This window comes from Gottfriedia acidiceleris (assembly GCF_036421055.1).
In the GTDB taxonomy this organism is placed as follows: domain Bacteria; phylum Bacillota; class Bacilli; order Bacillales; family Bacillaceae_G; genus Gottfriedia; species Gottfriedia acidiceleris_C.
Map to the genome: position 1 here is coordinate 288357 of NZ_JAZGQS010000003.1, position 57671 is coordinate 346027.

Consider the following 57671-nt stretch of genomic DNA (forward strand, 5'->3'; position numbering starts at 1 on the left):
CTGTAATGATGAACTTTATTTGTGGATTTATTTGCAATTTTTGGCAATTTTAATTCCGATTCTCAGATTTTACTTTTATTTGAATTTTTCAGCAAAAAAACGAGGGTACCCATATAAAGTTAGACTTTTGGGACACCCTCATGTATTTTACATACTTACAAATGTATGTTCAATTGACTCATATAACTCGGCAGCTTTTTGATACTCTTTAATCTCAATATAGTATTTATATAATTTCTTACCAAATTGTTCAATATAAAATTTATTATTAGTAGAATAAAAGAATGGGAGTGCCTCATCTGATAAATATTGATAAAATTTTTCACGGGCTCCCTCAGCTTTAAGCTTAAATAGTTTTATTAATGTAATATGTACTGGACTTTTTAACATTTTTGCTAATGCTAATGCTCTTTTCATCACACTAAGTAGTATCTCTTTTTCTAATAGTGTGCCTTCCGTACATGTCTCTAAATAATTGCATAAACGTCTTAAATAATTTATTGATTTTTTATTTTCGGTTTCATTAATACTTTCTTCAAAATAATACAGTGCAGTTTCATATTCTTCTCGCTTAAAGTACTTCACTCCGAGATTATTTAATAAAATGGCTTTCCGTTCGCGGTCTCCTAATACTTCACAGTTATGAATCAAATCTTTATAGCGTTCTACAACTTCACTAAAATTCATTTCTAATTCACTACCGTACTGCAATAGCATAAGCGTTTCGGAACTAATGGCAAATAAATAGTTGTTCGTCTTCTGAAAAAACTTAAGTGCCATTTCGGCATATTTATATGCTAAGATTTTTGAGCTTCCAAAATGATAGGCAATTGCTAAATGGTGATAATATTCTTCATTTCGATACTCATCAATATTAATCTTCTTTAATACTTTAATTGCCTTTTGATGGTCTTCATTACTTAGGCTTGTATAATTCGATATATAGTACATTCCTTGAAGATGATAGAATAAATTTTTCTCGAAAGGAGATAAATTACTAAATTCTTTTTTCACAAATGTAAGTATTTGCTTAACCATATCTAAATTTTGATGATGAAAATAATACCTTGCTCTTAGTAAATTAAAGTGGGCTGCATATTGTGAATAGTCAATAAAGGGCATTTGTTCAAGTTCTGCTTTACATTCTTCTATTTGAGCTTCTTTTTTCATGATCAATGCATCATGCCATAGATGTAATTTTTTTTCTAAATTATAAAAAGATTGGACTTCTTGATGAATATTGATTCCTAAACGGTCTGAAAATAAAGCTATAATATCCGGTGAGTATGCCGTCTTTCCTCTTTCAATTTTACTTACATGAGTAGTTGTACATATACCTTCTCCAAGCATAGCTTGAGTTAATCCCATTTTTTCACGATAAAACTTTATGATTTCCCCCTCAATCATATGCACCCTCCTCTATCTCTATAAACATATTTACTAAATATTCTTTACTAATTTTTAATATCCTTTTAAGGAAAAAACAATTAATGATATTTACCTAATACTAAGAAATTTTCTTTCAAACTCAATACAATCTATCTAAAAAAAAGAGAGGATTTAAAAATGAAATCCTATCTTATAGACTATTTTATATCATTTCCCCAACCCTAAAGGCCTATATAAGCAAATATTTCTTATCTTAGATAAACGCCTATATTTGACTGTTATTACCACTTTTATTAGGGAAATTTTCTATTTTTTATTCCTCGGTTAATTGTATAGAATAACTACTAAATGGACTATTTCTCTACCTCTTTGAAAAGGAGCATTCTAAATTCTGCTCTGATCAAATATCTTTTTTATGATTAAACCAAACCAATTTATAAATCAAACTGCTTTATTATTCAATTATAAAAATCATGTGTGAAAAAAATTTTTTTGACAAAAATAATAAAATACGAAATAATTTTCACAAGAAAGGGTTTTCATAATATGATTAAAAAAAACTCTTTTTTCCTATATAATAATTATTAAGTAAATTATACTGCTTTTCTAAATCTTTAAAATACAAACATTTTCAAATTAATACTATATTAAAAATTTATTTATTCTAAAATCAATTCCCTAAGGAAAGGTGTAAAGAATATGGAACAAACGAACAGCTTAGGAAAAATTCGTTCTTATTATGCACGATTAAGTGATAAAGAAAAAAAGATCGCTGATTATATATTACAAAACCCAAAGCATATTATTCACAGTACGATTACAGAAGTAGCTGAAGACTTAAACGTTGCTGATGCGACTGTTTTTAGATTTTGTAAAAGGATTGGATTTAAAGGATACCAAGCGCTTAAAATTGCATTAGCAACAGAAATTATGACGCCTATTCAGCAAATCCACGAGGAAATTAACGAAAAAGATGATGAAATAACAATTGCAAATAAAATATTTCAATCTAATATTCGAACACTTGAAAATACTGCCCAAATTCTAGATGGTACATCCATAAAAAAAGCAGTAAATCTTATTTTAAAAGCTAATAAAGTTGAATTATACGGTGTAGGTGGTTCGTCTGTTATTGCGATGGATGCCTTCCATAAATTCATTCGTACAGGAATTAAAGCGAACTCGTACACTGACTCACACTTTCAATTGATGTCTGCTTCTCAACTGTCTAAGGAAGATGTGGCAATCGTTATCTCTCACTCAGGCTCAAATAAGGACATCCTTCGTATTTTGCAAGTACTAAATGAAAACGGTACCAAAACAATTGGAATTACAGGTTTCCCAAAATCTCCTCTAAGTCAAAATGTTGATGTCTCGCTTTACACATCTTCTGAGGAAACGGAGTATCGACCAGAGGCACTTGCTTCAAGAATTGCGCAATTAAGTATTATTGATGCAATTTACGTAAACTTAATGATCTTAAACTCTCACAAAGCTAAAACATCATTTGAAAAAGTTAGAACAGCTATATCAGAAACAAGATCTTAATTAGAAGATGTCTCAATAAAAAAATCTTGAGACATCTTTTTTATTGCATATATTATTTAGCGATTTGACTTACAAACTTCTTCATAAACTTCAAAAGCTTCATATGCATGATTGCCATTTCTTCAGGGGTAATTGGTTTTTCTTTTTCTAGCCATTGCTCCATAAGTCCAAAGAATGCCGATGAAATAAACGCAGTTGTGTATTCGTGTGGAATATCAATCATGTATTCTTCTTCTAATAAATCCACTAGTTTTTCATATATCGTCTCTTTAATATGTTCCTTCATTTTCTTCGGAAAAGCTGGGTCACCTTTTATACTGATTAAAATTTTTATAAATCTTTGATTTTCTTTTAAATAATGATATACATTAAGAATAGGTGGATAGACCATATCATTTGAATAAAACTCATTCATTTCTTTTGGCCTTATAAAAAGTAGTCGATTCTGTAATCCTTCCAATATTTCATTTTGGCTTTTTTCCATTAAATCATATTTATCTCTGTAATGTAGATAAAATGTACCGCGATTTAATCCTGCTTTTAAAGTAATATCTCTAACAGAAATAGCTTCGAATCCTTTTTCTTCTATTAAATCTAACAACGTCTCTTTGATTAATTTCTTCGTTTTTGCAACTTTAATTTCTCTCAATGACTGACTCATTTTAGATCATTCCTTTTGAATATATTCCTTATATAAGTTCTTACTAAACAAATTTCATGAATCTGTTTAGCAATGAACACATTTGAATGAATTGCTTATTGTGATTTAGTAAAACTCATTGTAATATCTTCACATAACAATAGTCAACACGTTGTTCAGTAATTTAATTTTAAAGGAATTAGGAGGTTTTACAATGAACTTATTTAAACAAAAGCAAGCTATATTAGCTCCTATACTAGTTCTACTTGTTGCGATCGTATTCAGTCTAACATTAGCATCAACCGTTAATCCTACACCTAAAAATCTTCCAATCTCAATCGTAAACGAAGATCAAGGAATTCAAGTACCATCAAAAGGGAATGTTAATTTAGGTAAAATGATGGTTACAAAGATAAATGAACTATCTAAAACGAATAAAGGTGAAAAACCCGCGATTAAGTGGCATCAAGTATCAAATGAAGAAAAAGTACGTAAAGAACTTAATGATCAAAAATATTATGCAGCTCTTATTTTTCCAAAAGATTTAAGTAAAAATCAAGCTTCATTAAAAACAGCAAATCCATCACCAATTACCATTAAAATTTTAGTTAACCAAGGTAAAAATGCCAATGGTTCAACGATGGCTACCCAAATACTGACTCATTTAGTAGAAAATCTTAATCTAACTATTCACACTGAAATTTTTAATGAATTGAAGAAAAACGTGAGCCAGATTTCTGTAAATCAAGCTGAAGTATTAGCGAATCCAATCATTACTAAGGTTGAAAATGTAAATCCAATTGGAACTCATACAGGAAATGGAAATGCACCTGTGAGTTTAATTACACCACTTTGGATGTCTAGTTTAATTGGTGCCGTAATCGTCTTCTTAGCGAAAAAGAAGACACAAGCATCAAACTCAATAAGTAAATTAAAAGTTATTTTTGAACAATTACTATTAGGAGTAATCCTATCATTCGTAATCGGTTTCGGCATAACTTTAATGGCGAAATGGATTGGCCTTACTCTACCCAATTTCTTAGATGTTGCGCTATATTTAACAATTGTTTATTTCTGCTTCCATATCTTAATTTCTGCTGTCATGTCTTGGATTGGATTTGGTGGGGTTGGTATTTTTGCCCTAATCTTTTTCTTCTCAGGTTCTTTAATTGGAATGCCAAAAGAGTTATTACCAACTTTTTCAAAAGAATGGATTTACTCATGGGTCCCAATGCGATTTGGTGCTGACGGATTAAGAGAAATTTTCTACTTTGATAAAGGGCTATCAATGAGTCATCCAATGAGTATTATTATTTGGATTGGCGTCATCTCTATTATTGTTTTATCTTTATCTGCTTTTAAGCCAAAAAAAGAAGAACTAAATCAAAGCAATCCAGTAGCTATGAAATAAAATAAAAGGACAAAAAAGGGAAACCCGTTTAACCGGTTTCCCTTTTTTATTATTACTGATCTAATCCTAAATCTTTTAAAATGCTATCCAAAGTTTTTCCTTCGTTAGTTGTCTTTGGTTTTGGTGCATGATCAACTGTAGGATTTTGTAATCCAAAGTTTTTCACGATAAAGGCCATATCCTTTGCGTCAACAACTTTATCAAAGTTAAAGTCCGCAGTCGCTTCATTTGTACCCCAATAAGTTTGTACAGCTATTGCATCTAAAATATCGATCACGTTATCTTTATTGACATCGCCAGCTGCTGCTCGTGTTAAATTCCAATTGATTCTCTTTCCTATTAGTTCACCACGTACGTTATCTGCTAAGTTCATTTTTCGATACATTGTAAAATGACCAGGAATATCGACTTTCACAGTATTAGGTTTCAGATCAGCTTTTATGCCTTCAGCAATGTATTGACCATTTTTGTTAGAAATCGGTGCTTCCACAGTAGTTTTTCCATCATTAGAAGTAACAGTTACTTTTGCACCAATTTTACTTTGGTCAATTGCATAATTAGTTTGACCTGTAGTCGGATCAATTGTTCCCTCTAAGCTTATAAACCCATCTACTTCAGAATATGTTAGGTTTTTATTATAAGTTTCCATAAAAGTATAGACATTACTTATTTCTACATTTGACTGGTCAATTGTTGATGCTGTCATTGTATTCCATTCAAAAGGCATACCCTTAATCCACTTTTCTGCTGTTTTCAAATCGAAATTGAATAGTTGTAAATCTTCTGGTAAGGCTTTCGTTCCACTATAAGTAAATGTAAACGTATAAAGTAGTGTACCAGCTGCAGTAGGTACTGAAGACACAGAAACTTGTGCATCTCCATATTGTTTTACCGCATCATTTACAATGACATTTTGTATTGTTGCAAGATTTGAATTGACTTTTAAATTGATTTTAGTTGTTTTTAAGTTTTTCACATTATTTGAGCGAACACTATAATTGACAGTATCTCCTGTTGCAACGGTTTTTTTATTTGCTTTTAAATAGTAATAAGGTAAATTTTCATTTACAAACGTAACTTCTAACATATTCGATGCATTGGCTGTAAAGTTTTTTGCTGCATCAAATCCATAAAATGCAACATTTAATGGATCAGAACTCTTCTTTACTAGGATTTTGTCAGTATAGTTGCCATTTTTATCTGTATACTTTGGTTTTGAACCGAACGGACTATTATAAAATGATACAATTGCATTCCTTGATTGATCAACTGGAATACCTAGTTTACTTGCCTCAGCAGTTTCAGGATCATTTAAATGAATGTTAAAGTCATATAAAAATTCTCCATTCGCGTCAAATTGACTATCTTTATATTCAATAACTTTTTGATCTAAGTTGTCAAAGCTAGTTGTCATAGTTGGTGCCCCAGCATCAAAAAAGAAATCAGCTGTTTTTGTAAATACTTTACTTTTTTCATTTGTTGCAACCATTTTTAATCGATATTTACCTGCTGATGCATTAATCGGTTCGCTACTAATTGGATTTTTCTCATCCCCAGTAAATGGATAGTAGATTGCATTAAAACCTCTTGAATTCGTATAATTTTGGTTTTCATTTAATACGTTTGCTACAAATGAACCTACTAAACCTAGGTCTTCACCAGTTTCTGCATCTTGTAACACTACATCTAATGTTTTCATATAGGATTTTAATGAGTAACTAAAACTTACGTAAGGATACGCATATTCAGGCCAATCGATATTATTTCCAAACATTGGATTATTGATCATAAAGGTATTAATTCCTTCATCAACAAAACGTCCACCAAATGGAATTTGATACGTTTCCGTTGGGTCTTCCGTATTCGTAAATGTAATATACCCTTCGTATGTTCCCTTTTCTGCAGTTTTTGGAATGTTTAAGTTAAACTGAATATTTTTTTGACTCATTCCATTTAATTTTATAGAAGTAGGACCAGTTAAAGTTACATTATTTTTAGTTGCATCTTTAGATCCTCTTAATCCACTTTGAAAATTTACATCTATTTTAAATGTTTTCTCTTTTTCACTATTACTTTTTAATTGGATCGTACGAGAATCTGTCACATCTTGATCATCAAATCCAAAAGATCCGAAACTAATTGCACCAGTTAATTCTTTAATCGATTTTTCTTTTCCAGCAAGATTCACTGACGTATGATCTACCACTTCTAGTTCTACATTTGAGTGGATTGCTTCGTAAGCATCAACTCGTCCACTACCTACTTCAAAAACACTATATGCTTTTGATAATGGATCAGCTGTATTCATTAAAATTGATTTGATGTCCTCTGGTTGTAAATCTTTATTTGATTGAAGTAATAATGCTGATATACCTGCTACATAAGGTGTCGCCATTGATGTTCCGGATAGGCGAGAATAAGCATATGTATAATCTTCCGGCTTTGATCCATCACCTGTTTTGTTATTTACATAAAATGGTACTGTCGATAGAATGGATACGCCAGGCGCAGTTACTTCTGGTTTGATGTCATAATTATTACGTGATGGACCTCTTGAACTGAATGACGCTAATTCATCTGAGGCAGTTTGCACTTTGCTAAAGTCTCCAAATGTGAAATCCGACTTACCTGCTTTAATTGCAGCCAAAATAGCTAAACCATCATCATTTGAAACCGAGAATGATGGAACTGCATCTACTGATTCACCAAGGAAAGATTGAATTGCACCTTCAGCTTTATTTGCTTCATCGTTATACATTAAAACACCAATTGCACCTTTTTGTTTGGCATTTTTGATTTTTTCATTTAATCCAATCGTTCCACGTTTAATAAAGGCAAGTTTTCCAGTTACATCTTTGCCAGTAAAATCGGCAGGTTTCCCTAAACCAACATCAACTAACTGAAAAGTTTTTCCTTTTAAAGATGTCATATTATCTGTATAATTTTGTGCTAATTGTCTAACTGAATAATTCATTCCATTATTTATTCCAGCATATTGGTAAACGTCTAACGCAATAGAAGATGCTCCTACTGTTAAAGCTAAAGCTGCAGCACCAGGAGAACCAAGTGTATACATTTGATTACCAGTATTTCCTGCTGCAACTACAGTTGTTATACCACTTAATACTGCGTTATTTACTGCAATTGAAGTTGCGTAAAATGGATCGTTTAATGTTGCTCCAAGTGACATATTAATTACGTCCATGCCATCAGAAACAGCGCGATCAATACCGGCAAGAATCGCTTCAGTTGTTCCACCACCATATGGCCCTAACACACGGTAAGCATATAGATCTGCATCTGGTGCTGCACCTAACGTTTTATATTCACTATTTTCTATGCCGCGGCCACCAATAATCCCTGCCACATGTGTACCATGTTCAGTGTAATATGCTTGGGAATCACTAACTTCAGGTTTACCAGATTTTTTCCAATCGGCGTAAGTCGTTTCCATTGGATCATTATCGTTATCAACGAAGTCATATCCACCTTTATAGGCATCCTTCAAGTCTGGATGGTTATAATCCATACCTGTATCTAAAATCCCTACTTTAATTCCTTTACCAGTAAAACCTTCCTTATGTAAACGATCTAACGCATCATATGGCGTATAGTTTCCAATACTTTGCTCATCCGCTTTTGGTTGGTCATTTTCTTTTGGTGGATCTATTGAAAACGTTTGGTTACTCCAAACTTTTTTAACAGCTTTTGATTTTAGTAGATTCTTAATTTGATTTGCTGGTAATGTCATGGAAACACCATTGAATGCATGTTTATAGGAATGATTAATTTTATAAATTACCTTTTTACTTTTATCACTAGTTAAAACCTGTTCAACATCTTTCGTAAAAGTATCGTGATCTTGATCGATTAATGTTTCAGCATCTGATTTAGTTAAAGTTTTCCCTTCCACACTCGCTTCAATTTGAGCAACTTTAACAGGTTGATTCACAAACTCGACAATAACACTTGTTTCTTCAGTCGAATCCAGGTTAATATCAGAAGAAATTTGAAGTCCTGTTTCCTCATTTGTCGAAAGCTCTTTAAGAGCCGCTCTTTGCTGTGCAGTTAAGCTAGCAAGAATGTCTTCTGCTTTACTTGGACTCGCTGCATTTGATACATTTGATACTTGTCCAAGAGAACCTAAAACAAAACTAGATGTTAAAGCTAATACTGTAAAACCTTTAAGAACTTTGTGTTTCTCTCTTTTTTCCCCCATTATACTTCCTCCAGTTCATTTTCAACAAAATACCTAAAACAATTAAATACAAAAATTACCTTTTTCTGACAAAATCTACTGAAATCATTCATATAAAACGAACAATTTTCGCGCATTTATCTTAGTTAAATTATCGTGAATATTCTGTTTTTAATCAATTGTGTTATTAAAGGCCTTGTTTTATAAGGATTTATTCTATGGATGAAAAAATTCGACAAAACCCAACATTTTTCACAATAAAATTAACGTGATTTTTAACCTTTATTCAAGTAACTGGCAGATTAGTTGCATAAGAATGAGAATTAAATAGGAAAATTTGCATTGGAATATTAATGGAAATTACTGTTAAAATTCAAGAGGAATTGTTTATTACTTGTTCAAGGATATGAAAAATACAGAAATAAATTCAGAATCTAATCGAACAACTTCTTTTTTAAGACCTCTAATGTATTCAAGTTCTTTATTTATTATTTTAATTTATTTTTACGATACATTTTTTAACTAAAGGATACTTTAGTTAAAAAACGTGACTGCTTTTATGATCTTTTTAATGAAGTAAATCAGTTTTAATCAGGCTTTTGATTTATTAAAATCTTTTGCCTTATGTCAAATTAAAATTACAAATAGGCATAGGTATTATTTTCACGTTATTAATGATTCTACACTTAGAATTATTCTGCTTACATTATTAATGGCAGTTTTGTAGATAAAAAAGGTCTTTAAAATTGATTTTTCAAAGTGAATTTCGGAGGAGAATTTATGAGTACAGGGAGAAAGATACAATGGCTAGGATGTTTACTAGGTTTATGTTCGCTATTTATTAATTTAGTAACAGAAAATAAGCAGCTAAGTATACTGATTGCTTTATTTGGTGGCACTATAGTACTTTTAGGTATTGTATTTAGTGTGAAAACAAAAAATCTTTAAATTATCTGTCTTATTATGCAAGTTACTTCATTATTTTTTATATTAATGTCTTGAAATAAACAAAATTAATCTATTATTTTAAGCTTTTTATTAGTTGTATGTGTATTAATATTTGTTAATAAATAGAATAGGTCAGCATTTAGTTGGATACTGACCTACTCTATTTTTTATTGCTTCATTCCTGTAAGGTTTTATTAATTTTGTACGTGCTAAATCGCTATATTTTGTATGGACCTTTTCTATTATATTAAGTATCAAATAGTTTCCCATCCAATGCTTCAATATATCTCTTAGCAGAATTATAGACTACTAATTTTGCATTTTCTTTTACGATTCCGTGAAATGCATTATAAATCCTATCAAATGTTAGCTTCTCAACCGCTAATGATATGTCTTTTACTTTTTTTGATGGTAATGGAATTAAATTAGGATAGCTATACATAAAACTTACCCACTTTGGATCTGCAACAACTTGAATTATATCTCCTGTTAACAGTATTCCTTTTTGCTCATTTCCAGCTTTCCATTCTAATACTGCCCCACCTTTAAAATGCCCACCTAATCGATGAAATTGAATTCCCTTTTTAAGCTCTAATGATTCGCCAGACCAAAAAATAATTTTATCACTTTTTCTCGTAATCCACTTTTGATCATCTTCATGTATGTATATTGGTACATCAAATTCTTCCGCCCATTCAATTTGACTAGAGTAATAGTGTGGATGTGATAAACCAATCGCATTGATTCCTCCTAACTGCTTAATTTCTTTAATTGTCTTCTCATCTAGATAAGAGACACAATCCCATAACAAGTTAAATCCATCATTCTTAATAAGATAAGCAGTTTGGCCAATTCCAAACTTAGGGTTAGTAACGATACTATATAAATTTTCTTCTTCAAAACGAATCATATTTTGATAGTTCTGGTCTTTCATTGATTGTAATGTTGTCCAACTTTGACCATTAGGATTAATGTATTGTCTTTCTTCAGAACAAATTGTGCAGTACTCAGGAGGATCAATAGACTTGTTATATTGAACACCACAAGTCGTACAAATAAAGTTTAGCATTTGCTCATTCATCTCACTTTCCCTAGAATTTAATCTGATCTATCCCATTAGTTAAAAGTAAAAAATTTCCAATCAAAAAGGCACATTTAAGTATAGTAAATCAAAAACTGATTTATTACACTTGAATGTGCCAAAGAATTAATTTTAGAGCATTCTATTATTTAATTTTTACAACCTTACCTTTCGTCATTTCAATCAGTTCAGTTGGAGTTAACTGAAAAATTGCTTTTGGATGACCCGCAGCAGCCCATACTTCTTTATACTGTAATAAATCCTCATCAATAAATGTCGTTATCTGATTTTTATGACCAATTGGTGATACCCCTCCAATTACGAATCCTGTTTGTTCACGTACAAAATCAGCATCTGCTTTACCTAGTTTATCATTTAGTATTTTCTCGATTTGTTTCTCATTTACACGGTTTATTCCACTTGCTACTACTAGTACTGCGCTATCCGAGCTTTCTAATTTAAATATAATCGACTTTGCTATTTGAGCCACTTCACAATTTAATGCATCTGCTGCTTCCTTAGCAGTTCTTGTACTATTTGGTAGTTCAACCACTTTATTTGAATAACCTAACTCAAATATTAAATCTTGTACGATTTGTGCACTATCTTTTAATACTTCCACCAACATCACTTCCCTAAAAAAATTGATTTTATAACTAATTCAATAATAAAAGGTACAATCCTGCTATTTTTAAACTACTTCCACCATATTGAATTAGGATATTCACCTGTACTTATATTAATTGTTTCACCAATTTTAGGTGTGGAGTATTTAACCCCGTATTCTTTAGCCGCCTTTACAGCCCGTTCAATTGGATCATTCCAATCATGAAATGCTAATGTAAAAGCACCAAAATGAATTGGTACAAGAACTTCACCTTTTACATCGACAAATGCTTTAACAGTTTCTTCCGGCAACATATGAATTGCAGACCATCGTTTATCATATTGACCGCATTCCATTAACGCTATATCAAACGGTCCATATTTTCCCCCTATTTCCTTAAAATGAGGTGCATAACCACTATCTCCGCTAAAATAAATTTTCGTTTTCTCACCAATAATGACCCACGAACACCACAATGTACGATTCCGATCAGTTAAATTTCTTCCTGAAAAATGTCTTGCTGGAGTACAAGCTAATGTTAATTGATCAAATTTAAATTCATCCCACCAGTTATGCTCAGAAATACTCTCTTTCGGTACTCCCCAGCTTACCAAGTGACTCCCAACACCAAGAGGTACAATAAATCGTTCGACTTTTTGTTTGATTTTTTTTATTGTACCGTAATCTAAATGGTCATAATGATCATGCGATAAAATGACAGCATCTATTTTTGGTAATTCTTCAATTTCGATTGGCAAACCGCCACTATATCTTTTACCTCCAAATTGCGGAAACGGGCTTGGTGTATTCCCAAACATTGGATCAATTAAAATATTTTTTCCATCAATTTCAATTAATAAAGCTGAATGTCCAAACCAAGTAATTTTCGAGTCTTTATTTTTCGATTGCAATAATGAAACATCGATTTTCTCCATTGCGATCCCATCTTTAGGCGTACGATTCGGATTTTTCTTAACAAAATCTCTAATCATAGAGATGTTTGTTTTGAAATCCATACTCATACTTGTAGGGACTTGGTTTATAAACTTACCATTTTTATAATTATCTAGAGCATAGAACGACTCCATTTTGTCTTTAGAGTATTTCTTCCCAAAATGAGGATATGTATTTAAAAACGCTACAATAACGATAATTAATAAGACTAAAACTAGTAAAAATATCATTAAATTTTGACCTCCAAACGAACTTCTACTAAGTTTTACACTACCACAAATTTAGAAGTTTAAACAAATATTCAGGTTGTTTTTTAAAATGAAAAACACCTTTTATGCTCTTTTCATAAAAGGTGTTTCAATTTTACAATCTCGGATCGATTTCTTTTGCCTGCTGTTCTTCGAATAATTTATTTGCAATTAATTGTTTATACTGCTCATTATCATTTGAGATTGAAGATAGTGGATATTCTAACATCTTTTGGCCTAAAACATAATCTTTAATGGAGGCATTTATCTTCTTATTAATCCGCTTTTGTTTGATTAACTTCTGATATTTATGTTCTAATTTATAATCATACCCATAAACAAGCGTTAAATAATCAGCGTTTCTAACCTTCAAGAATGGAGCACTATTGTAAGATTTATGGTTAGGTTTTATCACTACCCCTTCCATTTTTCTTGTTGTTGTTAGCGTCTCATAATAACAATTAGCTTTTTCAAAGTAATGTTCATCATCTAATGAAAGAACTAAATAATCGTCATCCGATACAAATGAGAAAATTTCAGCAGTACTTAATGAAGGTAATTTTTCATCACCATTTTCATAAACCATTTTTAAGAGATTAAATGGCTTAAACTCTATTTCCGATTCCGCCCCATATATTGTTAGTTGCTCATCATAAATATCTAGTAGCTCTTCATGCATTTTAATCGGTACATACGATTTTATCGTTTCTTTTACTGCACAAAATGTTGAATAATCATTATGACCATATTTATTTGTTAATACTTGTTTCGTAGTATGATTTACTTCATCGTGAAAGTCCGTTTGCTCATATCGTGAGATCAGTTTGTTAAAATGCTCATCAAATCCAGTCTCTTTTAATATGTTTAATTCAGATCTCAATGATTTTGATAAAACATTAAATTTCCCTTCTATTAATCCAGTACCTAATACACTCCATGGTAGTAACTCTCCATCTAGAATTAAAGTTTTAATATTCTCTTTTACCATATAACCACTAAATCGCTCTAATAGCTTTGAATAAACTCCCGAAAGATCAACATTTTTTACACGGTACCCATTCCGACTGACTGCGTGACAATCTTCAATTGTTTTAGATAAATAGATATTACATCTAGAACCCATATACTTTGGTTGGAGTACAACTTCTTGAACCTTTTTATCTTTAAAGTATTGTAGTCCTTGCTTTAAAGACTCTAAATCATTCGCATCTGTATCCTTATCAGCTGGACTCATCGTACCAGAAATATAATTAATTGAATTTTTTAATACGTAATTGAGACGTCGTTTATCTTTTTGATCCAATTCATTTATATTGATATCTTTATCTCTTCCTTTGAATAATTCAGGTAATTCTTCTTTATTCACGACATCATCATTCACTGAAGGAACACTATATAAATATGGATTATTTGTATAAATTCTAATACTAGTCAATTGATTCCCACTAGCAGCACCAGTATCAATTCCAAATTTATTCTTAATGCGTATTAATTTCTTACTCGCAACATGGCCGAATACATGATAAGGATGATTGGAAACAGCTTCCTCAGCTAAAAATTGTAATTGCTCCTGAATCGGTTTATTACGATCAATTCGGAATGAGCGTTGATGGCGTGATGAATTAGTATCCATTTTTCCAATATATTTCTTTTTACATGGAGCATGTGTAATATAATATGAAGGAAAGTCTTCACCAATATAGTGATAAAACTCCTTACTTTCATTTACTAGCTCTATAAACTTGCCTTGAAGCTCTTCATCTTTTTCCAAAGTTTTAATAGAAGTAAAATATGTTTCTACTAAACTTTGATCCATCGAAGAGTCTTTTAATTGACCTAATAAAAACTTACTAACAAAATTTTCATGATTACCTTTTATAAAATAAAACCAATTACGGTTTGAATAAATAAATTCAATGATTTCTTTAACTTTATTTCCTTTATCAATCCAATCTCCTACCAAGAGTATGCGGTGATTACTACTTTTCTCTGATTCTATTATTTGATTATTTTGAACTGTAAAACCAGCTTTTGATAATAGCTTCTGAAATGTAAGAATTTGTTCATGAATATCCCCTACGATTGTATATTTGTATTTTGTAGGCAGTTTTCGAGAAATATACTCCTCGATATTATCTACTTTAATCTCAAATTCAGTTGGGTTAAGAAAATTCTTCTCACGAATACGATGTATATTTCGATAATTATTTCTTTTAATAGTAGGAATTACTTCAGTTCTAAGACGTCTTACATGATTATCAATTAATTTCTTTGATCGATCTGATGAATAGTATTCTCGAATGTTTTTATAATCAAATAATACTAAATCAACATTATACGAATTTTCATTTGCGATTTCTACAACTTGGTCACGGAATGATTCTGATAGTCCAGTTGTATCCACAATTACAAATTCTGCATTAATTGGGAAAGTTGTAACCATCTTTAATTTAGTAAATAGTAGTTCAAATGCCTGTTCACTCGCCTCGAGCATTATCGTACTATGTTTATCAAAATCTTCTCCTAATATTTCTCGTCTAATATCATCAGATGATAAATACTGTATATTCGTTTTATAATTTCTCGATTCGTCTCTATAAGATAGAGATGGAATTAATATATTTTTTGCAAAAGTCGATTTTCCACATTCACTAGAGCCTACTAAAAGAAAAATCGTATGAACATTTGTTGTGATTTTCATTCCTGATGCTCCTTTACATTTTGCTTCGTAATAACAACTGCCTGAGAAAGTGAGATCCCGTCTACACAATCTCCTACATCTGAGAATGTAGACTTATATGTTGTATTACTTAAGATTGAATCAATCCATTTAACAAACTCTTCTTTTGTCATTTCCCATTTATGATCATCATGTCTAAATCCATCTAATTGGTATAGATTATTAAACTCTGCATTTGGAGTGGTTATGATGAAATTCTCAAAATTAACATCGGATAGTACGCTCTTTACTAATTTTGTAGCATCCCTAACACTCATGTGTTCAACAACTTCAGTTAGCAATACATCAACATTCAAATCATTATCGTAAAACGCTAGAAAGTGAGATAACGACTCATAGATTGCAATATTTTCAATCACTTTATTATTTATTTTATATTTCAATCGTTCTCTTATTTCGGGATCAATATCAATTGCGAAATAATCATACTCACTGATTTTTTGACTATAAGGAATTGCATATGCTCCCTCACCACAGCCAATATCAAGAATAGAACGCTCAAATTTTAACTGTTCTGTGATCCACTCTTGGCGCTGTCTTGCAGTATTTCCAAATTTAAAATCAATTTCATAATGATTTGTTTTTTCAAGTTCATTTTTAAATGCAAGAAATTTTTTACGACTATTTAACACATTTCTATTAAATAAATAACGTATATAGTAAGGTGCATCAATGATTTGCATACTAGTTATATATTTTCGTATGACATCGTCTGTAAAATCGATATATTCATCTGAAACGATGCTCAAGAATAAGCATAGCACTGTCGTATAGTGAATTAACTCATGAATTGTTTTGGTTGTATGAATACGTAGCTGATAAGTTTTACTAGCTAGCTCTTCAAAGTTTAGATCAAATTCATTTAAATGCCTCTGAAAGAAGTTTAAGTAACTAACGTTTTTTACATGAATAGCATTAATTAATATGCTATTTTCATATTCATTCTGATCTTTTTCATGTAACTTTTTGAATGCTGAAGAAAAGTATGCGTTGATTGCATTTAACGGGAATAAGGTTGAACAATATCTTGTCGTATTTAAGTATTCAAACATTTCCTCTACTTTTTCTTTATACGAAATTTCATTATCAGCATCTTTAAAATAAACATTGTATGTATCTTCTGAAGAATACCACGCAAACGCGTTTCCCTTCCTAATTGTCTTAATACTCATCCCAGAGCTTGGATTTTTAGCAATTATATAGGAAAAATCAGGGTTAGTTGATTTTAACTGAAAAATAGCCACTTGAGTGAATCATCCCTTCTTTTTGAATTATCAAATAATTAATTCTATTTTAACATGTAATAACTAAGGGATTATTAGTAATTAATAAAAAAAAGAGAGGTAAAATTCACCTCTCCTTAACCAGTTTCTTCTATTATATATACTCTTAGTTTAAAGTTCTTAATAAATTAGCCATCTCAATTGCTGAAATACCAGCATCCCAGCCTTTATTACCAGCTTTCGTGCCCGCTCTTTCAATCGCTTGTTCAATATTTTCTGTCGTTAATACACCAAAAATAACAGGGATACCAGTTTGTAGAGTAATAGCAGCAACACCTTTTGCTACTTCATTACATACGTAATCATAATGAGTAGTTGCCCCACGAATAACTGTTCCAAGTGTAATGATTGCATCGTATTTTTTTGAATCAGCTAGTTTTTTTGCAACTAATGGAATTTCAAATGCTCCTGGTACCCAAATAACATCAACGTCTGATTCTTCTACACCATGACGATATAGAGCATCTTCTGCACCACCAAGTAGTTTTGATGTAATAAATTCATTAAAACGTCCTACGATTACAGCAACTTTAAGCCCAGATCCTACTAAATTTCCTTCAAATTTCATCTTAATCTCTCCCATTTTTAATAGTGTAGTAAATGTCCCATTTTTTCGATTTTAGTATTTAAATATTTTTCATTATCTATTTTCATTTCAGTTTGAATTGGAACTCGATTGTTTATTTGAATTCCATGAGATTTTAGCGCATCTAATTTAAGTGGATTATTAGTTACTAAATCAATACTCACAATACCTAAATCTTTAATAATTTGAGCACTTATCGCATAGTCCCTTAAATCTGCTTCAAATCCTAAATTTAAATTTGCTTCAACAGTATCAAGGCCTTCTTCCTGTAACTTATATGCACGTAACTTATTGAGTAAGCCAATCCCTCTACCTTCTTGACGCATATAAACAATTACGCCTTTGCCTGCTTCTTCAATCATCGATAAGGTTGATTGCAACTGAGGTCCGCAATCACAACGGCATGAGCCAAATACATCACCTGTTAAACATTCTGAATGAATACGTACAAGTACAGGTTCACCATCGTCAACCTTACCTTTTACAATCGCAATATGCTCTTTACCATCTATTTCATTTGTATAGCCAATCATCTTAAAATCACCAAAATCAGTTGGTAATTTAATTTCAACTTCTCTTTTAACAAGTTGTTCAGTTTTACGTCTATAATGAATTAAATCTTTAATCGTTATCATCTTTAAATTAAACTTGTTTGCGATTTGAATTAAATCTGGTACTCTTGCCATTGTTCCATCGTCATTCATAATTTCACAAATGACACCAACTTCTTTCGATCCAGCCATTCGAGCTAAATCTACTGCCGCTTCAGTATGGCCCGGTCTCTCAATAACTCCTCCGTTTTTAGCGACCAGAGGAAACATATGCCCAGGTCTTCTAAAATCTGCTCCAGTTGATTCATCATTTAACATTTGTAACACAGTATGTGAACGCTCAAATGCTGAGATACCAGTAGTAGAATCGATATGATCAATACTTACTGTAAATGCAGTACCATGAGAATCTGTATTATTTGTTACCATTTCATATAAGTCTAGTTTTTTAGCTATATCTTCAGAAACAGGTGCACAAATTAATCCGCGACCATGTGTTGCCATAAAATTTATATTTTCAGGAGTTGCAAATTCTCCGATAACAACAAAATCTCCTTCATTCTCTCTATCTTCATCATCACAAACAATAATAATTTTTCCATTTTTCAAGTCTTCAATTGCTTCTTCTATTTTAGAGAACATGAGCTTACTCCTTTATATATAGCCATTTTGAGATAAAAATGAAGTTGTTATTGCAGAACTCTTTTTCGTCTCATTCATACCAAGCATTTTTTCAACATACTTACCTAATAAATCAAACTCAATATTAACAACATCTCCAACTTTTTTACTGCCTAAGATAGTATGTGAGCGGGTATGAGGAATTAATGAGATCGTTACAATATCAGTTTCAACTTCAAATATTGTTAAACTTGTACCATCAATCGTTATACTGCCTTTTTGTAGGCAATATTTAGTAAACTGACTTGGAATATTAATTTTATACATTACTGCGTTTTCCATTGCTTTTACAGATACAATTTTACCTGTACCATCAATATGCCCCGATACAATGTGACCACCAAACCGTCCATTTGCAGCCATTGCCCGCTCTAAATTTACTTTCTGGCTAGAAACTAAAGTACTTAGATTGGATGCTTGAAATGTTTCAGGCATGACATCAACAGAAAATTCATTTTTAGTAAAATCCGTAACGGTTAAACAAACTCCATTAACAGAGATACTATCTCCTAAATGAACATCCTCTAAAATGATTGATGCACCAATTGTTAGCAATAAAGTATTACCTTTTTTTACGATATTTTTTACTGTTCCTATTTCCTCAACGATTCCAGTAAACAAGTTTTTTCACCCCATTTCGAAAAAGCATATTACACTCAAGCCCGATAAATGACTTTGTAAGATCCATCTCTAATTTCATAAATAGTTGATCCACCTTATCACACCTTCTAATTCAAATTAATTTGAAAAAGTGAAAAGCCCCTTAGAAAACTCCTAAGGGGCAATAGATGTTTAAGAAAGGAAGCATACTTAAATAAACGCTAGTACAACAAGAGTCTATTTAAAGACAGTACTATAACGCGTCTATTGTTCTGCATACAAAATATGCACAACGAACTAAGCCTATACGGAAAGTATTTTAAAGAAAATAACATACCGTATATGCACTCCATCCTTCTCCCATCCAGACTATACTGTCGGCTCTAGATTCTAACTAGATCAGCAACATATAAAAATCATATGAAGCTCACGGGCTTAGTATAAAAATATACAACACCGCCGGTTGGGAATTTCACCCGACCCCGAAGGACACTAATTATCAAATTTGGTTTCATTATAACTAGCAATTATTTGGTTGTAAAGAATTTATGATTCAATTTCTTTTAAAACGATCTAATCGAAAAGGAAATTAAAATAAAAAAACCTTATAAAATATGGAAATTTTAACACTCTATTTCATAAAAAATTTTTATTTTAAAAAAAAAAAAATTTGACCATCTTGCCATATATATTTTTTTCATCCAATACAAATGTGTATAAATATTAATATTAGCGAAATTCCAAAAAATATTAAATTCTATAATTAATATAGAAAGTTAGACTTATGGATTCGGAAATATTGCTCGATTAATAATACATTTGAATTCCTTTTTTCATTTGTTAAAATAAGATTTTTTTGTTCGTTAAATTGTTTATTTACACCAAAGAGTAATGCACTCCTCTTAACAATGCTCCCAGATTACTTAACATTTTTTTCAATTATAAAGGCACCTTCCTTTATATCGTAAATTGAAATAAATAACCCGATAACTAAAAAATAATTTTAAAATAACAAAAGACTTTTTTATTGCACTAAAAAAGCCAATCATAAAATCGAAATAAACAGTTTCGTCTTAAATTAAATTAAAAAAAACTGTGAAAATTTTGTAAATATTTTTTCCCAAAAAATAATAATAAATATACAGTATGGTAATTATTATAAAAAAGTTAGTTTCAAAAAAAAGAAACTTCTTTCATAAAGAAGTTTCCATTCTATCTGTTATTCATTTCCAACTTGTAGTATTTTTTCATGATGTTTTAAATCTCTTTTTTGTAGCCAAATGAAGTACACTGAAACTAACATGATCAATATTAAAATGACCGGTGAAGAAAATAAAAGTATTCCTAAAAAGCAAATTGCTAGAATACATGAACCAATTTTAAAAAATATGGAATCAAATAGTCTCAGACATGCCAATACTCCTAGTAAAGCGTTGCATAGGAAAAATGCATTTGCAATTGCTACAAGTGTTTGAATACTTAGGAAGTCATTAAAATAAAGAATAAATACAATTATGTGAATGCCAAACAAACTAAATAATGATCGTGTTGCCACATTATTTTTATTTTTAAAAGAAAGCCATGAAGGTAATAAACCGCTTTTGGCTTGATCGGCAATTAGCCTTGATACTGCTCCTATTACTAGCAGAACCGTGCTAATACAAAGAGCAATAGTAATTGTTGAAATAATTGGCGTTGACCAACTACCAAATAAACTCTGAAGTAACGGTGCTAATGATTGGTCCGTCATATTTCCATTTTTAGAATGAATCCACTGGAAAGCAAATGCAACTGTTAAACTTACTATTGCTATAATCGAGAAACTTAAGATTACCGCTCTAGGAATTGTTCGTTCTGGCGTTTTTACTTCTAAAGAATAGCTACCGATGACCTCCCACCCGATTAAAGCCCAAAATAATAAAAGTAAACTTTCTCCAAAATCAGAAACAGTAATTGGATTGGATAAAGTAAAGCTCCCATCAACTGTAAATAATGTATGAATGCTGCCAACTATAAGAGTCACTACAATGAAACTAGACATAAAAAAAGCAAATTTTCCAACATCAGCAATGCTTCTAGTTAAAATAATATAGACAAAACATAGTATTCCTAAAGCTAACCACTTTTCATTGAAGAATCCTTGATTCGTTAGTAGTTGTAAGTAATGCCCTGCTGTACCTGTAACTGCAATTGGTCCAAAACAAACTGCAAGTAAAAAGAAAATAGCTGAAAGGTTTTTTATTTGTTTACCAAATGCACGTTCAACTGCCAATGGTACTCCAGAATCTCCTGGAATTAACAAACTTAGCTTACCGAACATTAGTGCAAATATTAAACTTAAACCAAGCATAAGAACCCAAGCAAAAATAGCATAACTTCCAGCAGTTTCATACACTGCAGGTGGTAAAATTATAATTCCCGAGCCTAAAATAGGTCCAATCATTAACCCGCTGAGCAATAGAAAACCAATTTTTCGATTCCTCATCCATATCCCTCCAATTGTTATTGAAACAAATAGTAATTTCGTATACTTTAATTATATGAACCAATCTAACATCGGTAAAATGAATAGTTATGATATAAACAATCGGAAAATCCGATAGTTAGGAGGCTATTATGGAAATCCGACATTTAATTACGTTTAAGTCAATTGTGGATATGGGCGGTTTCTCTAAAGCTGCGATGCATCTCGGATATGCACAATCTACAGTTACTGCACATATACAAGCACTTGAGCAAGAGTTAGGAGTACCTTTATTTGACCGATTAGGTAAAAAGGTACATCTGACTGAGGTCGGTGAGAACTTTTTAGTTCACGCAATCGAAATGATTCAACTCTATACAAAAGCAAAAGATGTATTCCAAATGGAAAATGAAGAAGTATCTACGTTAAAAATTGGTGCACCAGAATCTTTAACAATCTATCGTCTTCCACAAATTATTCAAGCATTTCGTTCACAAAATCCGAAAGTAAATATTATGATGAAATCTGGTTCATGTTGGGAATTACAAGATGAATTACGTCGAGGTGATCTTGATATTGGTTTCTTTCTACAGGCTCCTTTAACGGATTCAGATTTGTATACGGAAACACTAATTGAAGAACCACTTGTCATTTTACTACCTCCATCTTCCGATACTAGAACACTTTCATCGTTTACACTAAATGAAAATGAAAATATAATTCTCACAGAACAAGGTAGTTATCGTGATTATTTTGAAGCATTTTTAAGAAGTAAAGGAATTGCAACTGAGACTGGAATGGAATTTTGGAGTGTTGAGGCAATTAAACAATGTGTTATGTGTGGACTTGGTATATCCATACTCCCACTAGTAGCAGTTCAAAATGAAATACAGCAACAAAAACTTAAAGTCATAAAATGGGATACAAATTTAGGAAGTGTATCTACGATCATGTCTTGGCATAAAAACAGATGGCAATCCCGTGCTGCTAGAAAATTTATGGAAGTTGTAAGAGTACAGTCAACATTATGGAATTAGTCTTTTTAAATCTAGGTTCTAATTAGTTTTACTTTTGAGTTATATGCTTAGGGAAAAGTCCGAACATATAGTTTAACTTTCTTGATTCATTTGCAGTCTTAGCTCTTTTATTGCACTTCACAATTCAACGACATGAAAAAAGCTAGTTCCCAACTAGCTTTTTTTATTATACAGTCTGTCGCTCGATTAATTTAAACGCAATTTCTTCTTTTGTTATTTCAGAATTTATCGCTTGAATAAAAAGTTTCTTACCTACTTCTCTCAATGGAATTTCGACTGTTGTTAACTTCATTACTTTTGCAATAGGTTGATTATCGAACCCTATTATCGCTAAATCTTGAGGAATAGCTATTCCATGATCATTACAGCAGGTTTGTACTCCGGCAGCTACATGATCACTTGTTACTAACAAAGCTGTTGGTCTCTCTTTTAAATTTAACAAAGATTGGACAACTCTTTCACCATCTTCGAAATAATAACAATTGTCAAATACGTAGTTGCTAAATATTGGCTCATTATATTTTTTATGAAAATCAATATAGGCAGCCTCTCTTTGCTTACTATTCATGCCTGTTCTACGACCAATACAATAACCGATTTTTTGATGTCCTTTTTTATATAAATATTCTAATGCAATCATGAAGCTATTGTAGTGATCAATAAAGGTTGAAGAAACTTCTGTATTTCTCGTATCTTCAAATAATATGATTTGCCCATATTGGTTAAACTCTTCAATCATTTCAATTGAACAAATTCTAGAACAAATAATGAGTGAGTCTATTTGTTTGTGTTGTAGCATCTCTAATGCTTCTATTTCTCTCTTCTCTTCATAATTTGATTGAAATAGTACGAGCTTATAATTATTTTTTATTGCCTCATTTGCAATTCCATCAATTAGTAATCCAAAGTACGGATGATGCGAGAACGGAATAACCACACCAATTAAATTCGTTTTTCCTTTACTTAGATTGACTGCATTTTGATTTCGTTGGTAATTAGTTTGCTCAATTGCATTTAATACTGCTTTTCTTTTTTCCTCACTAACATATGGTTCATCATTTAAAACTCGTGAGACTGTTGTAACCGAAACGCCGGCAATCCTCGCAATTTCTTTAATATTAGACATTTTCTCACCTTTTCTAAACTTTTTCTTGCTCTGAAACTAGTTCCATACTTTACGCTGTTCTCATAATAAAAAGGAGGTACGAATATGCAAATACTTTTTGGTTTACTTTGTTTAGTATTTATGTGTAGTTCAATTTTATTTTGCGCTTTCTTTGCTATCATACAACAGGAAAAGAAATGAGGGGAAGTAAAGCAGGCAAAACTGAAAACAGTTGCTTCAGCAATTTTTCTCCATATCCTATTTTACATAATCCTTTAAAAAGCTCCTATTTTCAATGAATACTCTAACTTTGCTATGTAAATAATAAAATAGGTTCGTTATTAAAGGAGGAATTATGATGGATACTGAAAGAGCATTAGAAATCGTAGCTGCACCTGGTATGATTAATGTAACTTGCGATGGTGTACCTGTTTATATTCAGCATGTTAATAAAAATGAGGGTACAGCTAGAATATATCCTCTTGATCAGCCACAAAATGATAAAGAAGTATCATTAAGTAATTTAAAAGAACAATAAATGATAAAAAAGTCCCAGAAATAAACCTCCATTAAGGAGGTTTATTTCTTTTTTGGAAAAAAACGTAAAAATATAATTTTGGTAGTCCAGTTAAAATTGAAGCCTTAAAAAAGAAGAAGATTTTACGTCTTCGTTGTTACATATGACATAATCGCAATCTAGTTCATTTTAAGTAACATACTAGGTACTGGGTAATATGTCGAATTTACTACATATTTTTAAAAAATCTGAAAAAAAAAGTCGAAAAATTCTTTGAATATTTTTATAAGTATGCTATGATAAAAATCACTTAAGAAAGACAATCTATTATAATACTTCGGAGCTAATTGTCAGAATTTTCTATTTTTTAATGTAAAATTAGAAAATAGTAAACTTTCTTAATAGAAAATTAAAAAACTACAATAGGGATTAGAGGAGGCTCATATGAATTTATTTCGAAAAAAATCAGTTTCAGGTAGTTCGCCTAGTTCACTTAAACAAGTTCTAGGAGCGTTTGATCTTACAATGTTAGGTATCGGTGCCATCATCGGTACAGGTATATTCGTTTTAACTGGTGTAGCAGCAGCTGATTACGCTGGTCCAGCACTTATTCTTTCATTCATTATCGCAGGTTTAGCCTGTACATTCGCTGCACTTTGTTACTCTGAATTTGCATCTATGATTCCAGAGGCTGGTAGTGCTTACACTTATAGTTATGTTGCTTTTGGTGAAATCATTGCTTGGATATTAGGTTGGGATATGGTACTCGAGTACGGTCTTGCATCTTCAGCAGTAGCAAGTGGATGGTCTGGATATTTCCAAAGTTTATTACATGGTTTTGGAATAAACCTTCCAACTGCTTTAACAAGTGCGTTTGATCCATCTAAACATACTTTTATTGATTTACCGGCAGTCATCATTGTTTTACTTGTTACGTTCATTCTTACTAGAGGTGTTAAAGAATCAGCAAAACTTAACACAATAATGGTAATTGTAAAATTAGCAGTAGTAGTACTTTTCATCGTAGTAGGTGTTTGGTACGTTCAACCGCACAACTGGACTCCATTTATGCCAATGGGATTCCATGGAGTAACAGCTGGTGCTGCAGTAGTAGTATTCGCATACTTTGGATTTGATGCAGTATCAACTGCAGCTGAGGAAGTTAAAAATCCTCAACGTAACTTACCAATCGGTATTATCTCAGCTTTAACAATTTGTACAATCTTATATATTGTCGTTTCATTAATTCTTACTGGTATCGTTCCATTTGATCAATTAGGTGTTAAAGACCCTGTAGCATTTGCACTAGCATTTATTCACCAAGATTGGGCTGCTGGTTTCATCTCACTTGGCGCAATCATTGGTATTACAACTGTATTAATCGTAATGATGTTTGGACAAACTCGTCTATTCTATGCAATCAGTAAAGACGGTTTATTACCAGGTAAATTATCAAAAGTTAATAAGAAAACTTCAGTTCCTGTAACAAGCACATGGGTAACAGGCGGGCTAGTTGCTTTATTCGCTGGCTTAATTCCATTAAACAAATTAGCTGAATTAACAAATATCGGTACACTATTCGCTTTCTCTGCTGTTTCTCTTGGTATTCTAGTATTAAGAAAAACTCGTCCAGACTTAAAGCGTGGATTCAAAACTCCTTGGGTACCTGTAGTACCAGTATTAGCTGTTGTATTCTGTGTATATTTAATGCTACAACTTTCATCATTTACTTGGAAAGGTTTCGTAGTTTGGTTAGTAATCGGTTTAGTAATTTATATAACATACGGATATAAAAATTCTAAACTTAACAGTAAAAATAAGTTTGATAAGGATTCAAATCAAACAGCATAAGTAATGAAATGCCACTATAGGTTACTATAGTGGCATTTTTTTTGTCTGTTACATATTTTCCACAACAATCTAGAATAATTATAAATATCCACAACAACATACTTTACAAAAACAGTTTTGCTCTATGATATGATACGACTTAAGAAATTTTATTTTTGAATGAACAGGAGCTGTTAAAATGTTCCCATTAAAAAATTATTATGAATCATTTATTAAAAAGGATCTTATTGGAGTGAAAAGAGATATTGCATTAAAACGACTAAGTAATTTACTTGCTTGTCAAAAGATTAGTAAAGATACGAAAGAAGTTGTACATATTCGTTATTTTACTTGTACTGAAACTCTTCAGCCTACTGACACTTATTTAGGTACAATTGCTGTGAAGTTTCAAAATGGTTATGTAGTTGAAACAGCAATTTCACTTCCTAAGGAAAAATAATTGATTTATTAAAACTTACGTCTAGGTATAAGCCTATTTACAATATAGACTAGTTTCATAGTTGGTAAAAAAACATACGATACATTATCCACCTCTCCTAATTGTAATTTTCAATTAGTTAGTTACATGACCCTAAGGGAGTTTTCCCTTAAATATCGTATGAAGGAGGTCACATGTATGAGTACTGGACATCACGGACACCATCTTAACGGTTTTGCTTTAATCGTTGTTCTGTTTATCTTATTAATCATTGTTGGAGCAGCTTGCTGGTCTGGATATGACGGATGCGGATATGGACATCACTGGTAATCATTAAAAACTATAGAACTCCTGTTAAATTTTAACAGGAGTTTTTTTATTTTAAAAAAACTTTTACTTGAATATGAATATTCAAGTATACCTCTGTTAATAATATGTTAGGTTTCAATTATTAATGTAGAGGAGTTTATGTATGAATAAACAACGAGCACAAGAAATCGCTTCTTCACCTAAAATGGCAAATGTGACATACAATGGAGTACCAATTTATATTCAACATGTTGATGAAAAAAGTGAAACAGCTAGAATCTATCCACTTGGCCAACCAGATCAAGAGGAAGAAGTTTCAATCAATAGTTTGTCAGAACATTAATTTTCGAAAAAAAAAACAAACCTCTTTTTTTGGAGGTTTGTTTTTTATTGTTTCGCATTTTACCAAGACAAGCTTTCAATTAAACTGCATTTAAGGCATTCTTGGATCGTATCTTTCTTCTGGAAATCATGTGCACAATTTTTTTGAATTGTGCTTAATTCGATTTTTAACTGACTCATATTTCTTTCCATAAGCTTTATTTCTTTTATGATTTCTTCTACCCTATTCATATAAGGCTCACACCCTTATTGATAGATTTCTCCGCCTTGTTTTCTAAATTCAAGTGCTTTTTCTTTCATTCCTTCTTCAATGATTGAATCATTTTGAAGTTCTTCTTGTTTTACTAAATCTCGAATATCTTGTGAAATTCTCATACTACAGAACTTTGGACCACACATTGAACAAAAATGTGCTGTTTTAGCTCCTTCAGCAGGTAATGTTTCATCATGGTATTCAATTGCTCTTTCAGGATCAAGAGAAAGATTAAACTGATCACGCCATCTAAATTCAAATCTAGCTTTTGAAAGTGCATCATCTCTTTTTTGTGCACCAGGGTGTCCTTTTGCCAAGTCAGCTGCATGTGCTGCAATTTTGTATGTAATAACACCTACTCTAACATCTTCTTTATTTGGAAGACCTAAATGCTCTTTCGGAGTTACATAACACAGCATTGCAGTACCAAACCAGCCAATCATTGCTGCACCGATTGCTGACGTAATATGATCGTAACCAGGCGCAATATCAGTCGTTAGCGGTCCTAATGTATAAAATGGCGCTTCCTGACAAATTTCTAATTGTTTATCCATATTCTCTTTAATTAAGTGCATTGGCACATGTCCCGGTCCTTCAATCATAACTTGAACATCATGTTTCCATGCAACTTTTGTTAACTCACCTAGTGTTTCTAACTCAGAGAACTGTGCTTCGTCATTTGCATCTGCAATTGAACCTGGTCGTAATCCATCGCCTAAAGAGAATGTTACGTCATAACGCTTCATAATTTCACAAATTTCTTCAAAATGAGTATATAAAAAATTCTCTTTATGGTGAGCTAAACACCACTGAGCCATAATAGACCCACCACGAGATACAATTCCTGTCACTCGTTTTGCAGTTAATGGGATATAGCGTAATAATACACCAGCGTGAATTGTAAAATAGTCTACCCCTTGTTCAGCTTGCTCGATTAGAGTGTCTCGAAATACTTCCCAGCTTAAATCTTCAGCGATTCCATTAACTTTTTCAAGCGCCTGATAAATCGGAACTGTCCCTACTGGTACTGGCGAGTTTCGGATAATCCATTCACGTGTTGTATGAATATTCTTCCCAGTTGAAAGATCCATCATCGTATCCGCTCCCCAACGAGTAGCCCATGTCATTTTTTCTACTTCTTCTTCAATTGAGGACGTAACGGCTGAATTACCTATATTGGCGTTTATTTTCACATGAAAATTACGACCGATAATCATTGGCTCACTTTCAGGGTGATTGATATTCGACGGAATGACAGCCCTTCCTTTTGCAACTTCATCACGAACAAATTCAGCTGAAACATTCTCTCGAATCGCAATAAATTCCATTTCCGGTGTAATAATCCCTTTACGAGCATAATGCATTTGCGTAATATTTCCATTATCCTTTGCACGTAACGGTTTTCTTTTTAACCCTTTAAATACCTCAACATTATGTTGATCTGATTCTTTTCTATATCCATTATCTTCGGGCTTTATTTCACGCCCTTCATACTCTTCAACATCATTTCGTTCGATTACCCAGTTTTGTCTAATCGCCTTAAGTCCCATTCGAATATCAACTGAGCTAGCTGAATCTGTGTAAGGTCCACTTGTGTCGTAAACTCTAACTGGCGCATTTTCTTCTTCGCCAAAAGTGCCAGTTGTAGGACTTAATTGAATCTCACGCATTGGCACCTTAATGTCAGGTCTAGATCCTTCAACATACACCTTCTTACTCCCTGAAAAACTAGACATGATGGAAAAATTCATTTCATTTACAGAATTGTTCATTTGATTTCATTCCCCTTTTTAATTAGTAAGTTTAAAAAGGACGAAATCCAATCCATTTAAAGCATGAAAAAAGCCGGAATCTTATTTTTAAGACCCGGCTAAATGTTAGTAAAACTACATTAACAATTAAGAAATCATTAATGAGAAATTTCTAACTTCCCCACGCTGGTATGAACCAGATCAGGTCCTGAGGGTTAAAAAACTTAAGCGCGTTTCTCTCTCAGCCCAACTAAATGGACACCCCTAGTCAATCTATTAAATTGTTCCACCTAAATATAAACTCTCATTTTTAAAATGTAAATGCTTTTATTTCCCTAAATTTTTACAGAAATGGCCAATCTTAAAAAATTTAAACTTTTAATTCTCTCTAAAACACTTGATTTCATAATGCTTCAAGCCCCATTTCTTGTAAAAAATTAGATTCGTAAAAAATATTTAGTATTGAATATTATTTTTTTTATGCTATGCTAAGATTAATTTTCAAACATATTCATCACTAGGGGATCCCTTGATAAGGGCTGAGAATAAAGTAGTTACTTTTAAACCCTCAAAACCTGAACAGGCTAGTACCTGCGTAGGAAAGTGGCGCATTTTATACTTTTTTCGCGTGCAATGTAACCACTTTCTTTTTTTAGGAAAGTGGTTTTTTTGTTGAAAAAATTTTGCTAATGAAAGAGGCTGGGACATGGAGCTAATTGCAATTACAGATGATCAGCACTCAGTCGAAGTACTTGCTACAAAAATAATTCAAATAATTGATGCAGTTGACTATGTACATATTCGTGAAAAATCGAAAAAGGCAATCGAGCTAATATCACTTTTAAATCTACTAAAAATGAACAAAGTAGATATGAAAAAAATTGTTTTAAATGATCGATTAGATATCGCTATTTTCTCTAATTTATCAAATATTCACTTGCCAGGACATGGTCTTCCACTTGTTGATGTAAAAGAATATTTCCCTAAATTACGAGTAGGAAAATCAGTTCACACACTTACTGAAGCAATACAGGCAGAAAATGATAAAGCTGACTATATTATGTACGGTCATTGTTTTGAAACAGCGTGTAAAAATGGATTAACACCTAATGGAATTGAACTAATTCCAGAAATGAAAAAAACGTTAACGGTACCCATCTATGCAGTCGGTGGAATATTACCAGAACATGTCCAAGTTCTAAAAGAGAATGACATTGATGGTATAGCTGTCATGTCTGGCATATTTTCTGCCCGAAATCCTCTAGAAGCTGCACTACAATATTTTGAAAGGTGCAAATTCGCTTATGAATATGAAATTTGATGTTGTAGTAATTGGTGGTGGAATAATAGGTTGTTCCATTGCTTATTATCTAGCGAAAGAAAACATTCATGTCGCAGTTTTTGAAGGACAGCAAGTTGGACAGAAAACAACGAAGGCAGCCGCTGGAATGCTTGGTGCCCATTCCGAGTGGGATCACTCAGAGTCATTTTTTACTTTTGCAAGAAACAGTCAATTAACTTATTTTCACCTTCAGGAAGAATTAAAAGAATTATGTGGAATTGATATTGAACTTAAAAAAGGTGGCATTTTCAAACTAGCTTATACAGATTTAGAAAAAAATCGGTTAACTCCCCTACTCACTCAAACTGCGGCACAATGGTATAACCAGGAGGAGTTAAAAAATCAGATACCTGGTGTCCATTCAAACATAATTGGAGCAGCTTATATTGAAGACGACGTGAATGTATTACCTGTTTCTGTCTGTAACGCGTTTTGCAAAGGTGCTCAAATTTTAGGTGCATCTATTTTTGAATATACACATGTATTTCAGATTCAAAAAAATGATTCACATTATTTAATTAAAACAACAAATGGCAATTTTGAAGCAAAAACCATTGTTGTTGCAAGTGGCGTTTGGAGTAATGCATTGTTTGATCAGCTTGGATTACATCACAAAATTATCCCAGTTAAAGGTGAATGCATCTCGGTCAAAAGCGAAAAAGTTGCATTAAAACATACTCTCTTCCATGAGCAAAATTATATTGTTCCAAGGAATGACGGCCGCCTTGTCATCGGAGCAACGATGATTGATAACGATTGGAATGAGAACCCTAGCTTAAGTGGGATTGAATCATTAATACAAAGCGCTAAAAAAATGCTTCCCGAAGTTGAAGACATGAAAATTGATTCATTTTGGGCAGGATTACGACCGCGAACTATAGACTATAATCCCTTTATTGGAACTCATCCAGAAGAAGAACACATCTTATTTGCGACCGGCCATTTTCGAAATGGAATATTGCTTGCGCCGGCAACTGGAAAATTAATTCGAGATTTGATCCTTAAACGGAAAGTAGATCATAACTGGATCGAAGCTTTTAAAATCAATCGTTGATTTTAACTCTTTGGAGGTGTAAGCATTTGGAAATTAGATTAAACGGAAAGAATATCAATATTTCGAGCAAAACCTGTACAATTCAGGATCTGCTGAATGAATATCAATTAGAAAACCGAATTGTTATTGTCGAGGTTAATAAAGAAATTATTTATAAGGAACAGTATTCGTTAACTCGTCTCTCTAACGGGGATTCTGTAGAATTAATACATTTTGTAGGTGGTGGCTAATTATGTTAAAAATAGGAAATCATACGTTTCATTCAAGATTATTATTAGGAACAGGAAAATACCCTTCATTTGAAGTCCAGAAAGAAGCTGTTGAAGTATCGGAAGCCGAGATACTAACTTTTGCTGTTAGAAGAATGAATATTTTTGAGGAATCTCAACCAAATTTTCTTGAACAATTAGATCTATCAAAATATAAATTATTACCAAATACGGCTGGTGCAAAAACTGCAGAAGAGGCAGTTAGAATTGCAAGATTGGCAAAAGCGTCAGGCTTGTGCGATATGATTAAGGTAGAAGTAATTGGGTGTGATAAATCATTATTACCTGATCCAATCGAAACATTGAAAGCATCAGAAATGTTATTAAACGAAGGATTTATTGTATTACCTTATACTTCCGATGATGTTGTGCTTGCAAGAAGACTAGAAGAACTTGGTGTACATGCGATTATGCCAGGTGCATCCCCAATCGGATCTGGAAAAGGAATTATTAATCCATTAAATCTTAAATTCATCATTGAGCAATCGAATGTACCTGTTATAGTAGATGCCGGAATCGGGTCACCAAAAGATGCTGCTTTTGCAATGGAGCTAGGTGCTGATGGAGTCCTTTTAAATACTGCAGTTTCTAATGCGAAAGATCCTGTAAAAATGGCAGTTGCAATGAAGCTTGCTATTGAAGCTGGTAGGCTTGGTTTTGAGGCAGGAAGAATGGAAGAAAAAAATTATGGTGAAGCTAGTAGCCCAATCACAGGGTTGGTGAATTCTTGACAAACCGTTATGCAAAGCAAGAATTATTTTTAGGAAGCGATCGTCAATCAAACTTACAAAAAGCCAGTGCCATTATTATTGGTGTTGGTGCACTAGGCTCATCAATAGCAGAAATGCTTGTAAGAGCAGGCATTGGTAATATAACAATTGTTGACCGTGACTATGTTGAATGGAGTAATTTACAAAGGCAATCACTTTATACTGAGGAAGATGCTAGAAATAAACTGCCAAAGGTAATTGCAGCTAAAAAGCGACTTCAACAAATTAATAGTGAAGTATCAATTACTAGTTTAATAAAAGATATTACTAGTCTTAATATTGAAGAGATGATTAAAGGTCAAACAATCATACTAGATGCAACTGATAATTTTGAAACTAGAATGGTAGTGAATGATGCCGCTATTAAGCATGGAATTCCCTTTATTTTTGGTGCATGTGTAGGAAGCTATGGCCTCTCATTTCCAATTATTCCAGGTAAAACTCCTTGTCTTAACTGTTTATTAAATCATATACCAACTTTAAATATGACTTGCGATACAGTAGGAGTAATCAGTCCAATTGTACAAATGATTGCTGCCTACCAAGTAACCTATGCCATGCAATATCTTACTGACTATGAACTTTTACCAATCTTACAATCGATTGATGTTTGGAAGTATGAAAAGTCTGATATAAACATTGAAAAATTAAAAAATCATAATTGTCCAACATGTGGTCCTATAAGAAGTTATCCATTTTTAAAAGATGATGACAATATGAAGTCATATGTTTTATGTGGAAGAGATGCAGTCCAATTAAGAGTATCAACCACTAAAACCCCTACACTAACTAACCTTTCTGAAAAATTACAAGGGTTAGTAAATGATTTGATTGTAAATCCTTATTTATTGTCATGTACTTATGATGAACATCGCATTGTTTTATTTAAAGACGGTCGAGCGATTATTCACGGTACAAAGGAACCTTCTGTTGCTAAGGAGCTCTATCGCAAAGTTTTAGGTTAAATTAGAAAATATACCCTTTCAAAGACTAATAATTTACTAGTCTTTGAAAGGGCTAATTATAAACTATCCTTAGACTCATTCCCTACTGAACCTGCTAATGTTAAGCTAGATTTTTCATCGATTGGAAATCAATAACTGTTCTTCCAACATTAATACAGCAGTTATCATGGAAGGATATTATGGTACATCTACTATAAATGGTACGATAAACACCTTTCCATTTTGCTTAAACTGTCCCCATATCTTATACATTCCCTTTTTTGGAAAACTCGTCATGAATTCCGCAACTGGTCCACTTGATTTTTCATTCATAGGATGGACATGTAAATATGTATTAGTGTCTCCACTAATCGCAACAACATGACCAACTGCACCTAAATATGGCTGTAAATCATTAATATCTTTTTTTGTTTTAGCATCTTTGATTGTATATGTCATTTTAACTTCATGATCTGTGGTTAATTTATCAAATTTTAAAGTAACCTCTTTTCCATCAATTACTTTTGTTAAAACTTTATCTGGTATTAGTGAAACTGGTCCTGCTGGTTGTCCTGATACCTTTACTAATTTGGATTTTACATTTTTATCAGAGCCCTTAGGTGTAAAATCTGTAAATAACTTATATTCACCGCCATTTGGAAAATTCGGTATGACTGTAAATAATCCTTTACCCTTATATTGTGGATGTAAATGATCAAAAAAAGATAAATCCTTACTTACAATGATCAAGTGCATTAATTTTTCATGTTCTAGTTCAAACTGATCAATTGGTTTTCCTTTTAAACTATTAACCTGTATGTTTAAATCTACTTTTTTATTACTCTCTGGTATACCATTAAATGAAAATTTTACTTGAGTAGAATCCATCTCTTCTTTTGTTTCATGATTCATATTTTGGTGGGTTGATCCTGTGTGTGTCTTACTCTCACAACCACTTAATCCAAAAACAGTAACAAAACTAAGCAACAACAATAAGTTTTTCATCTAAATCTCTCCCCAGTATTGTATTTTTTCCAAATAAAAAGCGAACCTATAGTTCGCTTTTTATTTGTTTGATAACACTTTGATTAAACGATATCGTAACCTTGATCTTCAATAGCCTCTTTTACTTTCTCAACTGTTTCAGCGTTTGAAGTATTGAATATTACTTCTTTATTTTCCAAACTTACGATTATATTATTTGTACCAGACACTCCTTCTACAGCTTTCATAACTGCAGCTTTGCAGTGTCCACATGTCATACCTTCTACTTTTAAAATTGTTTCCATTTCTAAATCCTCCTAAATTTTTATGCGTTTTAATCGTAATGCATTTATGACAACCGATACAGAACTAAATGCCATGGCAGCACCTGCAATCCAAGGCTGCAACAACCCTAAAGCTGCAATCGGTATACCTAAACTGTTATAAAATAACGCCCAAAATAAATTTTGGCGAATATTATTCATTGTTTTCTTGCTTAAGCTAATAGCTTTCGGAATATGTGACAAGTCGCCGCCTACGAGCGTAACATCCGCTGTTTCAATCGCTACATCTGCACCAGTACCAATTGCCATCCCAATATCAGCTTTAGCAAGAGCTGGTGCATCATTAATCCCATCTCCAACCATCGCAACAATTTTACCTTGTTTTTGTAGTTCAGCTACTATATCTGCTTTCTTCTCTGGTAGAACTTCAGCAAATACATTTTCAATCCCAACTTGATCTGCAATCGCCTGTGCAGTGTGTTTATTATCACCAGTAACCATAAAAACTTCTATTTTTAAATCCTTTAATGCGTTTATCGCATTTCTTGAAGATTCTTTAATTGTATCGGCTACAGCAATAATTCCTTCAAGCTTATCGTCAATTGCTACTAACATCCCTGTCTTTCCTGCAGATTCAAATACGACTAATTGTTCATCAACTGAAGAAAAATCGATATTCTTTTCATTCATTAACTTTCGAGTACCGATAGATACCTTTTTATTTTCAATCAAGGCTACTACACCATGTCCGGGTATGGCAATAAACTCTGTAAGATCAGTTAGTTGCAATTCCTGTTGAAGAGCGTATTGAACAATTGCTTGTGCTAATGGATGCTCTGACATTTTCTCTACACTTGCAACGAGCTTCAATAAATCTTCCCGATGATTTAAATTAATGATATCTGTCACTTCAGGCTTCCCTTTTGTAACAGTCCCTGTTTTATCAAGAATGATTGTATTAATTTTTTGGGTAGTTTCTAGGAATTCTCCACCTTTGTATAAAATACCGTTTTCCGCACCTTTTCCACTTCCAACCATAATTGAAGTTGGTGTAGCAAGTCCTAAAGCACAAGGACATGCTATGACTAAAACAGCTATTGCTACTTCAATTGACTTAGGCAAATTTTGTGGATCGACTACAAAAAACCAAATGATAAAGGTCAATATGGCTATGCCAATTACAATTGGAACGAATATATTCGAAATTCGATCAGCTAATCTTTGAATTGGAGCTTTTGAACCTTGTGCCTCTTCAACTATTTTCACAATATTTGCTAATGCGGTATCCTTACCAACCTTTTCAGCTCGTATTGTTAAAATACCATTTCCATTAACTGTTGCTCCAACAACTTTATCATCAGTCTTTTTATCAACTGGTAAAGACTCACCTGTAATCATTGATTCATCAACTGTAGATACTCCCGAAACAATAACACCATCCACTGGAATTTTCTCACCTGGTTTAACAAGTAGTAGATCTCCAACTTTTACAGCTTCCAATGGTACATAAACTTCATTTCCATTTTCTAAAACAATTGCTTCCTTCGCTTGCAATTCCATTAGTTTTGAAATTGCTTCAGTCGTTTTCCCTTTGGCAATATGCTCAAAATATTTTCCAAGCAATACTAACGTTATTAAAACCGCACTTGTTTCAAAATATAGATGTGGCATATACATACCATTATTTATTGTCTTAATTGACTCAACTAAGCTATAAAAGTAAGCAGCCGATGTTCCTAGTACGACGAGTACATCCATATTCGCACTATAATTTCGTATTGCTTTAAAGGCTCCCACGTAAAAATGCCAACCTATAATAAACTGTACAGGAGTTGCAAACAAAAGTTGAAACCATGGATTCATTAATAAATGTGGCATCCATATATTTGTACTAAATGGCAGATGGGATACCATCGAATACAACAGAGGAAGTGAAAGTAAGATTGAACTAATCAATTGAATCTGTTTTATTTTTGTTGTGTCTTTTTCTTTCACTGCATTTTCTTCTTTTATAACTGCTGTATAACCAATATGACTAATTTTATCGATGATCGATTGAAGTGAACTTACTTCAGGTAAATAGGAAATCGTTGCTATATTCATTGCTAGATTAACATTAATTTGAATAACTCCATCCATTTTCCCTATTACTTTTTCAATTCGAGCTGAACAAGCAGCACATGTCATTCCTTCAATATTTATCGTAATTTTTTCAACTGCAACCTCATAGCCAATCGAATGGATTTTTTCTATTAAATCAGAAGTTTGATATTGTCCGTTATTATAGACAATAGTAGCTTTTTCTAATGCCAGATTCACATTCGCATTCAATCCATCCATTCGATTTAAGCTTTTTTCGATTCGGGTTGCACATGCGGCGCAGGTCATCCCCTCAATACCAAGAGTTAACTGCTTTGCATTATTCATTCTAATCAACCCCCTTTACTTTACGTAACGTTTAATAACCTCCATTAATTCGTTGACCGATTCTTTGCCATTGTTTTCTTTAACTGCCTTAACCATACAATGATTCGCATGTCTTTCAATTAATGAGAAACTTACTTTTTTCATAGCAGCTTCAACTGCCATAATTTGCGTCAAAATATCTATACAATATCGGTCCTCTTCGACCATTTTTTGAATTCCTCTTACTTGCCCCTCAATTCTACGAAGACGCTTCATTAAATCGTTAATTTCGTCTTCACTTCTTGGAACCATTTGATCATCATGGCAATTTTCCATTTTATCACCTCACCAATATTATATACTCATAGGGGGTATAGGTGTCAATTTTTTATTCTATTTATTTTAAGTTGTCCATATGATGGTACAAAGCGAATAGTTAGGGGGTATCATATATGTTCACCAGTTGGGTATGTATTAGCATAATGCTCTTTATTACAATCATTTCAATCCACCTCAAACCAACAAAAAATGACCAGATGCATCAAATGATGTATATGATGATGATCAGTATGACTACTGGTTTAACAATAGGTGTGCTCATTACACTTTCAAATCACCAACAATTTTTCAACTCTTTACTCATTTCGATGGGATTATCTGCACTCATCGGATTATGTATTGGCTTTCGATTACATTTCCTTGCATTACTTGAGGGGATCTTTACTGGCATGATGGCCGGTATGATGGGGAGCATGATCGTCGTTATGATTTCCATATCAGAAGCACATGCTTTATTATTAATTTGTTTATTATTATTAACTTGTTCGGCCATATTTTGTTCTACTATGTTTTTAAGTCAGCGATTCCCAAAACTACTATCATCATTCTTTCCAGTAATTATTATTTCTAGCCTGCTACTCATCTTAACTGTGTTTTATTCTTTTACACATTTTGGAACTACTACTGTTTCTCAGAACTATAAAATTAATGTGTTTAAAAAGTAGAAATTTCCACAAAAGGATGCTCGCTTGAGGCCACTGAAAAACACATTTTTTTTATTATTCTTTTAAATGTTTAAATTAAAAAGGAGGTTTTTCGTTCAATATTAAACGTAAAAACTTCCTTTTTCTTTCATACTTATTTATTTTTTACACTCATCAAAGTCATAATTCGTTTTAAATTAACGGTGAATATGGCCATTGCTACTTGCATTTGCATACCAAATAAGACCATAGGAATTGGCAACATTGTACCCTTGTCTGGGTTTTAGGTTAGCTCTGTATTATTTCATTGTTCAACTAATCGCTTCCCGTACTCTTAGTGCAGTAATTTTAGATATTGTAAACCACATTGAAAGAAACATAAATATTCCAATAAAGTCGGAAACTATAACACTACGACCTATAAATATGTGTTCGTAATGAAATAATGGAGTATTATAAATGGCAATAATGATTGATAGAGCGGCAAAAATAAGACTTATTCTATGCTTAATGATTTTATAGAAAAAATAAAAAAGTGTAGCATAAGCCCAAAACTGTGAAATATACCAAGCGTGTGATAGCCTGATCCCTGATTTAGTATGGAAATATAATAAAACTAAAACTAATAAAATGCTAAAAGCAATTACTGGAGCAAATTTCACTATATTTAAAAGTTTAATAAAACGGCTATTTAATTTAACCATTTTTGAATTTGCTTTGAGTAAATCCTTTGTAACAGAGTAATTAAAATAAATAAACACTAAACTACAAGTCAGTATCAAAAACTGCATTACTTTCCCCCCAATTATTAACTTCAGCTACTAATAGTATCATGCTACTGGTAAATTTTGTTATAAATTGGTTGTTTATAGAATATATTTTTTTATATTATGGCAAATTACTAGATTAAAAAAGAGAGAAAAACGAACATCCTTACTACCTTTACTCTACTATTTTGCTTTTTTTAATCTAAAGAAGTATCTTTATCATTACTTTTTTATCGAAACCTTATAATCAACAATTTCATCAAAATACTTTAAATGAATTTGTTCTTTATTCATTTCATCTTTAAAATATCGTTCATGAATTAATACTTTTGCAATATACTCTTTTCGAACATTATCTTTCGCATCTTCAAGAGCAGTAACCGCTTCTACTAGATCTGCCATTTTATTTGCTATTTTCTTAGCATAGTATGTTTGCGTATTAGCATCTAAAGTAGACAAATATTGAACAATTTCATTTAATTCATCTAGCTTTTTCTTTATGATTTCACCTTCATCTACTAATGTTTGGGCTGTATCTATTATTTTTTCTTCAATGTATAATTTAAATGCTTTGAATCCATTCATCTTGTTAAACAGTCTCAAAATCTCTAAACCTAAAATATTGGCTGTTCCTTCCCAAACTGTAAGTACTTGGGCATCTCTTAAAAGTCGAGGTGTAACAAAATCTTCAATATAACCATTTCCTCCATGCATTTCAATCGCTTCGTGGGAGAAATGAATTGCTTCCTCGGCAGTACGCATTTTTAATATAGCAATCAAAAGTCTTACTAATGTTTGCTCCTCGCTTGTTCCATTTTCTTTCCCAATCACTCGATCATATAAGGCCACTAAATTAAATACTGCACTTGTTTGTATTTCCTGAATCGATGCAAGTTTTACTAATGTCTCTTGCACCATTGGATAATTTGTTAGTAATTGTCCAAATGCTAACCTATTTTCGGCATATTTCTTCGCTTCTACATAAGCTCTTCTCATAATTCCAACTGATGCCACAGCATTGCAGATTCTAGATAGATTCAAAGCTTCCATCATATAGTTAATGCCTCTAGAAGGATCTCCGATTAGAAATGCTTTCGCACCATTAAACTCAACTTCTCCTGAGGGAACAGCTCTTACACCTAGCTTATCTTTTAAGCGTCGAATCATGAATCCGTTATTTGTACCATCTTCATTTTTCCAAGGCACTAAAAATAAACTTAACCCCTTACTCCCAGAAGGTGCTCCCTCAATTCTTGCTAAAATCGTTGTAATACCACACTGACCTGCATTACTAGCAAAATATTTTTCTCCGTAAATACGATAGTAATCTCCTTCTTTTACTGCTTTCACTACATTGGCTCCAACATCTGAACCACCCTGTCTTTCAGTTAAAAAAGTTGCTCCTTCATATAATTCGATTTCTCCTGTCGATAATAAATGAGGGAGAAATTTTTCTTTTAATGCTTCATCTGCATATCTTTCAACTAAAAACGTAGCAGCCATTGATAATGTTACTGGACAATAAAAACCTGCTTCAGTCTGCGATAATAAATAACCTTGTGCATAGGAATAAATATAATTCCCCTTTATACCAAGTTCTGGAATTGGCTTATGGATGTAGCTAACAATCCCTCTATTATAAGTATCTTTTACAGTTTGCTTATAACCATCATTTACCCAAACATGTGAAATATCATTACCATATGCATCGTACTTCATTAAACGAGGTTGTCCTTCACGATCGGTATGAATTGCACGTTGATCAATTTCATTCGCACAAAGCTCACCAAATTCTTCTAATTCTCTATTAGCCCATGTTAAAAAATCTTCTGTAAAATATTTTCTTAAAATCATCTGTAGATTAAGATCTTCTTTATAAAAATTCATAAAGCCTTCCTCACCCTTTTCCGCTAATATTTTATTCGAATTTTTGTAAATTCCGCTCAAGCTTACTTTTCATTCTCATAATTTCTTCTTTTAATTGGATTAGACCGTTTATCTTTTTATCCAACTCTCCAATCTTTTGATTTCCATATTCAATTGTTTTTTGTAATTGTTTTTCACCTGTTCGATCGATTGTAAATAAATCAATTATTTCTTGCAAATTAAAGCCTAGATTTTTACCCCTTTGAATTAAATAAAGACGTGTACGATCTTTTTTAGAGTACCTTCTTCTACCACTTTCAGTATAGGTAGGCATTAATAATCCGATTTCTTCATAATATCTAAGGGTTCTATTTAGTCGAATTAAATTCATTCGTCATTTCTCGAATCGAATAAAGCTTCAAAATGTCCTCCTCCTTCTAACTGTAGATTCATTATAAATCTTACGTAAACGTAAGTTTCAAGATGGATTCCTTCGACAAAAAATTCGAGGATAAGAGACTTTTTAAAGTATTTATTCTTAACTCCTCCTACTTTTCCTTCCTTTTTTTGGTATAACGTTTTGAATTTCTGCAAAGCATAAATTTATCTGTAGCCTAAGGCTTAATAAATTCAATTAGTTCCCTAATCATAGTGAGCTAGAAGGAGATTACAATGAGGAAAACAATTGCAGATTTACTGATTGATTCATTGATTCAGGCAGGAGTTACTAGAATTTACGGTATTGTTGGTGATTCTTTAAATGCTGTTTTGGATTCAATTAAAAACTCAAAAAGAATTGAATGGATCGGCGTTCGCCATGAAGAGGTAGCGGCTTTTGCTGCGGGTTCGGATTCTTTATTGAGTGGGAGTATTGCAGTTTGTGCGGGAAGCAGCGGTCCAGGCAATCTACACCTAATTAATGGATTATACGATTGTCATCGAAGCCGTATTCCTGTACTTGCTATTGCGGCTCATATTCCAAGTATTGAAATTGGAAGCGAATACTTTCAACAAACTAAACCTGAACAATTATTTAAAGATTGCAGTCACTTTTGCGAAACCGTATATAGAGCAGAACAAATGCCTCGTCTAGCAACGATTGCGATGCAGCATGCAATCGCAAGAAAAGGTGTATCGGTACTTGTTTTACCTGGAGACATAGCTGCTTTAGAAGATCGACAAACAGTTCCAGAACAAGTTATCCATGTTACTAATCCACTGATTAGTCCATCTAAACCTGAATTGGAAAAACTAGCTGGCTTTCTTAATGATGGTAAGAAAGTTACATTACTTTGCGGAGCAGGCTGTGAAGGTGCTCACTCTCATTTAATGCTTCTTTGTGAAAAGTTAAAATCTCCTATGGTTATTGCGCTTAGAGGAAAAGAATTCCTTGAATACGATAATCCATACAATGCAGGATTAACCGGATTAATTGGTTACTCATCAGGATATCACGCGATCATGGATTGCGATGTGTTATTGATGCTTGGAACAGATTTTCCTTATCGACAATTTTATCCAGACGATGCCGTTATTTTGCAAGTAGATGTCCGAGCTGAGCATTTAGGACGACGAGCTGCACTTACTTATGGACTTTGTGGTGATGTAAAAGAGACAATTAGTCAGTTATTACCTCTTTTAACAGATGTAAAAGATTCAAGCCATCTAGAAAAGTATGTTTCAGCATACAAAAATGTACGTGAAGATTTAGATAAATTTGCTGTAGGAAAACCAGGACGAACACCGATCCACCCTCAGTATTTAACAAAGATTGTAAGTGATCTTGCAAGTGAAGATGCTATATTTACATGTGATGTCGGTACGCCAACATTATGGTCTGCACGATATTTACAAATGAATGGAAAACGAAGATTACTTGGATCATTTAATCACGGAACAATGGCTAATGCCATGCCTCAAGCAATTGGTGCTCAAGTTTCCCAACCTGGAAGGCAAGTAGTCGCATTATGCGGAGATGGTGGATTATCTATGTTAATGGGTGATTTATTAACAATCCATCAGCATAAATTACCTGTAAAAATGGTTGTATTTAATAATAGTGCACTAAGTTTTGTAGAATTAGAAATGAAAGCGGCTGGTTACCTAGAAACTGGTACAACTTTAGAAAACCCTAACTTTGCATCATTAGCTCAAGCGATGGGGATTGAAGGAATTCGTGTAGAAGACCCTGCTGATTTAGAATCCGCTGTTCAACGAGCGTTTGAACACAACGGACCAGTATTAATCGATGTTTTAGTAAACCGTCAAGAACTAGCAATGCCTCCTAAAGTGAGTATTGAACAAGCGCATGGATTTACACTATGGACATTAAAAGCTGTATTAAATGGCCATGCAAGTGATGTAATTGATCTTGCTAAATCGAATCTTTTGGACCGATTCCATCTATAAGTTAAAAACCCGTTCAAATTTGAACGGGTTCCTTTTTTGATTATTAGAAATTAGCAAATCAAATATTGTACTCATATCTGCTTCTATGAGTCACTATAATAACTGTATTTTAAAATTTACTTACTCATAACACCTTCATGAGTCATCAAAACAGCTCAATCTTTCAGAGTACTTACTCATAAACAATTTTAAAAGAACCCGTCAATTACAACGGGCTCTACTTCAAAATTGCTCAGTAAGTTTTCCATTTTCAATATAAACAACACGGTCACACAAGTCTAGCATCCTTTTATCATGAGTAACCATTATCGCAGCTTTTTGTCTTTGCTTCACTTCTTTAGATAGCATTTCAACAACAGATCGTCCTCTTTCTGAATCGAGACTTGCTGTAGGTTCATCCGCAAAGATTACTTCTGGATCATTCATTAGTGCTCTTGCAATGGCTACTCGTTGTCTTTCTCCACCTGATAAGCTTTCTGGATAGTTGCTCATCCTCTTTGATAATCCTAATTGTTCAAGTAATTCGTTAGCTTTCTTCTCTGCAACTTTGTTTTTTATTCCAGCTAATTCAGCAATTAATAGTAGCTGATCTTTAACTGTTAAATACGGGATTAAATTAGACATTTGAAAAATGAATCCAATTTTAGATAATCTAAATTCATTCAGCTTATTTGCTGGGAGATTACTTATTTCAATATCATCAATCAAAATTTTTCCACTCGTTGGAGATAGTAATGCTCCTGCTATTGAAAGGAAGGTACTTTTACCTGAACCTGATGGACCTACAACTGCTACTAGTTCACCGGCTTTTACTTGAATAGAAACTTGATCTAATACCGTTGTTGCTGAAGAATCTCCGTCATTGTATATTTTGCTAATATTATCTAGCACTAGTTTATTTTTCATTAAAAAGCCCTCCCTATTGCTTCAATCGCATCAATTTTCACTACTTTTAATAAAGATATTAACGAGCCGACTATTGCTACAAATAGGAATAATAATGAACTTCCGATGATTAACTGAGCATCAAATACAAAAGGTAAGCTAGCTGGTAATACTTTAGATAATCCAAATGTGATTGAAATACTGATCATTAGACTTAATAGCGTAAGTGTTAAAACTTGAAAAATAATATTCTTAGCTAAATAACTAGTTTTTGAACCAATTGCTTTTAGCACGCCAAATTGATTGATTTTTTGTATCGTAATGATATAGAAAAAGACTGCTAACACAAAAGCTCCGATAAAGAATAGAAATACAATCATCATTAATAAAGAACCCTGTTCTTCTTTATAACCAGGTATGCCTTTTAATGCCTGATTTTTATTAATTACTTCTACTCCTGAGACTTTTTCACTTACTTTTTTTGCCGTACTTTCGTTTGTTTTTAACGCAATTGCATTAAATGAATTCTTACTATTCACCATCGACCACTCTTTGTAATTCATATGGATAACCGGTGCGTGACTATATGATTGATTCTCGGTAAATCCAACAACTTTAAATTCTTTACCCGAGATTTGGTCTGAAATATTGTCCCCTAGCTTGATTCCTTTTTCTTTTAAAGAAATATCTCCCACAACTTCATTCTTTGTTAAATTATTAATCATTTCTCCTTCAATTACCTTTGGAGCCGCTAAACCATTCACATCAATTCCAAATAACGTAGCATCAATTTTTTTAGATGTTCCATCCTTTAGAAAAGTAGTCATTTGAACTCCTAAAGTAGCAGAATTTTTCTCATCAACCAATTTCTGAACTTCATTTATTTGACTTTCCGTTAACATTGAATGATTAATTTGTTTACCTGATTCCTTTTGTAAAACAAAATAGTTTGAGGCCATGCTATCAATAGAAGAAGCATTATCAAAAGATAATCCTTTCGCTAATCCTGAAACGAATAATACTAGGAATGATATAAGGATCATGATTAGACTAATTAATAAAAATCGTAATTTTGCGTGTTTAAATTCCCTTAATGCAAGAAACACCTGTCATTCATCTCCTTTAAATACTAAATTTTAAAGAGTGTAAAAAATAGAATCACTCTTTGTAATTTAGAGTATAGGAATGTTAAATGAACAACAGGTGAACAGTCGATTACAAATAAAAATCAGATCTCTTTACTATTCGGTATGAATAGATGAAATTTAGTTCCTTCGCCTACTTTACTGCTTACTTCTATATGGCCATTATGTAATTCAATGATTTGTTTAACAATTGCTAAACCTAAGCCACTACTGGATTCCTTTCGATTTCTTGCTTTATCAGCAATAAAAAATCGATTATATATTTGTTCTAGATCATTTTCGGAAATGCCAATTCCAGTATCTTGAAACTCAATTTGAATATACTCTTCATTACTACTCAGTTTTATTGAGATTGATCCACCTTCATGATTAAATTTAATGCTATTTGTCATTAGGTTTGTCCAAACTTGATGCAGTAGATTTTTATCAGCATACACAAAAGTTTGTGGTAATTCTAAATCTATGGCCAAATCTTTGTTTCTCCAACTCCATTCAGTTGTAAAAACTACTTGTTTAATTTGTTCAGCTACATCAAAAGATGTTTTTTGCAATATACTTTCTTCCTTATCCAAGGAAGCTAACGTTAATAATTGTTTACTTAACAAAGACATTCTTTTACTTTCTTCCTCTATAATCGATAAGTAATGATTCTTTTGTTCTTCTGTTAGCTTTTCAGTTTGTAGTGACTGAGAAAAACCTTGTATCGATGCAAGTGGTGATTGAATTTCATGAGATACATTCGAAACAAACTCCTGACGCATCGCTTCAATTTGCCCTAATTTTTGTGACATGTGCAAAAAGTGATTAGCCAGTTTTCCTATTTCGTCTTGGCGTTTAATTTGCAATTGAACATTATATTTTCCTTCTGCAATTTTTTTAGTTGCTTCAGTTAATTTAATAATTGGTTTTACAATATATCTTGTACTTACTAGAACGAAAACGATACTTAATACAATTGTCAGTAAAAGGAGAATCGAAAAGAGTATACGCAATTCACCAAATTGAAGCTGTACATTTGGGCGCATAAATAGAGCTAAATGCTTAGTACTTGAGTTAATAGGTACACCAACTGTATTCCTCAATGTATTATCAAAAAAACCAGTAACAAATAATGATGTTGGAAATTCGGCAATACCATGGTAGACCTTCCCGTTTAAAACAGAATCAATCACTTTATGATCTAGTTTCTTTTCTCTAAAAGATCCTCCATAAAAGGATTGATTCCCTTGCTGATCAACTAATAAAATTTGATATCCCAATTTACTAATACTATTTAAGTAATTGCTTAATTCAAGGTCATTATTTTCTTCATAAAATGTACCAACATCTAAAGCCATTTTAGTTAATTTTTTGTCATTATACGGCTTTAGATTATAGTGGTAATACACATTTGAAAGAAAGAAGGCCAATAAACTGCTACAAATCATTACACCGAGGATTGTAAGAACAATTCTTATGTATAAAGTTTTCACTTGCTAGTGACCTCCAATTTATAACCAACACCACGAACGGTTTTTATACTAAAGTCATTCGTTAATTTAGAAAACCTTTCACGTAAACGTTTAATATGAACATTTATTGTTCGATCATCACCTTCAAAATCAGCACCCCAAATTAATTGAATCAACTCATCACGCGTAAAAATCCGATCCGGATAGCTTGCCAATTGAGACAATAATTCAAATTCCTTCATTGGAAGCATAAGTAATTTACCATTACAAGAAACTTCATAGCTTTTTCGATCGATAACGGTTTCGTTTAGTTTGATTTTTTGAGCACTAATCATATTGTATCTTCTTAACAGTGCCTTAATCCGGAAAAGTATTTCTTTTGGTTCAAATGGTTTGGTCAAATAATCATCCGTGCCTACTGCAAAACCTTTTTCTTTATCAGAAAGCTCGCTTTTTGCAGTTAACAATATTACAGGAAAATCATAATACTCTCTTATTTCTTCACAAAGCTGGTAACCATCTTTACCTGGCATCATTATATCTACAATCGCTAAATTAATTTGTTGTTGCTCAAGCAATGTAGAAGCTTCGTCTCCGTTAGCTGCTTCAAATGTCGTATAGCCTTCAGTTTGTAAATACATTTTCAATAACTCTCTTATATGAGAATCATCATCCACAATTAAAATTCGAATCATAATTTATCCCCATTCTTTGAACTTAGTGCAATTATTAAAAAAAATCATATCATATTTTCATTTTAATATCCTTTTACTATTTTTCATGGGCAGAAATGCTAATGTATCAAAAGATGATTAAAAATATTTCTGTAATATAGTTTGTCCCCCATACATTTTTGTATTGTTAAACATAAAATTAATATTGTAGTACATTAAGGCTGTTTTCGTAATTCTTGTTGCGCTTTAAGAAGATGACTAACTGATTTTACTTTTGAACATAGCGTAGTCCGTTAGCATCTAAAGTATTTCACTTTTTCTGATACTCCTACAGAAACCAAACCCTACACCTTGTTTTACCCGATCAGCTTCTTTATTACTGTGTATTTTAAGTTAATAAACGACAATTATTTCGAAAAGAGTCTGTCTACAAATGAGTGGTATTTCATCTTATACTCCATTAGCAACGGGTATTTAGTTCAATAGCGAACACCGTATCTGCTGGAGGAGAAAGAATTTAAGCTGCCACTCTAATTATGTTAGATATAGTAAGTTTTGCATCTAGTTCCAATATTTTACTGTTCCAACATAATAAATGCTCAAAAAAAAAGTTCCTTAAGGGAACTTTTTTTGAATCTAATCTTTTTTAATCAGTGTCTTTTACGCATTAATGACAACTTCTTTTGTGAATGAGTTTGTAAGGAATATACGTTTTTAATAGAGAATGTAATGCATTATTCTATTATTTTTTAAATTTATATTTGGAACTGAAACAGCTTCTCTTGCTAAAAAAATAATAGCACTGTTCTAACAGTCCTTTAGTTATATGTTTTATCAGCAGCACCTATTAAGAAATTAGACATTTCAACTGCCTTCTCAAACTCTTTTTCTTTTACATAATAATCATACAACTGCTTACCATATCGTTTCATTAGAACTGTATGATTCCGTGACTTAAAATAAGGAAACGCTTTCTTTTCTATGTATTTAATATATTCTTTCGTTTTATTTTCAATCGAATAGATTAGCAAAGTAAAGAGTACTTGATAATGTTCATTGTTTAGATCCTCTGCGATTGTTAGCCCCTTTTGAGCACTACTTAATAAGGCAGATTTACGCATTAATTTCCCTTCAAATGAACTTTTAAGATAATTATTTAGTCGTTGAAGATAAATTACCGACGGCTTTTTCTCTAATTGCAATGCAGCTTTGTAATATTTTTGGGCTTTTTCATAATCTTTTCTTTTATAGTATTCCAAAGCAAAGTTATTTAGTAACATCCCTGTTTTATCAGGTGCATTTAGCGTTTCACTATCATGGATTAGGTTTTTATATGACTGTTTCAATTTTTTAAAGTCAATATGCTCATCAGTGCCAGAATGTAAAAGCATAATTGATTCGGCATTAATAGCACGGAGATAATTACTTGTATCTTTAAAATGTTTAAGTGCCTTTTCTGCATATACATATGCCATAACCTTAGAATCAGCCCATCCATATGCTACAGCTAAGTGATAGTAGTATTCCGGATTACCATACTCATTTATGTCAATTTTCTTTAATGTTTGTAATGCTTTATGGTGGTTCTCTGTACTTGCATTATTGTAATTATTTAAATAATAAATTCCTATAACATGTAAAAAAAGATTTCGTTCATAATTAGGGAGATCATTATAGTTTTTTTGATAATATTGTAAAATGGTATAAGCGTTTTGGCGATCCTCTAAAAATAGATAATATCTTGCAAGGAGTAATTGAAACTTAGTATCATACTTCGTCGAATTAATGAATGGGCATTCTTCGAGTTCTTTTTTTAGTTTTTCAATATCTTTCATTCTCAGTTTTATAATCGCGGTATGCCAGTTATCCAGTTTCTTTTCAAGGCTTTCAAACTTCACAATTTCTTTTCGAATATCAATTTGTAATCGTTCAGAAAATAAGGCAATAATCTCTGAAGAGTAGGATGTATTCCCTCTTTCAATTTTCCCTACATGTTTGGAAGAGCAAATTCCTTTTCCTAGTTCTTCTTGTGTCAGTCCAGCTTTAATTCGATAAAATTTAATTACTTCTCCCTCGATCATTGAATGCTCCTCCTATCCTAAAACTCTTACTAAATATACACTAGTTAAGCTTAGATTCCATCATGCTATTCGCACAATTTATTAGGATATTCTAATGAAGAATTAATTATAAAATATAGTATTTTATTACTATCTTATTGGAACTTTAGGAAAAATCTAATATAAAATAAGAAAACCATGAACAGGCAAGCTAGCTCATGGTTTTAGGTTTATTATTAATTTACACCTACAGAAGAATACGCATCCATTACTGCTTTCGTTTGAGCAGAAGGTGCACCAGTAGTTTTATTATCTGGATATAGATCACGAGCTGCTTGTACTGCTGCTTCACGCATTTCTTTAAATCCAGAAGAAGCAGTTAAGTATTTCGTTAAAGCACGGTAGTAAATTTTTTCTGCAACTGTTACACCGACTCCTTTAATAGTGTAACCTTCATTTGTACCACCTTGTGAAATTAAGTATGCAGCCTTGTTGTTAATTCCACTGTTAATATGAACTCCACCATTGTCTTCAGTACCTAAATATCTTTCAGCATAAGTATCTGGGTAGTAACCAGATGGCATATATTTTGTGCTTACACGTACAGAACCTGGATCTTTTAATGAACGAAGACCTCCGTCACCTGGTTTAGTTGGAGTGTATACGTCTTCACCCATTTCCCACTCGTTTTCCTTAGTTGAATAAATTTCAACGAATGTTCCAAAAATGTCTGCTAGAGACTCATTAATAGCCCCTGATTCGTTTTTATATGTTAAATTAACACCAGACTTTTCAATAACTCCGTGAGTCATTTCATGTCCAGTAACGTCTAATCCTCCAGCTAGTGAACCTAGTACGATTCCGTCGCCATCTCCGTATAACATTTGTTTACCGTTCCATGCAGCATTATTCCATTTTGATCCAATGTGAACCGAACTAATTAAAGTCATGCCTTTATCATCCAGACTGTTACGCTTCTGAACAGTTTGATAATATTTGTTTACTTTATCAGAGTTCAAATGTGCTGATACCCCTGCAGGATCATAGAAGAAATTAGTTGAACTAGTAGTTGAAATCTCAAATCCAGTAAAGCCTAAAAGTCCTGATAATAAAATAAATGCAGTTTCAGGCATACGATGAGCATCAAAAGTTGCTAATGGTACAATATTTGGTGCTGTTGTAGTACCACCCGCAATTGATGCACCATACATATAGCTAGTACCAGTTGTCGCATCTTTTCCTACTGGGAAAGATTGCATTTTACCAAACACGTCTAAACCTCTTCCAACCGCAACTGTAAGATTTGCTGGATCTACTAAGTTATCAATTGCATCGTAGCTATCAATTATTTCTCCATTAGTAGCATCTACAAAATAATGAAAGTAACCCGGTGCTGGAACAGATGTTGAGGCCTTAACTAAGTATGCTAAATAGTACTTACCACCATGAGGATAAATGGTTAATTCAGTATCAATTCCATCATATCGATTAACTTCACCCAGTTGTTCTTCAACCTTTGACTTTGCAATATTAACCGCTTCGTCCTTAGAAATTGATGCTTCAGTTGGAATAATTGCACGTGATAATCTTTGAGTTACATTACCGAAAGATGCATATACATTGTTATTTTCATCAAGTGCTACAGTTTGTCCTGATCCGAAGATTGGAATTCCTTTATATTGTTCAACAGTTCTTACATGGTAAGTATTTGTCTCATTATCAGCTTGTTCACTTACAATCTTGAATTGTTCCCATACAGAACCTGATCTTGCTAGACCATCTACTTTTGAATTAAGAAAGGCTTTTACAACCTCTTCCTTACTTAAAGCTTGATTAACAGTTTCTGCACTTGCTTTTACATTTACAAATGAAGGTAAAGTTAATCCGCCCCCAAATGCTACAGTTAATGCCATTACTGCTGGAATTGCTTTTCTGCTCATTCTTTTCTCTTTTTTCATTCTCAAAACTTTCACCCCTTATTAATTTGTGTTACGATTGCAATTTTCATTATTGAGAAAATTCCAAATTAAATCAATATGTCAAACCCGGGTTCTTTTTGAGCTGTCTTTTAAGCCTTTTAACCTGATAACTTCAATTTACGACAAAATACTACCTAAAATTCACCCAAAAATAACCCGGTTTCAATTTTCTGACAACTGAGCAATAATGAATTTCAACAGGGCTTTTGCAAAGGAGTGAAAAATTTGAAACAACCAATGAAAAAAGTCTACATAATAGTAAGTTTATGTTCGATTCAATTTTACTTAGCAATGCAAACAGTTGGTCAAACCGAGGCAACATTTTCTAGCCAAGCTTCATCAGAACAAGTCGTTTCTGCAGCAATTGTGTTTCCTAAAACAATTCAACAACTAACAACAGCTGCAAAAGAACATTCAACAAGAGCTAATCAATTATATGGTTCGATTATGGAAGTAACACTAACTGGTAATGAACCTGATTTGTCCAATTTACTTACGAATGTGCTTAATGAGGAACATGAATTAAATAGTGAATTACAGAGTTTACATACCATTCAAGACCAAATGAACACTTATCATAATCAAATTCATAAACTTCCAGAAACTGAACAAAGTAGTTATGAATTTATGAGAAAGGGCTACCAAGCTCTTAACCAACTAATTCTTCAAGTAAATGAAACAATTAATCTACAAAAAATAGAAAATATTAAATCTACAATTCAAACCGAGCTAAATAGAAGTAAGGTGAAGAATCATAACGATATTATTGAACCTAAAAAAGATACAGAATCAAATATAAGTCAAAGTTCTGATACAGATCCAACTCTGAGCCAGGATTCTAATAGTTCAGATACAGTTCCAACCCAAAATGAAAATACTAATAATTCTGCAAATACAACTCAAAACGAATAGGTGATCTCTCATGTTGAAGAAAATTTTATCAATTGTAGGTAATATTTTTAAAAGTATTTCTATTGTCATCTTGTGCTTCTTAGCTTTTATTGTGATTTCTTCTAGATTTACAGGTGGTGATTCTACCATTTTAGGCTATCAATTAAAAGCTGTTTTATCTGGATCAATGGAACCTACCTTTCATACGGGCTCAATAATTGCCGTTAAGCTAGGTGCAAATCCTTCAACTTATCAGAAAGGTGAAATCGTTACCTTTCACATGGACAATAAGCTGATCACTCACAGAATAGCGGCTGTTCATAAGAAAAATGGTGAAATTTCATATAAAACAAAGGGTGATAACAATAACGCCCAAGATTTATGGACTGTGTATCCCCAGAATATCGTAGGAAAGTATTCGAATTTCACGATTCCATATGTTGGTTATGCATTAAATTTTGTAAGCTCTAAAGCTGGTTCTGCACTATTGTTAATAGTTCCAGGTCTTCTTCTAACTCTTTCAGCAATACGTAATTTATTCCAACTAAGAAAAGAGTTTGAACAAAAAACTGCAGGATGAAATTGGTTAGATCTCTTAAGTACAAAATAAAAGCTTAAGAGTTTAATAAATAAACCTTAAGGGGGAAATAAAATGAGTTTTACTAAGAGAATTGGACAAGTTGTAATGAGTGGAGCAGTTGGATTATCGTTAATTAGTGGAGGTACATTTGCGTATTTCAGCGATACAATTAAAACTGATAATACGTTTGCAACTGGTACTGTAGACTTAGGTATGAATCCTAATGCTGTTGTAAACATTAGCAATTTAAAACCTGGTGATGAAGTATATCGTGAATTTACGTTAGAAAACAATGGGACTTTAGATATTAGTAAAGTTCTATTAAACACTAAATATCAAGTTGAAGACGTAAAAAATGATAACACTGAAGACTTAGCAAAGAATATTAAAGTAACAATCATGTACAACACTAGCAGTGCAACAAATGAAATTGTTGAGACTACATTATATGACTTAAAAAATCAAACACCAGATCTAACAGAAATTCAAGGATTTGTTGGAGGTACGAAGGTTCCAGATGGCATTCCTACAGGTCAAAAGGAAAAGATTTTCGTATTATTCGAGTTTGTTGATAATGGACAAGATCAAAATGAATTCCAAGGAGACAAGCTAAAAGTCGACTGGACATTTAACGCTCAAACTGGCGGAAGTACATACCATGACGATACTGATCCAAATAGTAACTAATAAAAAAAGCCACCTATGATTAGGTGGCTTTAAATTTTACTATTTAGCTAAGTAAATACCTATTAATAATATCCTCATTTATTCACTATTGACATCTCAATCTCCATTTTACTTTATTTACTCTTCTGTATGGAGTTGCCTCTCTAATTGGGCATGCTGTAGCGAATTTTATTCTTAATTTGTCTACTAAAACTTATTTTAAATGTTTACTCTATAGGTTACTTTTTAATCTTTATCAACAATTCCACTTTTAACAAATTCATATACTAAATCTAATCCATAAAAAAATACACCTTTTAGGTAATATAGGTTAAACTATACGACTTTAAAGGTGTTTTTAATATATATAATAAATAAGGGGGTTTTAAAATAAAATTAGTCCAATTTTTTTACTTATTAGTTAATCCCTACAGAAGAATATGCATCCATCACTGCCTTTGTTTGTGCAGATGGTACTCCAGCTTTGTCTGGATACATGCTTTTAGATGACTGGATCATTGCTTCACGCATTTCTTTAAAGTTAGAAGAAGGTGTTAAGTAAAGTGTCAAAGCTTTATATAAAATTTGTTGTAAAGTTGCATTTCCTAGTCCTTTAATCGTGTATCCATTATTCGTACCGCCCTTTGCAATTAAATAAGCAGCCTTGTTGTTAATTCCACTATTAATATGAACCCCACCATTGTCTAGGTCACCTAAGTATCTTTCGTCATAGGTATCAGGATAGTAACCAGAAGGCATATAGGTTGTACTAACACGTTTACTACCTGGATCGCTTAGAGAGCGAAGTCCACCATCTCCTGGTTTCGTTGGTGTATAGATGGTTTCTCCCATTTCCCATTTCGGATCTGTTGTAGCAATAGTTTGATATTCTAGATAATCTTGAGCTAACTGACCAAAGATATCAGCTATTGATTCATTAAGTGCTCCTGATTCCCCTTTATACGTTAAATTCGCTGAATTTGAAATAACTCCGTGAGTCATTTCATGTCCTGTTACATCTAGTCCTCCAGCTAATGAACCTAAGACAATCCCATCACCATCACCATATAACATTTGCTTTCCATTCCAAGCAGCATTATTCCACTTTGAACCAACGTGTACTGTACTTGTTAATGACCCACCTTTTCCATCTAAACTATTACGTTTCACGGATAATTGATAATACTTATTAATTTTATCAGCGTTTACATGTGCAGAAACTGCGGCTGGGTCATAAAAGAAGTTGGTTGAATTAGTTGTTTGTACTTCAAAACCAGTGAATCCCAGTAGTCCTGAAAGAAGGATAAAAGCTGTTTCAGGCATACGATGAGCATCATATGTATTCAAAAGAACAGTATTAATTGTGCTAGTAGATGATCCATATACGGAAGCACCGTGTAAATAACTTGTACCAGTTTGAAGATCTTTCACCGCAGAAAATGATTGCATCTTTCCATTTACATCCAGTCCTCTACCTGATACTGGAGTTACCTCTGGTAAAGCATAATCAATTGCATTAAAGCTATCAACAATTTGTCCATTTGTTGCATCTACAAAATAGTGGAAGTATCCAGGTGCTGGAACGGAAGTTGATGCTTTTACTAAATACGTTAAATAGTATTTACCTTTATATGGATAAAGCGTTAATTCTGTATCAATTCCATCGTATCGGTTAACTTCACCAATTTGCTCTTCTACTTTTGATTTGGCAATATCAACCGCTTCATCCTCCGAAATGGATGCTTCAGTTGGAATAATTGAACGACTTAAACTTTTTGTTACATTCCCAAATGAAGCAATTACGTTATTATTTTCATCCAATGCTACTGTCTGACCTGAAGCATAGATTGGAATGCCTTTGTACTGTTCTACAGTTTTAAAATGATAAGTATTTGTTAAACTATCTGTTTGTTCACTAATGATTTTAAATTGGTCATATGGTGTTACGGACTTAGTTAAACTACTTTCTAGTTTTGAATTCAGGTACGCTTTTACAACTTCTTCTTTACTTAGAGCTTGATCAATTGTTGCTGCACTTGCTTTTACATTTACAAATGAAGGTAAAGTTGTTACTCCTCCAAATGCCATTGTAAGAGCCATTACCGCTGGAATTGCATTCTTTCTCATTCTTTTTGCTTGTTTCTTTTTCAAAACGCTCACCCCTTGTTTGTTTTTAACGCAACTACATTTTTAATTATTCAGAAAATTTGGTTTTAAATCAATACATCGAGGTCGGGTTCTTTCTTGCAAGTATTTACCTGGAATTTTGCCTTATAACGTTTAATTTCGATAAAATTTGCATGATATTTTACTAAAAATAACCCGGTTTAAATTTTCTGATAATTAAGTAATAATAAATTCTGACAGGTCTTTTTGCGAAGGAGTTCTTGATAATGAAAACACCATTGAACAGTTCTTACTCTGAGTTAAAAAAATCTGTATGATCTCTTGAGTACTAATATCAAAGCTTAAGAGTTTAATAACTTAATCTTAAGGGGGAATTTGGAATGAGTTTTACTAAGAGAATTGGTCAAGTCGTAATGAGTGGCGCAGTCGGATTATCATTAATTAGTGGTGGTACCTTTGCGTACTTCAGCGATACAGTTAAAACTGATAATACGTTTGCAACTGGTACTGTAGACTTAGGTATGAATCCTAATGCTGTTGTAAACATTAGCAATTTAAAACCTGGTGATGAAGTATATCGTGAATTTACGTTAGAAAACAATGGGACTTTAGACATTAATAAAGTTCTATTAAACACTAAATATCAAGTTGAAGACGTAAAAAATAATAACTCCGAAGATTTAGCAAAAAATATTAAAGTAACCATTATGTACAACACTAGCAGTGCTACAAATGAGATCGTTGAAACAACTTTATATGACTTACAAAATCAAACACCAGATTTAACAGAAATTCAAGGGTTTGTTGGCAGTATGAAGGTTCCAGATGGCATTCCAGCAGGTCAAAAGGAAAAGATATTCGTATTATTTGAGTTCATAGATAATGGACAAGATCAAAATGAATTCCAAGGTGATAAGTTAAAAGTTGATTGGACATTTAATGCTCAAACTGGCGGAAGTACATACTATGACGACACTGATCCTAACAATAACTAATACATAACAGATAAGAGGCTATCCCGAATGCCCTGATTGATTAAAAGCGTCAAATCAAAAACGCAAAAATGCTGTTAAATCAACATTCTTGCGTTTTGTCTTTTATAATTTGAAGGCTAAATTCAACCTTTTTAGACAGTTTCTTTTACCTTCCCTTAAACACCACATTTGCAGCTTGTCAATTAAATCGGTGTAAGTCAAAGGTTACAAAGATTGCTGAAGTAATAGTACACGGATAATCTATTAAGCAATCCTCTACAATAATGGGAAAAGATTATTAAAATGAAAGTTTGAAGTGAATCTATTAATGATTACTTACAAATCAAATCTTGCTTTTATTAATTTAGCTACTTCCTCCGCACTCATATTTGTATTATTTATTTTTAGATAATTTTCCTTCTGAATTTCCCCTTCTATCGAATTTAATCTAAATTTTTCCATTGTCTTCAATAAATTATCTTCAGACCATTCAATATCTCTTTTTGTTGGCTTATGTTCTAATCTATGCGGAGTTTTATTTCGTATCAGTCTCTCATCTAGTTCTGCTTCTAGTTCAACGAAATAGGTTTTCGCACCTTTTGACTCAAATTTGCTACAAACTTCCTCCACATACTCCCAATCAGATTTA

At 32.5% G+C, this 57671-nt stretch carries 50 protein-coding genes and 3 riboswitches (1 of these 53 only partly in view); of the genes, 20 read left to right on the forward strand and 30 right to left on the reverse strand.

Annotation, left to right across the window (positions count from 1 at the left end; genetic code table 11):
- Positions 1 to 147: 147 nt before the first annotated feature.
- Positions 148 to 1407: a helix-turn-helix transcriptional regulator gene (locus RAH41_RS06260; protein WP_331221318.1), complete on the reverse strand. Its 1260-nt coding sequence runs from the start codon at positions 1405 to 1407 to the stop codon at positions 148 to 150.
- A gap of 681 nt (positions 1408 to 2088) precedes the next feature.
- On the opposite strand from RAH41_RS06260, the gene RAH41_RS06265 reads away from it, so the two are divergent.
- Entirely contained in the window at positions 2089 to 2937 is an 849-nt protein-coding gene (locus tag RAH41_RS06265; RefSeq protein WP_331221319.1) for a MurR/RpiR family transcriptional regulator, read from the forward strand.
- 52 nt (positions 2938 to 2989) lie between these two features.
- Here the strand turns inward: RAH41_RS06265 and RAH41_RS06270 are convergent, their stop codons facing one another.
- Positions 2990 to 3598 carry a TetR/AcrR family transcriptional regulator gene (locus RAH41_RS06270; RefSeq protein WP_331221320.1) on the reverse strand — a complete coding sequence of 203 codons (609 nt, stop codon included), beginning with the start codon at positions 3596 to 3598 and terminating at the stop codon, positions 2990 to 2992.
- 193 nt (positions 3599 to 3791) lie between these two features.
- On the opposite strand from RAH41_RS06270, the gene RAH41_RS06275 reads away from it, so the two are divergent.
- Positions 3792 to 4988 (forward strand): YhgE/Pip domain-containing protein, encoded by a 1197-nt coding sequence (locus RAH41_RS06275; protein ID WP_331221321.1) that lies wholly within the window; start codon positions 3792 to 3794, stop codon positions 4986 to 4988.
- A 52-nt stretch (positions 4989 to 5040) separates the two neighbouring features.
- On the opposite strand, the gene RAH41_RS06280 is transcribed toward RAH41_RS06275, so the two are convergent.
- Positions 5041 to 9207 (reverse strand): S8 family serine peptidase, encoded by a 4167-nt coding sequence (locus tag RAH41_RS06280; RefSeq protein WP_331221322.1) that lies wholly within the window; start codon positions 9205 to 9207, stop codon positions 5041 to 5043.
- A gap of 759 nt (positions 9208 to 9966) precedes the next feature.
- On the opposite strand from RAH41_RS06280, the gene RAH41_RS06285 reads away from it, so the two are divergent.
- A complete protein-coding gene (locus RAH41_RS06285) occupies positions 9967 to 10134 on the forward strand; it encodes a hypothetical protein (protein ID WP_331221323.1) in 168 nt (55 codons plus the stop codon).
- Between the two features lie 247 nt (positions 10135 to 10381).
- On the opposite strand, the gene RAH41_RS06290 is transcribed toward RAH41_RS06285, so the two are convergent.
- The 9 genes from RAH41_RS06290 to RAH41_RS06330 form a co-directional block, all read right to left on the reverse strand.
- Entirely contained in the window at positions 10382 to 11203 is an 822-nt protein-coding gene (locus RAH41_RS06290) for a hypothetical protein (RefSeq protein ID WP_331221474.1), read from the reverse strand.
- 157 nt (positions 11204 to 11360) lie between these two features.
- Complete coding sequence (locus RAH41_RS06295) at positions 11361 to 11843, reverse strand: YbaK/EbsC family protein (protein ID WP_331221324.1); 483 nt, start codon at positions 11841 to 11843, stop codon at positions 11361 to 11363.
- Between the two features lie 68 nt (positions 11844 to 11911).
- Positions 11912 to 13006 (reverse strand): MBL fold metallo-hydrolase, encoded by a 1095-nt coding sequence (locus tag RAH41_RS06300; RefSeq protein WP_331221325.1) that lies wholly within the window; start codon positions 13004 to 13006, stop codon positions 11912 to 11914.
- Between the two features lie 133 nt (positions 13007 to 13139).
- Positions 13140 to 15725 carry a metallophosphoesterase gene (locus RAH41_RS06305; RefSeq protein ID WP_331221326.1) on the reverse strand — a complete coding sequence of 862 codons (2586 nt, stop codon included), beginning with the start codon at positions 15723 to 15725 and terminating at the stop codon, positions 13140 to 13142.
- Entirely contained in the window at positions 15722 to 17008 is a 1287-nt protein-coding gene (locus tag RAH41_RS06310) for a class I SAM-dependent methyltransferase (protein ID WP_331221327.1), read from the reverse strand. Before RAH41_RS06310 ends, RAH41_RS06305 begins: the two co-directional genes overlap by 4 nt.
- A 145-nt stretch (positions 17009 to 17153) precedes the next feature.
- The gene (gene ribE, locus RAH41_RS06315) at positions 17154 to 17615 is read right to left on the reverse strand and encodes a 6,7-dimethyl-8-ribityllumazine synthase (protein WP_088014180.1); all 462 of its coding nucleotides are present in this window, start codon (positions 17613 to 17615) and stop codon (positions 17154 to 17156) included.
- A gap of 17 nt (positions 17616 to 17632) precedes the next feature.
- Complete coding sequence (locus RAH41_RS06320) at positions 17633 to 18826, reverse strand: bifunctional 3,4-dihydroxy-2-butanone-4-phosphate synthase/GTP cyclohydrolase II (RefSeq protein ID WP_331221329.1); 1194 nt, start codon at positions 18824 to 18826, stop codon at positions 17633 to 17635.
- A gap of 12 nt (positions 18827 to 18838) precedes the next feature.
- The gene (gene ribE, locus RAH41_RS06325) at positions 18839 to 19486 is read right to left on the reverse strand and encodes a riboflavin synthase (RefSeq protein ID WP_331221330.1); all 648 of its coding nucleotides are present in this window, start codon (positions 19484 to 19486) and stop codon (positions 18839 to 18841) included.
- A gap of 327 nt (positions 19487 to 19813) precedes the next feature.
- Positions 19814 to 19959: riboswitch (FMN riboswitch) on the reverse strand.
- A 725-nt stretch (positions 19960 to 20684) separates the two neighbouring features.
- Complete coding sequence (locus tag RAH41_RS06330) at positions 20685 to 21950, reverse strand: APC family permease (RefSeq protein ID WP_331221331.1); 1266 nt, start codon at positions 21948 to 21950, stop codon at positions 20685 to 20687.
- A 131-nt stretch (positions 21951 to 22081) separates the two neighbouring features.
- Here RAH41_RS06330 and RAH41_RS06335 point away from each other — a divergent pair, with 131 nt between their 5' ends.
- Positions 22082 to 22966 carry a LysR family transcriptional regulator gene (locus RAH41_RS06335; protein WP_331221332.1) on the forward strand — a complete coding sequence of 295 codons (885 nt, stop codon included), beginning with the start codon at positions 22082 to 22084 and terminating at the stop codon, positions 22964 to 22966.
- 166 nt (positions 22967 to 23132) lie between these two features.
- On the opposite strand, the gene RAH41_RS06340 is transcribed toward RAH41_RS06335, so the two are convergent.
- Positions 23133 to 24092 (reverse strand): LacI family DNA-binding transcriptional regulator, encoded by a 960-nt coding sequence (locus RAH41_RS06340; protein ID WP_331221333.1) that lies wholly within the window; start codon positions 24090 to 24092, stop codon positions 23133 to 23135.
- A gap of 337 nt (positions 24093 to 24429) precedes the next feature.
- Between RAH41_RS06340 and RAH41_RS06345 the strand changes: the two genes are divergently transcribed.
- The 5 genes from RAH41_RS06345 to RAH41_RS06365 all read left to right on the forward strand — a co-directional run bounded on the left by RAH41_RS06345 (position 24430) and on the right by RAH41_RS06365 (position 27509).
- A complete protein-coding gene (locus RAH41_RS06345; RefSeq protein WP_331221335.1) occupies positions 24430 to 24609 on the forward strand; it encodes an H-type small acid-soluble spore protein in 180 nt (59 codons plus the stop codon).
- 423 nt (positions 24610 to 25032) lie between these two features.
- Entirely contained in the window at positions 25033 to 26439 is a 1407-nt protein-coding gene (locus RAH41_RS06350) for an amino acid permease (RefSeq protein WP_331221336.1), read from the forward strand.
- Between the two features lie 178 nt (positions 26440 to 26617).
- Complete coding sequence (locus RAH41_RS06355) at positions 26618 to 26878, forward strand: hypothetical protein (protein ID WP_025672087.1); 261 nt, start codon at positions 26618 to 26620, stop codon at positions 26876 to 26878.
- Between the two features lie 177 nt (positions 26879 to 27055).
- A complete protein-coding gene (locus RAH41_RS06360; protein WP_331221337.1) occupies positions 27056 to 27187 on the forward strand; it encodes a YjcZ family sporulation protein in 132 nt (43 codons plus the stop codon).
- Positions 27188 to 27329: 142 nt separating this feature from the next.
- Entirely contained in the window at positions 27330 to 27509 is a 180-nt protein-coding gene (locus RAH41_RS06365) for a small acid-soluble spore protein H (RefSeq protein WP_331221338.1), read from the forward strand.
- A gap of 59 nt (positions 27510 to 27568) precedes the next feature.
- On the opposite strand, the gene RAH41_RS06370 is transcribed toward RAH41_RS06365, so the two are convergent.
- Positions 27569 to 27739, reverse strand: coding sequence for a hypothetical protein (locus tag RAH41_RS06370; protein WP_331221339.1), 171 nt, complete (start codon positions 27737 to 27739; stop codon positions 27569 to 27571).
- Between the two features lie 15 nt (positions 27740 to 27754).
- Positions 27755 to 29533 carry a phosphomethylpyrimidine synthase ThiC gene (gene thiC, locus RAH41_RS06375; RefSeq protein ID WP_331221340.1) on the reverse strand — a complete coding sequence of 593 codons (1779 nt, stop codon included), beginning with the start codon at positions 29531 to 29533 and terminating at the stop codon, positions 27755 to 27757.
- A gap of 140 nt (positions 29534 to 29673) precedes the next feature.
- A riboswitch (TPP riboswitch) is annotated at positions 29674 to 29788 on the reverse strand.
- Positions 29789 to 30021: 233 nt separating this feature from the next.
- A riboswitch (TPP riboswitch) is annotated at positions 30022 to 30131 on the forward strand.
- 87 nt (positions 30132 to 30218) lie between these two features.
- Between thiC and RAH41_RS06380 the strand changes: the two genes are divergently transcribed.
- Genes RAH41_RS06380 through RAH41_RS06400 form a run of 5 tightly spaced genes read left to right on the forward strand, consistent with a single transcriptional unit; the run spans position 30219 to position 33912 of the window.
- Positions 30219 to 30833 carry a thiamine phosphate synthase gene (locus RAH41_RS06380; protein WP_331221342.1) on the forward strand — a complete coding sequence of 205 codons (615 nt, stop codon included), beginning with the start codon at positions 30219 to 30221 and terminating at the stop codon, positions 30831 to 30833.
- Positions 30817 to 31908, forward strand: a complete 1092-nt coding sequence (gene thiO / locus RAH41_RS06385; protein WP_331221344.1) for a glycine oxidase ThiO — start codon at positions 30817 to 30819, stop codon at positions 31906 to 31908. The genes RAH41_RS06380 and thiO overlap by 17 nt, the downstream gene beginning before the upstream one ends.
- Positions 31909 to 31934: 26 nt before the next feature.
- The gene (gene thiS, locus RAH41_RS06390) at positions 31935 to 32138 is read left to right on the forward strand and encodes a sulfur carrier protein ThiS (protein ID WP_331221345.1); all 204 of its coding nucleotides are present in this window, start codon (positions 31935 to 31937) and stop codon (positions 32136 to 32138) included.
- 2 nt (positions 32139 to 32140) lie between these two features.
- Complete coding sequence (locus RAH41_RS06395) at positions 32141 to 32908, forward strand: thiazole synthase (RefSeq protein WP_331221346.1); 768 nt, start codon at positions 32141 to 32143, stop codon at positions 32906 to 32908.
- Positions 32905 to 33912 carry a ThiF family adenylyltransferase gene (locus RAH41_RS06400; protein ID WP_331221347.1) on the forward strand — a complete coding sequence of 336 codons (1008 nt, stop codon included), beginning with the start codon at positions 32905 to 32907 and terminating at the stop codon, positions 33910 to 33912. The genes RAH41_RS06395 and RAH41_RS06400 overlap by 4 nt, the downstream gene beginning before the upstream one ends.
- Positions 33913 to 34089: 177 nt before the next feature.
- On the opposite strand, the gene RAH41_RS06405 is transcribed toward RAH41_RS06400, so the two are convergent.
- The 4 genes from RAH41_RS06405 to RAH41_RS06420 form a co-directional block, all read right to left on the reverse strand.
- On the reverse strand, positions 34090 to 34896 hold the full coding sequence (locus RAH41_RS06405) for a hypothetical protein (protein ID WP_331221348.1): 807 nt from the start codon (positions 34894 to 34896) through the stop codon (positions 34090 to 34092).
- An 83-nt stretch (positions 34897 to 34979) separates the two neighbouring features.
- Positions 34980 to 35180: a cation transporter gene (locus RAH41_RS06410; protein WP_331221350.1), complete on the reverse strand. Its 201-nt coding sequence runs from the start codon at positions 35178 to 35180 to the stop codon at positions 34980 to 34982.
- Between the two features lie 12 nt (positions 35181 to 35192).
- Positions 35193 to 37586 (reverse strand): heavy metal translocating P-type ATPase, encoded by a 2394-nt coding sequence (locus RAH41_RS06415; RefSeq protein WP_331221351.1) that lies wholly within the window; start codon positions 37584 to 37586, stop codon positions 35193 to 35195.
- 15 nt (positions 37587 to 37601) lie between these two features.
- Positions 37602 to 37901, reverse strand: coding sequence for a metal-sensing transcriptional repressor (locus RAH41_RS06420; protein ID WP_331221353.1), 300 nt, complete (start codon positions 37899 to 37901; stop codon positions 37602 to 37604).
- A gap of 116 nt (positions 37902 to 38017) precedes the next feature.
- Between RAH41_RS06420 and RAH41_RS06425 the strand changes: the two genes are divergently transcribed.
- Positions 38018 to 38569 carry a hypothetical protein gene (locus tag RAH41_RS06425; protein WP_331221354.1) on the forward strand — a complete coding sequence of 184 codons (552 nt, stop codon included), beginning with the start codon at positions 38018 to 38020 and terminating at the stop codon, positions 38567 to 38569.
- Positions 38570 to 38859: 290 nt separating this feature from the next.
- Here the strand turns inward: RAH41_RS06425 and RAH41_RS06430 are convergent, their stop codons facing one another.
- The 3 genes from RAH41_RS06430 to RAH41_RS06440 form a co-directional block, all read right to left on the reverse strand.
- Positions 38860 to 39339, reverse strand: a complete 480-nt coding sequence (locus RAH41_RS06430; RefSeq protein ID WP_331221356.1) for a hypothetical protein — start codon at positions 39337 to 39339, stop codon at positions 38860 to 38862.
- 198 nt (positions 39340 to 39537) lie between these two features.
- Complete coding sequence (locus RAH41_RS06435; protein ID WP_331221357.1) at positions 39538 to 41202, reverse strand: acyl-CoA dehydrogenase family protein; 1665 nt, start codon at positions 41200 to 41202, stop codon at positions 39538 to 39540.
- Between the two features lie 31 nt (positions 41203 to 41233).
- Positions 41234 to 41572, reverse strand: coding sequence for a MerR family transcriptional regulator (locus RAH41_RS06440; RefSeq protein ID WP_331221358.1), 339 nt, complete (start codon positions 41570 to 41572; stop codon positions 41234 to 41236).
- A gap of 281 nt (positions 41573 to 41853) precedes the next feature.
- On the opposite strand from RAH41_RS06440, the gene poxB reads away from it, so the two are divergent.
- Positions 41854 to 43590, forward strand: a complete 1737-nt coding sequence (poxB, locus tag RAH41_RS06445; RefSeq protein WP_331221359.1) for a ubiquinone-dependent pyruvate dehydrogenase — start codon at positions 41854 to 41856, stop codon at positions 43588 to 43590.
- A 222-nt stretch (positions 43591 to 43812) separates the two neighbouring features.
- Here poxB and RAH41_RS06450 read toward each other — a convergent pair whose 3' ends face one another.
- The 6 genes from RAH41_RS06450 to RAH41_RS06475 all read right to left on the reverse strand — a co-directional run bounded on the left by RAH41_RS06450 (position 43813) and on the right by RAH41_RS06475 (position 51745).
- Entirely contained in the window at positions 43813 to 44496 is a 684-nt protein-coding gene (locus RAH41_RS06450; protein ID WP_331221361.1) for an ABC transporter ATP-binding protein, read from the reverse strand.
- A complete protein-coding gene (locus RAH41_RS06455) occupies positions 44496 to 45581 on the reverse strand; it encodes an ABC transporter permease (protein ID WP_331221362.1) in 1086 nt (361 codons plus the stop codon). The genes RAH41_RS06450 and RAH41_RS06455 overlap by 1 nt, the downstream gene beginning before the upstream one ends.
- A gap of 122 nt (positions 45582 to 45703) precedes the next feature.
- A complete protein-coding gene (locus tag RAH41_RS06460; protein ID WP_331221363.1) occupies positions 45704 to 47092 on the reverse strand; it encodes a HAMP domain-containing sensor histidine kinase in 1389 nt (462 codons plus the stop codon).
- Complete coding sequence (locus tag RAH41_RS06465) at positions 47089 to 47766, reverse strand: response regulator transcription factor (RefSeq protein WP_331221364.1); 678 nt, start codon at positions 47764 to 47766, stop codon at positions 47089 to 47091. Before RAH41_RS06465 ends, RAH41_RS06460 begins: the two co-directional genes overlap by 4 nt.
- A gap of 797 nt (positions 47767 to 48563) precedes the next feature.
- On the reverse strand, positions 48564 to 49826 hold the full coding sequence (locus RAH41_RS06470; protein ID WP_331221365.1) for a helix-turn-helix domain-containing protein: 1263 nt from the start codon (positions 49824 to 49826) through the stop codon (positions 48564 to 48566).
- 215 nt (positions 49827 to 50041) lie between these two features.
- Positions 50042 to 51745: a M4 family metallopeptidase gene (locus RAH41_RS06475; RefSeq protein WP_419471574.1), complete on the reverse strand. Its 1704-nt coding sequence runs from the start codon at positions 51743 to 51745 to the stop codon at positions 50042 to 50044.
- Positions 51746 to 52009: 264 nt separating this feature from the next.
- Here RAH41_RS06475 and RAH41_RS06480 point away from each other — a divergent pair, with 264 nt between their 5' ends.
- The 3 genes from RAH41_RS06480 to RAH41_RS06490 all read left to right on the forward strand — a co-directional run bounded on the left by RAH41_RS06480 (position 52010) and on the right by RAH41_RS06490 (position 53942).
- A complete protein-coding gene (locus RAH41_RS06480) occupies positions 52010 to 52696 on the forward strand; it encodes a DUF4047 domain-containing protein (protein ID WP_331221366.1) in 687 nt (228 codons plus the stop codon).
- Between the two features lie 10 nt (positions 52697 to 52706).
- Entirely contained in the window at positions 52707 to 53255 is a 549-nt protein-coding gene (gene sipW, locus RAH41_RS06485) for a signal peptidase I SipW (protein ID WP_331221367.1), read from the forward strand.
- A gap of 72 nt (positions 53256 to 53327) precedes the next feature.
- Positions 53328 to 53942, forward strand: coding sequence for a TasA family protein (locus tag RAH41_RS06490; RefSeq protein WP_331221368.1), 615 nt, complete (start codon positions 53328 to 53330; stop codon positions 53940 to 53942).
- A gap of 396 nt (positions 53943 to 54338) precedes the next feature.
- Here RAH41_RS06490 and RAH41_RS06495 read toward each other — a convergent pair whose 3' ends face one another.
- Positions 54339 to 56072: a M4 family metallopeptidase gene (locus tag RAH41_RS06495; RefSeq protein ID WP_331221369.1), complete on the reverse strand. Its 1734-nt coding sequence runs from the start codon at positions 56070 to 56072 to the stop codon at positions 54339 to 54341.
- 356 nt (positions 56073 to 56428) lie between these two features.
- On the opposite strand from RAH41_RS06495, the gene RAH41_RS06500 reads away from it, so the two are divergent.
- The gene (locus RAH41_RS06500) at positions 56429 to 57043 is read left to right on the forward strand and encodes a TasA family protein (RefSeq protein ID WP_331221370.1); all 615 of its coding nucleotides are present in this window, start codon (positions 56429 to 56431) and stop codon (positions 57041 to 57043) included.
- A 315-nt stretch (positions 57044 to 57358) separates the two neighbouring features.
- Here the strand turns inward: RAH41_RS06500 and RAH41_RS06505 are convergent, their stop codons facing one another.
- On the reverse strand, positions 57359 to 57671 hold the 3' portion of the coding sequence (locus tag RAH41_RS06505; RefSeq protein ID WP_331221371.1) for an AAA family ATPase. Its footprint extends 248 nt past the window's final position; the window shows 313 of its 561 coding nt (coding positions 249–561); the start codon falls outside the window, past its right edge — the gene reads right to left on this strand; the stop codon is at positions 57359 to 57361.

What these genes read in the sequence shown, in the direction of transcription:
- RAH41_RS06260 (WP_331221318.1), bottom strand. Translation starts at nt 1,407, where the DNA reads ATGATTGAGGGGGAAATCATAAAGTTTTATCGTGAAAAAATGGGATTA.
- RAH41_RS06265 (WP_331221319.1), top strand. Translation starts at nt 2,089, where the DNA reads ATGGAACAAACGAACAGCTTAGGAAAAATTCGTTCTTATTATGCACGA.
- RAH41_RS06270 (WP_331221320.1), bottom strand. Translation starts at nt 3,598, where the DNA reads ATGAGTCAGTCATTGAGAGAAATTAAAGTTGCAAAAACGAAGAAATTA.
- RAH41_RS06275 (WP_331221321.1), top strand. Translation starts at nt 3,792, where the DNA reads ATGAACTTATTTAAACAAAAGCAAGCTATATTAGCTCCTATACTAGTT.
- RAH41_RS06280 (WP_331221322.1), bottom strand. Translation starts at nt 9,207, where the DNA reads ATGGGGGAAAAAAGAGAGAAACACAAAGTTCTTAAAGGTTTTACAGTA.
- RAH41_RS06285 (WP_331221323.1), top strand. Translation starts at nt 9,967, where the DNA reads ATGAGTACAGGGAGAAAGATACAATGGCTAGGATGTTTACTAGGTTTA.
- RAH41_RS06290 (WP_331221474.1), bottom strand. Translation starts at nt 11,203, where the DNA reads ATGCTAAACTTTATTTGTACGACTTGTGGTGTTCAATATAACAAGTCT.
- RAH41_RS06295 (WP_331221324.1), bottom strand. Translation starts at nt 11,843, where the DNA reads ATGTTGGTGGAAGTATTAAAAGATAGTGCACAAATCGTACAAGATTTA.
- RAH41_RS06300 (WP_331221325.1), bottom strand. Translation starts at nt 13,006, where the DNA reads ATGATATTTTTACTAGTTTTAGTCTTATTAATTATCGTTATTGTAGCG.
- RAH41_RS06305 (WP_331221326.1), bottom strand. Translation starts at nt 15,725, where the DNA reads ATGAAAATCACAACAAATGTTCATACGATTTTTCTTTTAGTAGGCTCT.
- ribE (WP_088014180.1), bottom strand. Translation starts at nt 17,615, where the DNA reads ATGAAATTTGAAGGAAATTTAGTAGGATCTGGGCTTAAAGTTGCTGTA.
- RAH41_RS06320 (WP_331221329.1), bottom strand. Translation starts at nt 18,826, where the DNA reads ATGTTCTCTAAAATAGAAGAAGCAATTGAAGACTTGAAAAATGGAAAA.
- RAH41_RS06330 (WP_331221331.1), bottom strand. Translation starts at nt 21,950, where the DNA reads ATGAGGAATCGAAAAATTGGTTTTCTATTGCTCAGCGGGTTAATGATT.
- RAH41_RS06335 (WP_331221332.1), top strand. Translation starts at nt 22,082, where the DNA reads ATGGAAATCCGACATTTAATTACGTTTAAGTCAATTGTGGATATGGGC.
- RAH41_RS06340 (WP_331221333.1), bottom strand. Translation starts at nt 24,092, where the DNA reads ATGTCTAATATTAAAGAAATTGCGAGGATTGCCGGCGTTTCGGTTACA.
- RAH41_RS06345 (WP_331221335.1), top strand. Translation starts at nt 24,430, where the DNA reads ATGGATACTGAAAGAGCATTAGAAATCGTAGCTGCACCTGGTATGATT.
- RAH41_RS06350 (WP_331221336.1), top strand. Translation starts at nt 25,033, where the DNA reads ATGAATTTATTTCGAAAAAAATCAGTTTCAGGTAGTTCGCCTAGTTCA.
- RAH41_RS06355 (WP_025672087.1), top strand. Translation starts at nt 26,618, where the DNA reads ATGTTCCCATTAAAAAATTATTATGAATCATTTATTAAAAAGGATCTT.
- RAH41_RS06360 (WP_331221337.1), top strand. Translation starts at nt 27,056, where the DNA reads ATGAGTACTGGACATCACGGACACCATCTTAACGGTTTTGCTTTAATC.
- RAH41_RS06365 (WP_331221338.1), top strand. Translation starts at nt 27,330, where the DNA reads ATGAATAAACAACGAGCACAAGAAATCGCTTCTTCACCTAAAATGGCA.
- RAH41_RS06370 (WP_331221339.1), bottom strand. Translation starts at nt 27,739, where the DNA reads ATGAATAGGGTAGAAGAAATCATAAAAGAAATAAAGCTTATGGAAAGA.
- thiC (WP_331221340.1), bottom strand. Translation starts at nt 29,533, where the DNA reads ATGAACAATTCTGTAAATGAAATGAATTTTTCCATCATGTCTAGTTTT.
- RAH41_RS06380 (WP_331221342.1), top strand. Translation starts at nt 30,219, where the DNA reads ATGGAGCTAATTGCAATTACAGATGATCAGCACTCAGTCGAAGTACTT.
- thiO (WP_331221344.1), top strand. Translation starts at nt 30,817, where the DNA reads ATGAATATGAAATTTGATGTTGTAGTAATTGGTGGTGGAATAATAGGT.
- RAH41_RS06395 (WP_331221346.1), top strand. Translation starts at nt 32,141, where the DNA reads ATGTTAAAAATAGGAAATCATACGTTTCATTCAAGATTATTATTAGGA.
- RAH41_RS06405 (WP_331221348.1), bottom strand. Translation starts at nt 34,896, where the DNA reads ATGAAAAACTTATTGTTGTTGCTTAGTTTTGTTACTGTTTTTGGATTA.
- RAH41_RS06410 (WP_331221350.1), bottom strand. Translation starts at nt 35,180, where the DNA reads ATGGAAACAATTTTAAAAGTAGAAGGTATGACATGTGGACACTGCAAA.
- RAH41_RS06415 (WP_331221351.1), bottom strand. Translation starts at nt 37,586, where the DNA reads ATGAATAATGCAAAGCAGTTAACTCTTGGTATTGAGGGGATGACCTGC.
- RAH41_RS06420 (WP_331221353.1), bottom strand. Translation starts at nt 37,901, where the DNA reads ATGGAAAATTGCCATGATGATCAAATGGTTCCAAGAAGTGAAGACGAA.
- RAH41_RS06425 (WP_331221354.1), top strand. Translation starts at nt 38,018, where the DNA reads ATGTTCACCAGTTGGGTATGTATTAGCATAATGCTCTTTATTACAATC.
- RAH41_RS06430 (WP_331221356.1), bottom strand. Translation starts at nt 39,339, where the DNA reads ATGCAGTTTTTGATACTGACTTGTAGTTTAGTGTTTATTTATTTTAAT.
- RAH41_RS06435 (WP_331221357.1), bottom strand. Translation starts at nt 41,202, where the DNA reads ATGAATTTTTATAAAGAAGATCTTAATCTACAGATGATTTTAAGAAAA.
- RAH41_RS06440 (WP_331221358.1), bottom strand. Translation starts at nt 41,572, where the DNA reads ATGAATTTAATTCGACTAAATAGAACCCTTAGATATTATGAAGAAATC.
- poxB (WP_331221359.1), top strand. Translation starts at nt 41,854, where the DNA reads ATGAGGAAAACAATTGCAGATTTACTGATTGATTCATTGATTCAGGCA.
- RAH41_RS06450 (WP_331221361.1), bottom strand. Translation starts at nt 44,496, where the DNA reads ATGAAAAATAAACTAGTGCTAGATAATATTAGCAAAATATACAATGAC.
- RAH41_RS06465 (WP_331221364.1), bottom strand. Translation starts at nt 47,766, where the DNA reads ATGATTCGAATTTTAATTGTGGATGATGATTCTCATATAAGAGAGTTA.
- RAH41_RS06470 (WP_331221365.1), bottom strand. Translation starts at nt 49,826, where the DNA reads ATGATCGAGGGAGAAGTAATTAAATTTTATCGAATTAAAGCTGGACTG.
- RAH41_RS06475 (WP_419471574.1), bottom strand. Translation starts at nt 51,745, where the DNA reads ATGAGCAGAAAAGCAATTCCAGCAGTAATGGCATTAACTGTAGCATTT.
- sipW (WP_331221367.1), top strand. Translation starts at nt 52,707, where the DNA reads ATGTTGAAGAAAATTTTATCAATTGTAGGTAATATTTTTAAAAGTATT.
- RAH41_RS06490 (WP_331221368.1), top strand. Translation starts at nt 53,328, where the DNA reads ATGAGTTTTACTAAGAGAATTGGACAAGTTGTAATGAGTGGAGCAGTT.
- RAH41_RS06500 (WP_331221370.1), top strand. Translation starts at nt 56,429, where the DNA reads ATGAGTTTTACTAAGAGAATTGGTCAAGTCGTAATGAGTGGCGCAGTC.